Origin of the sequence: Arthrobacter sp. NPDC093128 (assembly GCF_040683875.1) — a bacterium.
Taxonomy (GTDB): Bacteria; Actinomycetota; Actinomycetes; order Actinomycetales; family Micrococcaceae; genus Arthrobacter.
The window spans coordinates 1-56,599 of sequence record NZ_JBFBEY010000023.1; the positions used below are offsets into that span (position 1 = coordinate 1).

A 56,599-nucleotide genomic window follows, 5' to 3' on the forward strand; every position below is an offset into this window, starting at 1 on the left:
AACGGCGTGCCGAGTTCCTTCAGGATCCGGGCCGCCTCGATGGTCTGTTCCGGAGTGTAGGAGGAGATACCCGCGTACAGCGCCTTGCCCGAACGCACGGCGTAGTCCAGCGCCCCCATGGTTTCCTCCATGGGCGTCTCGGGGTCCGGCCGGTGGCTGTAGAAGATGTCCACGTAATCCAGGCCCATGCGCTGCAGGGACTGGTCCAGGCTGGAGATCAGGGATTTGCGGGAGCCCCATTCGCCGTACGGGCCGGGCCACATGTAGTAGCCGGCTTTCGTGGAGATGACGAGTTCATCCCGGTAGGGGGCGAAGTCGTCCTGCAGGTGGCGGCCGAAGTTGGTTTCGGCCGAGCCGTCCGGCGGGCCGTAGTTGTTGGCCAGGTCGAAGTGGGTGATGCCCAGGTCGAAGGCTCGGCGGAGGATGGCGCGCTGCTCATCAAACCGCTTGTCGTCGCCGAAGTTATGCCACAGGCCAAGGGAGATGGCGGGAAGTTTCATGCCGCTGCGTCCGACGCGGCGGTAGGGCATGGATTCATAGCGGGTGTTCGCAGCCGAATAGGTCATTGGTGCCTTTCTGCCTGCCGCTGGGAGAAGCGGGCCGGCGCACGGGTGAGGGAAGTTTGAAGGCAGGAATGAACCGGCCGGAAAGGGTCAACCCAGGAGGTCAGCATGTACGTGAGGGCCGCAACAAAGCCAGGGCGCACTGACTCCTTGGTGCAGGCGGCGCTCAGATGCTTCGAGCGAAGCCCAAGCTGCTGTGTTTCGCGGCGGGTGTGCAGCCTCCCGCCATCCGACGCTGCACACCCCCGCTTTTTTTCCGTACGCTATTTAGACTCGACGGTTAGCGTGGCCCGGTAGGCTGCCCAGTGCTGCGCTGTGGCGTGCAGGGACGAGGGCGGGATGGGTTGTTCGCTGGGGTCGGGTACATCGAGGCGGTCGGTGTAGTAGAGGCTGGGAACCCCGAGACCGGCTTGTGCCGAGGTCCAGCTCTGGTAGGCGGCTTGGCTGGGCAGGGCCCACCCGTCGGTATCGATCAGCAGTTCCGGGCATGCAGATGTGGCGACCCGGGCGCGGTGGGTCATGGTGTCGACAACGCCGGTGCCGGGGGTGGTGTTGGGTGGTTCGGTGTGGCCGCCTGGCTGGTCGAGCATGAGTACGTCGTTGAGGCGGAGCATGTCTGTCACGTCGCGGAAGCCGGGGTCTGGTGTGTGGGTGACCACGAGGGCGTCGGGGTTGATTTCCTTGATGGCCTGGTACAGGACTGCGAGCAGTTCGTGGAGCAGGTCGATTCCCCATGACGGCCCGGCATGGGTGAGGGCTGAGCCTGCGGGGGTGGAGGCGGTGAAGTCTATTTTGATCCCGTCGGCACCGAGCTCGCCGATCATGGACCGTGCTGCTTGCCGGATCAGTTTGCGCCCGGCCGGTGATTCGGGGTCGAGGGCGACCGGCTGACCGGTGTGGTCACGGACGCAGGCTTCCGGTGGTGCGCCCTCGGTGTCCCAGGCCTTGTACCAGAGCAGGACCCGCTGGCCGGCGTCATGCCGTTCCCGGATCCACCCGGCCATGTCCGGCCATTTTTCGGTGTCGGGCCGGCAGGTGGCATAGTCCTGCTGCCATTTGTCGTCGATGACGATGGTTCCGGGCACGATTCCGTGCGTGGTGAGCGTGTTGAGATAGCCGTCGTAGTCTGCCTGTCGTGCCCGGTCGACTGCTGGGCGCTGACCGCCGATGGAGGCCAGTGCGTCGGCGTTTTGGGCGCCCCAGCCGCAGAACATCGGTTCGAGCCACGCTGGTGAGGGCGGGGCCTGGGTGCGGGCGGGCAGCAGACCTCGTGCGTCGAGCAGCTCGCGGTAGCGTTTGAGCCCGTCGTAGGGGTTATCGGCGAGGAACAGCAGGAGTGTGGGTGTGCTGAAGTGGCCCTCGACTGAAGTGTGTCCGTCGTAGTCGTAACGGAGGGAAAAGCCCGGGGTGAGGGCGTCGTACGTGAACTGGGTGAAGGGGCGCCGCTTGGCTGCGACACCGATCATCAGGCAGGGCCCGCCAGACGCCGGCGAGGCGTCGGGGTCGTTGGGGGAGAGGGCCAGGCACAGTGGGGGTGGGGTGAAGAGCCATCTTCCGACGCCGGGCTGACCACCGTCTCCCACTACGCCCAGGGCTGCGGATTCCCCCGCCGGGCGGAGGACCTGCCATGGCCGGTCCGGGTTGGGGGAGAAAACGGTACTGTGCAGCAGGTCACTGGGAAGCAGGCCGGAGCCGGCCACGTGGGCGCCGAGCTGGCGGATGGATGTGATGCGGCCTGTGCCCTGGACGGTGGTGGTCAGTTCGAGGGCGTCGACGCCGGCGCGCAGCTGGGTGTGGTGGTGCTGCCACAGTGAGCTCATCGCGGTGATTCCGATCTGGGTGAGGTTCCCGTCGGGGGCGTTGACGTTGACGTCTGTGACACGGATTTCGTCAGTGCCGGCGGTCGTGTTGATGCTGGCAAGCAGGCGAAGGCGCGCCAGGGATGCGCCGTCGGGGGTGGCCAGGGTGAGGACCTGACGCGCAGGGTCGATCGAGATCTCCATCCCGGCGGCCAGGAAGGGACGTGTGCTGTTCGCATGCAGGTCCAGGGTCAAGGGGTTCTCCGTGGGTTGAGTTGGGGTTTCCGGCGGCGTTTCATCCCGTGGGATGGGTGATTTCTGGTCATGGTTTCCAGGAGGGGCTGTTCCCGTTGCGGGTTACCAGTCCTGCCTTTCCTGGATGGTTCCGTACGGGATATCGGGGTGGAGCTGGACGGTGAAGTCCCGGGCGGAGTGCCGGGCAACGAGGATCCCTTTGCAGCCGCAGTGCTGGGCCCGTCCGGCGAGGATGTTCACTGCTTTGTCCAGTTGGTCCTCTAATTGGCGGCGGTCCTTGACGCGAACGTGGAGGAGGTCTTCATGTGATGCATTTGTGTACATGGTGGTCCTGTAGGGGTGGATCGTTGTCGCGCGGGTGGAAGGGGCGGAACCGAAAAGGTCCGCCCCTCCCACCGGCGTCGGATGGTTACTTGAAGAGGGCGTTGACCTTTTCGTTGATCTCGGTCAGGCTGCTGGCGTCCTTCTTGCCCGACAGCACAGCGTCCATTGCCGGCGCCATGAGGCCATCGACCTTTGTCGCGTTTTCGGTGATGGTGAAGAGGAAGGTCGTGCCGTCCTTGACGTGGGTGGTGAAGGCGTTGACGTTGACGCCCTTGGCTTCGAAGGCCGCGGCGGCCTTTTCGGAGGAGCTCTTGATGGCGGGGAAAACTACGCCCTTGGAGGCTACGACGTCCTGGCAGTCGGAGGAGGCGAGGTATTCGACCCACTTGACGGAAGCAGCCGGGTTCTTGGTGCCGGCCCAGATCGAGTCGGCCAGGCCGTTGAACATGGACGCGCGCTTGCCGTTGGGTCCCTTGGGTGTCGGGGCAATGCCGGCTTTGATGCCCTTGTAGCTGGTGTACTGGCCGATCATCCAGGAGCCGTTGACGTTGATGGCTGCCTTCCCGGCCCCGAAGACGTCTGACATGCTGGCGCCGACGGTGGTTTCAAGCTTGGGCATGTAGCCCTTGTCGACCAGGCCGGCCCACCAGGCGATGGTTTCCTGGAACTTGGGGTCGTCGTAGTTGAACTTGGTACCCCAGGGGTTTTTGTCGGTGTGGGTCCAGCCGGTGGTGCCGGTGAGGTAGCTCCATTCGGCCTGGCCCTGGCCGGAGCCCGCGCCGGCGAGGCCCATGCCGTAGACGGCGACATTGTTCTTATCGAAGCCGGCTTCGTCGCCGCGTTTGCCGTTCTTGTCCACGGTGAGGTGGGCGATGGCCTTTTCGTAGCTGCCGCCGTCTTTCGGGTTCCAGTCCAGGTTGGCCATCTGCTCGGCGGTGAGCCCGGCGGCGTCGGTCATGGCCGTGTTGTAGAACAGGCCTACGGTGTCCCAGTCCTTGGGCAGGCCGTAGCGCTTGCCGTCCTGGCCTAGCCAAAGGTCGGCGAGGCCCTCGTTGTAGATGTCCACGTCGATCTTGTCGTTCTTGACGGCGTCGTCGAGGGCGAGCAGCTGCTTCTGCGCAGCGATTTCGGGGTACTTGGTGAGGTGGTTCGTGAAGACGTCCGGGGCGTTTCCGGCGACGAATCCGTTGGTCAGGGTGGTCCAGTAGTCGCCATAGCCGCGCTGGGTGATCTTGACTTTGATGTCGGGGTTGGCTTTGTGGAAGTCTTCCGCGCACTGTTTGTACGCGGGGAGCTGGTTGGCGTCCCAGAGCCAGTAGTTGATTTCGCCCTTGGCCTCACTGGCGGTGGATCCGCCGCTGCAGGCGGAGAGGGAAATGGCGATGGCCGCGGCGGCAGCAACGGCGCCTAGGGTTTTCTTCATGATTGACCTTTCGAGGAGGGCTGAGCTTGCCCGGGTGAGGTGTGTGAGGGGAGAAGCGGTTGAGTCTGCGGCTTATTTGATGCCGGAGAAGCCGATGGAGTTGACCACCTTCTTGCCGAAGGCGATGAACAGGATGAGGACCGGCAGTGCGGCAACGATGGTGGCTGCCATCAGGCCGGACCAGTCCGGGGCGCCCTGGGGGGACTGTGATTTGAAGACACCCAGGCCCACGGTGAGGACCCGGGAGTTCTCATCATTGGCGACCAGCAGTGGCCAGAAGTACTCGTTCCATTGCCCCACGAACGTCAGCAGCGTGAGGGTGGCCAGCGGGGCGGCTGCATTCGGAAGCACGATCTGGAAGAAGATGCGCCAGTGCTTGGCGCCGTCGAGCATTGCTGCTTCCTCCACTTCGCGGGACATGCTGAGGAAGAACTGGCGCAGGAAGAAGATGGCGAAAATGGACATGAACAGGAACGGCAGCGTTAGGCCGGCGAACGTGTTCAGCAGGCCCAAATTCTTGATGAGGAGGAAGTTGGGCAGAGCGGTGAAGATACCCGGAATCATCATGGTGGCCAGGAACAGGGCGAAGACTTTGTCCCGTCCTGGCCAGCGGAGCCGGGCGAAGGCGTAGGCGGCCAGGGCACTGAAGAAGACCTGGGACGCTGTTGTTACGGTGGAAAAGAGGATCGAGTTGCGCAGGTACACCCAGAAGTCGATGGCTGCGCCGGAACCGCCTTCGGCGAGGGCTTCCTCGGTGGACTGCATTCCAAAGACACGCTTGAACGCGCCCCAGGAGAAGTCTGCCGGCAGGAGGTTCGTGGAGTTGGAGGCCAGCGATCCATTGGTGGAGAACGCAGTACGAATCATCCAGAGGAACGGGAGGATGGTGGCGATGAGTGCAAGGACGACTAGCGCCCAGGCACCGATACGGCGCCAGTTGGTTGGTTTGCGGGTAAGGGTTTGGGTAGTCATGGCTGGGATTCCTTAGTCCAGATCCGATTCATTGCCCTTGAGGAACTTCATCTGGATGAAGGCCACCAGGGCGAGGATCACGAAGAGAACGACGGACAGGGCCGAGGCGTAGCCGAAGTCCGATTCGGCGAAGGCCTTTTGGTAGATGTACATCTGGATGACGCGGGTGGCGTTGACCGGGCCACCCTGGGTGGTGATCGCGACGGTATCGAAGACCTGGAAGGAGCCGATGACGCTGACTACCAGGACCAGTGCCAGGACCGGGCGCAGCAGCGGCAGGGTGATGCTCCAGAACGTCCTCGTTGGCGACGCGCCGTCCAGGGAAGCCACTTCGTAGACATGGTGGGGGATGGCCTGGAGGCCGGCGAAGATCAGCAGGGCTGTGTAGCCCATGTGCTTCCAGACGTTGACGAAGGCGATAGTTGGGATTGCCCACTGTTCGCTGCCGAAGAAGGCGACGCGGGGAAGCCCCATCCAGCTGATGACCTCGTTGACGATGCCCAGCTGGTAGTCCAGCATCCAGAACCAGAGCAGGGCCACGACCACATTCGCGACAAAGAACGGCAGCAGCAGCGCGCCGCGGACAAAGGTTGATTTCGCCACACCGTGCATCAACAGCGCCAGGCCCAAGGCGATGGCGAACTGCAGGACCATGTTGAGACCCACGTACTGGAGGGTCACGGCCATCCCGTTCCAGAAGAGCTCATCCTTGAAGATCGCCGTGTAGTTGTCGACGCCGATCCATTCGGGCTCGCCGAGGATGCTGTACTCGGTGAAGCTCAGGTAGACGCCGCGGACGGTAGGGACCAAGCAAAAGGCCACGAGCCCGATCAATGCCGGGAGGATGAACAGCAGCGCGACTTTCAGGTCGCCAAGGCGGCGGACCAGGCTCTGCTTGGGAGCTTTACCGGCCATGGGCCGCGGGGCCGGAACGGCTTTGCCCCGATGTTTGGTAATGGTGGTCATCTTTGATCCCTCTCCTGTGAGGTAGGTAACAACTGATCAGTACTCTACGCGCGTTGCAGGAACTAATGCAATCAATTTCCCCTAAATCAAAGGTTTATCGGGTCAACTTGAAGAAGTGTTGACGCGCGTAGATTTTTGCGGCATGCTTTTTCCATGACTTCTTCAATTGGAATCGTTGGTGCCGGACAGTTCGCAGGCGTATTCGCCAAACTCTTCGCCGCCCACCCCGGAATCTCAGACATCTACTTCACCGACCTCATCACTGAGCGTGCAGAGGAACAAAGCGGCATCCTCGGCGCGACAGGGACCTTCGACAGCTTTGAGGCAATGCTTGAAAGCGACGTCGACGCCGTAGCAATCTTCACCCAGCGCTGGACCCACGGACCCCTGGTGGTGCAGGCGCTGCGCGCCGGCAAACACGTCTACTCCGCCGTCCCCATGGCGATCTCCGAAGCGGAGATCGCAGCAATCATCGAAGCGGTCCGGGAGACCGGCCTGACGTACATGATGGGTGAGACAAGCTACTACAACCCGGCAACCGTGTTTGCCCGCAAGAAGAATGCCGAGGGCGCCTTCGGCCGGATCTTCTACGCCGAGGGCGACTACGTCCACGACATGGACCTCGGCTTCTACGACGCCTACCAGTACAGCGGCGGAGAAAACTGGAAGCGCACCGCCAGCTACCCGCCCATGCTCTACCCCACCCATTCCGTGGGCGGTGTCCTCGGAGCGACCGGCTCCCACGCCGTGAGCGTGAGCTGCGTCGGCGTTAAGGATCAGCGTCAGGACGGCGTCTTCGACAAGGACGTCAGCATGTTCGAAAACGACTTCTCCAACGCCACCGCACTCTTCGAAATGAACGACGGCGGCGCCATGCGGATCAACGAGATGCGCCGCGTCGGCTACCCGTCCCACATCCGCGAATCCCGGTTCCGCTACTTCGGCACCGAGGCAAGCATGGAGCAGCTGGCCCTTGTCAGCGTCTGGCAGGACAAGCACACTGTGACAGACATAAGTGGTGACCTTGAGACTCAGGCCACCATGGACATGGATGACCCCATGCTGGCCAATGTCGCTCCTGCCTTGCGTGATGCCTTTGTTTCCGGCATGGCGTCAGTGCACGACACCGGTCGCCTGCCGGCGGAGTTCCTCGGACTGCCCAACGGGCACGAGGGCAGCCACCACTTCCTCGTGGACGACTTCGTTACCGCCATCAACACCGGCACCCTGCCTCCGGTCAACGCCTGGGAAGCGGCCCGCTACACGCTTCCCGGCATCGTTGCCCACCAGTCCGCCCTGCGCGGGGGCGAACGCCTGCCAGTGCCCGACTTCGGCGACGCCCCCGCAGAGCTGCCCCGCCCGGCACTCCGCGAGGCCGTCAAGTAAAACGCCGCTAGCATGGTTGCCATGCCGCACCCAACCTCACAAGCCAAGCCAACCACCCGCGACGACGTCGCCCGGCTGGCAGGGGTCAGCCCCGCCGTCGTTAGCTACGTGGTCAACGGCGGGCCCAGGGCCGTTTCCCCGGCGAACGAGGCCAAGGTGCGGCAGGCAATCAGGGCGCTGGGCTACCGGCCCAACGCGGCAGCCCGGGCACTTGCCCTGGGCTCCAGCGAGATGCTCGCCATGATCGTCTCCGATGCCATGAACCCGTTCTTCGCCTTGCTCGCCCGCGCCGTCGAAAACGCCGCGGCCGAGCGGGGCTACACCCTCCTGCTGGCGGACTCCCAGGCCTCGCTCCGCACCGAGCGCCGCCTCATCAAGAACTTCGCCGCCCGGAGGGTGGACGGGCTGTTCCTCTGCAGCATGCTGTTCGAGCCGGATCTGATGGACCTTGAACAGGCAGACATCCCCGCCGTGCTCCTGAACCACAGCACCGACCTCGCTACCGCAGGCAGTCCCGCCGTCATGAAACACGGCGCGGGAGGCCACGGTTCCAACTCCGTTGGAGTGGCCTTCCAGGACGGGGCACGCATGGCGGTCGAGCACCTCATTAGCCACGGCCACGAACGCATCGGGCTGGTCATGGGCGGCAATGCCGGCGGTGACCTTGACGCACGCGAGGTCGGATGGCATCAGGGGATCCACGATGCCGGCCTCACGGCGGGTCCCATCGTCAGGACACCGTTCACCCGCGAGGGCGGGTACCGTGCCGGACAGGAGCTGCTGGCCCGCAGCGAACGGCCCACCGCCGTCTTCGTCAGCTCCGACCAGCAGGCTGTGGGTCTGCTCTGCGCCTTCCACGAGGGCGGCCTGCGGGTGCCGGAGGACCTCGCGGTGTTCGCCTTCGACGGCTCACCCGAATCCGAATACACCTGGCCCCGGCTCAGCACAGTCGCCCAACCCGTTAAAGACTTGGCACAGACCGCCTTGGAGGCCCTCCTGGCCCCCAGGCCCGGAGGGGAAACGCAGACGAAAATCTTCCCCACCGAGCTGGTACTGCGCGCTTCCTGCGGCTGCCACTGACACGAACACAGCCTCTCCGGCTGCGCTATGGCGATCATCTGCCGGTGCAGGGCCGGCATCCCCTAAGGCTGGGAGAACCCGCTCTTCGGGCCCGACGTTTGTCCTCAACCGGCGATCGCGTTTCCTTGCTGCCCGGAAGTCACTCCGGCAACCGCCGCAGCTGCCACCTACCCCGGCGACCCACCGACTACCCCTAAGGCACCCAACGTCATGACTGCCATTCCCGTCCCAGAGGATGACATCTTCAGGCCCGCCATCCATTACACGGCCCAAAACACCTGGCTGAACGACCCGAACGGACTCGTCTACCACGAGGGCATCTACCACCTCTATTACCAGAACAACCCCTTCGGGAACGTCTGGGGCAACATGTCCTGGGGCCACGCTACCTCGGCGGACCTGATCAGCTGGGACGAGCAGCCCGTGGCCATCCTCTGCGACGCCGAAGAGGACATCTACTCGGGCAGCATCGTCATTGACCAGTACAACACCAGCGGCCTCGGCAACGGGGACACCGCCCCGCTGGTGGCAATTTACACGAGCGCCTACAAGGACAGCTCAGCCCGCCGGGGCACACAGGCCCAGTCCCTGGCCTGGAGCTCCGACGGCGGCTACACCTGGACGAAGTACCAGGGCAACCCCGTTCTTGACAGGAACTCCGCAGACTTCCGCGATCCGAAGGTGTTCCGCTACAACGGCCCCTCGGGCAGCTGTTGGGTCATGGTGGCTGTCGAAGCCGAGGAACACAAAGTGGTCATCTATAGCTCCTATAACCTTCGGGACTGGCACTACCTCAGCAGCTTCGGACCCGCCAACGCCACCGGCGGCGTCTGGGAATGCCCTGACCTTTTCCCCTTGCCACTGGACGGCGACGAAGAGCAGACCAAGTGGATTCTCACCGTGAATCTCAACCCCGGAGGGCCCAATAGCGGGTCAGGCGGCCAATACTTTGTCGGCCACTTCGACGGCGTGACCTTCACCTCCGAAACAACCGTCACCGACGGCAGCAGCCAAACGGCCGAGCTCGACGCCTACCACTGGCTCGATTGGGGACGTGACTACTACGCGGCTGTGTCTTTCAACAACGCACCCGACGGGCGCCGTCTCATGGTCGGTTGGATGAACAACTGGCAATACGGCGCCGCCATCCCGACCTGGCCATGGCGCAGTTCCATGTCACTCGTACGCGAAATCTCCCTTGTCACACACCAGGGCCAGCCCCGCCTGTCCCAACGGGTCGCCGACGAATATCGAACCGGCAACTCACTGTCTGTGAACAGCTGGGCAGATCTTGCTATAGATGAAGAAATACGCCACCTGGACGCGGGAGCACCGGTAGAGATAATCGAGGTAACCTTCATCCCGGAATCCGCAGAGGAATTCGGACTCATCATTCGAGGCAAGGGCACCGACGGCACACGCATCGGCATCCGCCCCTCCGAGAATCGGCTCATCATGGACCGGACCCGCTCCGGCAATACGGAATTCCATGACGCCTTTGCATCCACTGATACGGCCCCACTAAAACCGGCCTCCGACGGGTCATACACCCTCACCCTCTTCATCGACCACTGCTCAGTGGAAGTTTTCGCCCAAGACGGCCAGGTCACCATGACAGGCCTTATATTTCCGGGGCCGGACAGCACCCGTCTGTCGCTTTATGCCGAAGGGGGAACCGCCACCGCCCCCAGCCTGAAAGTGACGCGACTCGCGGAGCCACCAATGCGAATCGAAGAGTCATTGGTCCTGAGTCGGTAGCGATTGATCGGACATGGCGGGATGGAATGCCGAAACAGCGGCGGGGCCGCTGGGGACCGGGGTGGTCGCGTTAGTGGAGGGGCCATCCTTATGTATCTCCTCGCCGAACGGAGACATCCAGCCAAGCCACCCTCATGGGGTCTTTGTTCAGGACCGAGATCCTGTCCAGCTGGGGCCTGACTATCAACGGCGAATCCCTGGAGCCACTGGCAGCAGAGGCGAAGGAGCCCTACCGGGCGCTTTTTGTCGGCCGCGTTCCCCGCTCGGACGGCTAAGCAGACAGCCCACTAATCGTTGAGCGCCTGCGGGAACCGCGACCATGTCATTGCGGCTCACTTCTGGCCAGGGCTTTTGCCTGGCTGGCAGCAGGTCAGTGTCATCCATAGTTTCCTTTCGAACACAGTTTCTTCGTTACGGACGACTACTGTCGCCGGCGCGGTTCTTGGGGCTTCGGCCCTAGCCTCAAAGTGACGAGCAGCAATGCCACGGAGCCCACCGCTGCAGTGAACCACGTGAGCCCGTGCGGGGCAGACGCGAGTTCAAGGCCTAACAGGCTGGCTGCCGTCAGTCCTCCAAGAAGTGCTCCGGTGACGCAAGTACTAATCGCTTCCGGCACGGTGGTGAGGCGACGCAGGCTGGGGACGCTCAACAGCGTCACAGAAACGGCGACTCCGACCGCTGTAAAATTCAGGACTGCGTTCATTTGTCTCACCGTTCTTGTGGTCTGTTGGGGGCCGATTTCCTCGGCCCCCAACGGCGTTTAGGTGTTTACAGCATGATGTTCCTCGCATTGGAAGGTCCAGATGCAAGGCCCGCTATCGAGTCCCGGGAAAATGGCACCCTGGGGTATGAGCCGGACGTCGCCGCGGGAATCCTTCCAGAGCCCGGTAGCAGGGCAATGCGACCCTGTCCGATGCGTCATGACTGACCCGGGCGAGGGACTCACTATTTTCTTTCTTGTTATTTGGCTGATTCTCTCCATGATGTGTGTTCAGAGGCGCGCGACGGGCTTGTTGTCGAGCACCATCATGTGTCCTGGGTAGTGGGTGATGAGAGTGTGCATTCTAAGATCCGGCAGGACGAGCTGGGGTGTCACTCCGCAGGCCCAGAACATGGGGACCTCTCCTTCCAGGACGTTGGGCTTCGGACCGAAGTCCGGCGAGCGGAGATCGCGGATGCCTAGCCCTCCGGGATCGCCGATATGAACCGGCGCCCCATGTCCGGTGGGGTAACGGGACGTCACCTGAACGACACCCGCGACTTCGCCTGCCGGGAAGGAACGCATGCTGACCGCGAGTCGGCCAGCGATCTTGCCGGCCGGCACGACATTCCTGTTGGTGATGTAGACGGGCGGGGCCGGAGAACCAGGGTTCTCATGCATCGTGAATCCTGCTTCCGCCACAGGTCCTTCGAACGTATGTGAGCAACCCAAGAGGAATCCGACAAGGTCATCCGTCCAATAAGCGTTGACATCAAGCGGCTCGGCAACCAACTCCCCGTCTTGCCAAACCCGATAGCGCGGGATGTCTGTCCGTACATCGGCGGCTCCTGAATCAAGCTGCACCAGGGGAACGCCTGGTTCAGAGACGTCGATTACCGGACAGACCTGGGGGTTGCGGATGCAGAAGAGGAGGAAGTCGAAGGCGTTCTCCTGCGGCAGTGCCACGAAATTGGCTTGCTGGTAGCCGCCAAGCACACCGGCAGTAGGTGATGTCCAGTTCCCGGTGCGAATTTCGGCTCGAAGCTGTGCCGGTGTGCTGATCACTGCTCGAGTTCTTCCTTGGAGGTTTCGCGCATCCGCAGAAGGGTGACAAGGGCGACGAGGCAGGCACCGATGAGGATAAACCCGGGAGCGAGCAGGTTGCCTGTTGAAGCGATGAGCGACGTCGCCAGGAGCGGTGTCAGGCCTCCGCCGAGGATGGTGCCGATATTGAAGCTGAGCGAGATTCCGGTGTAGCGGACGTGCGTGGGGAATTGTTCAGTGTATGTCGGGTACCCCACCGACTGGACGATGGGCATGGGAAGGGCCAGTACGACCATCGCGGCGATAGCCAGCGGGATGTTCCCGAGACCCATGAGGAGCATCATGGGGACAACCAGCACCAAGTAGCCGACGAATCCGATTGTCAAAACTTTGCGGCGGCCGATCCTGTCGGAGAGCCCGCCCCACAGGGGCATCATGACTGCCACTGCAATCCCGATGGCGGCCATGGTCCAGTAAACGGTCGTGCGGTCCATTTTCAGGTATTGGGTCATGTAGATGTTCATGAAGATGAACCCGACCCAGTAGCCCACGTTCTGGCCGAAGGAGATGAAGATGACCCGAAGAACGTTTCTCCAGTATTTGGTGACGACGGTCTTCAGCGGTGCCTTCGGGAGTTCGTTCTTTTCCTGAAGCTCTTCAAAAGCGTGCGCCTCGGAGATTTTCCGACGGATAAGGATTGAGAGGATAACCAGCGGAATGGACATCAGGAAGGGGATGCGCCAGCCGAACTCGCTCATTTGCGCACCGGTCAGAGTGCCGGAGCAGACACCGGCAACGGTGGCAGCTGCTGCCCCGCCGATCGCGACGCCCATGGGGGTGAATCCACCCCAAAATCCCCGGCGCCCGTTGGGCGCTGATTCCGCGACGTAGGTGGCGGCCCCCGTAACTTCGCCGCCGGCGAAGAATCCTTGGAAAAGCCGGACCACAAGAAGCAGGACGGGTGACCATAGGCCGACGGTCTCATGTGTGGGCAGCAGCCCGGTCGAGGCCGTCGCCGTGCCCATGCCGATGACAGTGACTAGCAGAACGATACGGCGACCGAACAGGTCACCCAGACGTCCTAGGATGATTCCGCCCAGGGGGCGGATGAGGAAGGCGCTGCCAAAGACGGCTAGGGTGGACAGCAGCGCTGTTGCCGGTTCGGCGCTGGGGAAGAACAACGGGCTGATCACGACGGCAAGGTAGCCGTAGACGCCGAATTCGTAGTATTCGATGGCGGTGCCCACCATCGCGGCGATGGCGGCTCGTCTGGGGGTGTTTTTCACCCTGTGAGCTGATTTGCTGGTAATGGTACTCATGGAAACCTCGGTAGGTTGGCGCAGCATAGCTGCGGGAAATGAGTGCAGAAAAGGATGCCACCGTCGTTCAGGTGCGTTTCAGGGGTGAAGGGTCCCTGGCGACGGTGGCGTTCTATGAAGGAGTGCCGGTATTCGATGGTTCAGTTGATGGCTGTGAATCTAATCTTGCTGCCCGGTCTTGCCTGGGCTAGATACCCGATGTCGGGTTCGGTAAGGACACCGATAACCGGGTAACCTCCTGTCACTGGCCTGTCGGCCAGGAAAACGATGGGTTCCCCTGAAGGGGGAATCTGGATGGAACCGAGAGCTGTTCCTTCGCTGGGGAGCGACCCGAACTGGCAGTCGAGCCGGTGGCCCGTAAGCCTGGCCCCGACTCGGTTTGTCTCCGTTGATACCGTCCAGCTGGACGAAGTGAGGATTTCTTTGTCTGCGGGGGAGAACAGTCCGTCGCGTGGCCCCCACCGGAACCGGACCTCCGCTATTCCGACCGGGATGCGGCAGAAGACGGAGTCCGTATCCCAAACGGGCGTTTGGGGAGGGCCGACTGTTAGTGTTGCGCCCTTCTTGATTGGGGCCGGACCGATACCTGACAGGGTGTCCGTAGAGAGGGACCCAAGCACAGGTGTGCCTTGGAATCCTCCGCTGATCGCCAGGTAGCTGCGCAGCCCGATCTTCGGCACGGCTACCTCAAGGGTGGACCGCGCCGGCACCCAAAAGAGGTACGGGTCGGGGACCGGTGCCGAATCGACAGTGACTCGTGCCGGGGCGCCCGTCAGGGATGCCCACCTCCCTGCGTCCAAAACGCAGGAGAAGCCGCCCAGCGTCAGCTCAAGTGCTGCCTCACCGTCCTGGTTGCCGACCAGACGATTGGCCATGGCGAAGCTTTCCCGGTCCAGAGGGCCTGATGTGGTTACTCCGTAATGGGAATAGCCGTACCGTCCGCCGTCTTGCAAGGTGGTCATAGGGCCTGATGCCAGGACGCTCAGGCCCGCTGTCTGAACATGTGCCTGAAGGGAGCCGGCGATCATGGTCATCGTTCTCCTCCCGCAGCCTCGAAGATGATCTTGTCGCCTACGTTGAACTTGGCCGGAGGCGTCTCCTCCAGATTCCACAGTTGAGTGGTTGTTCGACCGATCAGGTGCCATCCCCCGGGGGTGTCCCCGGGGTAGACGACGCTTTGGTTGGCGGCGATCGCGACGGATCCGGCGGGGATGCTCGTGCGCGGCGTGTCCCGCCGTGGCAGGTTCAGTTTCGGGGAGAGACCGTCGATGTAGGCAAATCCTGGCGCGAAGCCGAAGAAAGCCACGGAGTGTTCAGTTCTGGTGTGTTCGTCGATGACTTCTGAGGGCGCCAGTCCGCATTGCTCGGCTACAAACTCCAGGTCCGGTCCGTCGTAGACCACCGGAATTGTGATGGTCCGCCGTTGGGGAAGAGTTGCGGTGACCTCGGAAGGGTCTCTGGCGAACTCGCCAAGGTAGGTCTGCAGCTCGGGCAGGTCTGCTTGCCGATGCAGCGTGAGCAGAACTGTCGCTGATGTGGGGACGACTGATTCGAGGCGTGCGGCCCAGGGCCCCGTCATGAGGTTTGCCGTCAGCGCGGCGACGGCGTGGGTCGGCAGGTCAATGAGAAGGCTCCGGTCGCCAGCCCGATGCATTGTGATGCTTTTTGTCACGTTCCTGCTCCGATTCCAACGAGCTGCACGCCGGCTTGCCGAAGGGTGGCGGCGAGTCTGGCGGCTATGTTGGCGGCGCCCGGGGTGTCACTGTGAAGACAGATTGCTGCGGGCGTTTGCGTGAAGTGCACTGTTTCTCCGGTTATTGCTTTCACGGTGTTCTCGGTGGCCATCTGCAAACAGCGGTCGGCCACTTCCTGCGGGTCGGTAATGAGGGCACCGGGCTGTGTCCGGTCGACAAGGAGCCCTTCGGCCGTATAGGCACGGTCTGCGAAGACTTCTGCGAGGGGCACGACGCCGGCATTCAGGGCTACGGTCCACGTTTCCGTGTCGGGTTGGCAAAGGAGCGGCAGTCCGCGCCCGGCAGTGGCCACGGCCTCGGCGATGGCTTTGGCGTGCTCGTGGTGTCTGGCCGCCGCGTTGTACAGGGCACCGTGGGCCTTGACGTAGTTCAATCGGCTTCCGGCTGTTTCGGCGAAGATGCGAAGCGCGCCGATCTGATACAGCAGATCGTTGACCAAATCGGTGCGCTTGATGTCCATGAATCGCCGGCCAAAGCCGGCCAGATCGCGGTAGGAGACCTGGGCACCAATCGACACCCCTGTTGCTGCGGCGGTGGTGCAGACCTCACGGATGATGCTCGGATCGCCGGCGTGGAATCCGCAGGCGACATTGGCTGCCGTGACGTGTTCTAGTATGCCGGCATCATCGCCGAAGCTCCACGCACCGAATCCTTCGGCGACATCGCTGTTGATCGCGATCTGAACCATGGGCTTAGACCAGCCGGGAGGTGAGCCAGCGGCGGAAGCGGTCGCCGTGGACGACGGGGTCGATGAGGAGGAGTTTGGTGCCTGGTTCATTGCCGGGTTCTGTGCGGGTGTGGATGAACCATGGGCCCGGCTGGTCCAGGGAGGTTTGGAGGGCTTCCTTGAGTTCTGTGGTGTTGCTGGCCCGGAGGACTTTGAGGTCCACGGATTCTGCGATGCGGCCGAGGTCGAGCTTTTCGGCGTGGGTGGGGATGCTGGCGGTGGAGGCGTAGACGCCGTTGTCCAGGAGGACGATGACGAGGTTCTCGGGTTCGAGGTAGCCGGCCGTGAGTGCCGCGCCGGGGTTCATGAGCAGTGAGCCGTCGCCTTCGATCACGACGGTGCGGGGAACGGATGTTCCGGCGGTTGCCTGTGCGATGCCGGTGCCGACTGAGATGGCCAGGCCCATGGCGTCGAGGAGGTAGAGGTTGTTGTCGCGGTCCTCCACGGAGGCCAGTTCGCGGCTGGTGGCGGCGCAGGTTGCCACGACCGGAAGGTCCGGGGTCGCGTCGACGATGGTCCGCAGGGCTTCGATGCGTTTCATGCTTTTGCTTTCTTGTCGTTGTGGTCGAAGAATTCCATGAGCACGACGACGGGGCGGAAGGTCATGCGTGCGTGGTTGCCGGCTTCGGCGACGGTGGCTCCCCAGTCTGTTGCCGGGTTACGGCGGTCCACCCGGAAGACCGGGATGTTGGTGGAGCGGAGCAGTTCCGGGACGGGTTCGGAGATGCTGTGGATCATGGAGTTGTATTCACCGAGGCCGCCGCGGGTGTTGGCCACGATGAGCATGGGCAGGTGATAGGAGACCGCCATGGTGGTCAGGGCCGTCAGGGCGTTGCCGAAGCCGTTGTCCTGCATGACGATGACACCGAATTTGTCCGCGAAGGGGTAGCCGCCGACGATGCCGACGGCTTCCTCCTCCCGGGAGACCGGGAAGACGTTCGGACCGCCTTCCTTGCCGGCGGCGTCGAGCAGGCCGTTGATGATCGGGGCAATGCTCGCGCTGGGGACGTAGGCGATGCCGTCAGGGGCGAGTGCGATAAGCGCGTCAACCACTTCCCGGTGGCGGTCCTGAGTGATAGTGGTCATGAACTGGCTCCTTTGGTGGTCGTTACTGCAAATGCCCGGGCTATCCGGGTCAGGCCTTCGATGAGATCGTCGATGTGGCAGGCATAGGAAATTCTTATGGCGTGGGTTCCCCCCTCCGGGTCGAAAGCAGTGCCGGGGACAACGGCAACACGCTGTTCATCGAGCAGGCGCAGAGCCAGCTGCTCTGCAGGTTCTGCCACGTCGGGGGAGTAGGTGAGGTAGAAATAGAACGCACCGTCCGGCTGGCTGACGGAGATCCCTGGCACCTTTGCCAACAGGACAAGGCCGGCTCTGCGCCGCTCCTCAAATTCCCGACGCATGGCTTCTGCTTCGCGGCCGGCCTCCCGCAGGGCTGCGGCCGCACCGGGCTGCAGGAACGTCGGAGGGCAGACAGTTGTGTACTGGCGCACGCGCAGGGCCGGGGTGATAAGTTCCCTGGGGCCAGCCAGCCAGCCCAGCCGCCATCCGTCCATGGCAAAGGCCTTGGCAAAGCCACCGATGACCAAGGTCCGATCGCGAAGTGATGACAGGGCGGCCGGTGATTCGTGGCTGACGCCTTCATAGACGAGATCTGCGTAGATCTCGTCCGACATGAGCAGGGCATCAGTCGGCTCGAGCACGGCGGCCAGCCGTTCGATTTCCTGGGCCGTAGCCACTCCGCCGGTGGGATTGTTGGGTGTGCAGATGATGACCATGCGGGTCCGCGGCGTGATCGCTGCCTCGATGGCATCGACGTCCAATCGGAAATCGTTGGCGGCGTCCAGACCTACGGGAACAGGGGTTGCTCCGGCAAGCCTGATACACGACTGGTAGTGCGCCCAGGCCGGAACGGGGACAATCACTTCGTCTCCGGGCCCGCAGAAAGCCATCAGCGCCAGGAAGACGGCCTCGTTCGCGCCGATCGTGACGATGACTTCCGAGGTCGGATCGTACGTCGTCCCCCGCCGGTCCTGAAGGTAATCGCTGATGGCGCGGCGGAGATCAAGGGTCCCGGCGTTCGGACCGTAGTGAACCTCTCCACGCGACAGGGAAGCAACCGCGGCGTCCTTCGCGACCTGTGGGGTGTCGAAGTCCGGCCTGCCGATTTCGAAGTGGTAGATCTTCTCGCCGGCTGCCTCAAGGGCTGCGGCCTTGTCAAAGATCGCACGGATCGGGGAGGGCTTGATGTGTTCGAGTCGATCGGCCATCCGGCTGAGGCGGCTGGCGGCAGTGGTCGTCATGACTTGTACTCCGTGGGTTGGGGGCTTTTGTACATGGATGGCATGTTGGCCCAGGCACTGCGCAGCCCTTCTTGGCCGCCGTTAATGTGAGCGATGATCTGGCGGGCCAGCTTGTCAGCATCGCCCTCGCGTAAGGCATCGACCATCTCGTGGTGTTCGCACTGAACCCGGTCCAGCGCCGGAGTGGAGTGCACGTAGTAGCGGGAATAGGGTTCGAGCTGGTGATAGAGCCGGGAAATCACCTCATATCGGATTGGCAGATTGGCCAACCGGTACGTGTCCAGGTGAAACGCAAAGTTGATCCGGGACCAGGCATCGCTCCCGATCGCTTTGATGTCATCCATGCCCTCCACCATCTCCGTCAACCGGGCAATGTCAGCGCGCGAGCAGTTGTCCACCACATAGGGGGCGAAGCTGGGCTCGACAAGCCGGCGAAGGTCATAGATTTCATCGACACGTGCCAGGTCAAGGGCAGCGACAAATGTGCCACTACCTGCATCGCTGGTCAGCAAGCCCTCTGCTATCAGGGTCCGCACCGCTTCCCGCAACGGAATGCGGCTGACACCAAACCGGTCCGCCAATTCGTCTTGCAGAAGTCTCTGGCCGGGCCGGTATACGCCCCCTGCCACGGCGGTACGGATGGCATCCGCGATGCCGTCGGGAGTCGGTCGGAAAGGTTTCGGAGGCCTCATCGAGTTCTTCATATATAACGTATACACTGCATAAGCGGCGTGTGGCAAGCATCACAGGAATCGAAACGTTTCCAGAAACATCCCTTCAGAATCGACGACCTGCAATTCGACGTCTTCGTCCTTGCAGGAGGTGGATACTGGTCCACCGGACGCCCCGGCTGCGGTCGTGCGGACGGCTAGCAGAAGCGTCACTAGCCGGTTCAGCTGCCCCGTTGAACTCTCCATATTCAACGTATACACTGCATAAACAAGGTGTGGCAGACATCACAAGTTGAGAACCATATCCGGCACATTCCCGTATTCATCCGGCAACCGTCTCGCACAAGGAGCATCTATGACCGCCGTTGACCTCTCACAGTTACCCGAAAACCGGCTGTTTATCGGCGGTGAATGGGTCCCGTCCGAAACAGGCAAGTCGATCGCGGTCACAAACCCCGCCACGGAAAAACCCCTAGCAGAGGTCGCGGATGCGGGCATCGCTGACGGGTTACGCGCTTTGGACGCGGCTCATGCGGCCCAGACGGCCTGGGCGGCTACTGCTCCGATGCGCCGGGCGGACATCCTATATTCCGTTAACCGGACCCTGATGGATCGGAGGGACGAATTCGCGGCCCTGATCGTCGCGGAAATGGGCAAGCCTTGGGCCGAGGCTCAGGGGGAAGTCGACTACGGTGCCGGGTTCTTCCGCTGGTTCGCCGAGTCCGCGGGACGCCTGCACCTGGAAGGTCAGTTCGGTGTTGAGCCGAACGGGCAGTACCGGATCGCCGTTTCGAAACGACCTGTCGGTCCTTGCCTGCTCATCACTCCCTGGAATTTCCCATTGGCAATGGGGGCCCGAAAGATTGCCCCGGCTCTTGCTGCCGGGTGCACTGTCGTGTTGAAGCCAGCCGAACAGACACCCCTGACCAGTCTCCTGCTGGCGCGCGTGTTGGAGGATTCCGGGGTCCCCGCGGGAGTTGTCAATGTGATCACAACCAGCAATTCCCCTGACGTTATTGCGGAGATGATGCATGATCCCAGGGCGCGGAAGATTTCCTTTACCGGGTCCACCGAGGTCGGCAAGGCGCTCCTCCGCCAGGCGGCCGAAAACGTGATGAACACTTCCATGGAGCTGGGTGGTAACGCCCCGGTGATTATTTTTGAGGACGCAGATCTCGACGAGGCAGTCGCGGGCGCCATGGTAGCCAAACTCCGAAACGGGGGCGAATCCTGCATCGCGGCCAATCGGATCTATGTTCAGCGTTCTGTTGCCGCGGACTTTGTTCGGCGTTTCAGCGACAAGATGGAGGCGACGCGCAGCGGGGATGGAACTGATCCCGCCTCGGAACTTGGCCCGTTGATCGATGGCCGGCAACTGGCGAAAGTCGCTTCACTGGTTTCCGATGCTGTCCACAAGGGAGCCGTCTGCGCTGTCGGAGGGGCCCCAGTAGACGGGCCCGGCTATTTCTATCAGCCGACCGTCCTGCTCAACGTGCCGGAGAACGCCCAGATCCGAACCGAAGAGATTTTCGGGCCGGTCGCCGCGATCTACGAATTCGATTCCGAAGAAGAAGTCATCAGGGAAGCGAACAACACGCCCTACGGCCTGGCTTCATACGTTTTCACCCGTGACCTGAGGCGCGCCCTGCGTGTTGCGGACGCACTGGACGCCGGCATGACCGGCATCAACCGGGGTGTCGTCAGCAACCCGTCCGCGCCGTTTGGCGGCACCAAAGCATCCGGTTCCGGACGCGAAGGCGGAACTGAAGGCCTCGAAGCCTACCTCGAAACCAAATACACCGGCATCCAGATCTGAACAGGACACAACAGATGACCTCCCTGACTTCAGCGTCACGAAGTTGAAGCCAAGCTCAAAGAACGGATGATGGCCGCGTACCAAGAAGTCAGCGCCTTCGCCCAACAAAATGACCTCGGGCTCCGGTCAGCGGCGATCGCCATGGCCGTGCAGCGCGTCTCCGAGGACCACCGCCTGCGCGGACTCTACCCCTAATGCCGCACAAAATCGAAAGCAGTAAAACCATGACTACACACCGTGCAACGGAGGAATCCGCCTCGTGGCCGGATTCTGCGATCCGATGGATCGAGACATTCTTCGATGACGAGTCGTACCTGCCAATAGGGGCCCGCGGGCTTGGCTTCGGGTCGGGCGAGAACCCGCGCGTTCTAGCCGGCGTAGGCACCGTAGACGGCAGGTACGTAACACTCATTGCGGAACCGGCACGCCCGACTGGAATGGGCGGACCGGGAGATGCCGCTGCAGACAATGCGATTGGCCATGCCATGGAAACGGGATGCCCTCTCCTATTCCTGACCGTGGGCGGTCCGTCCAGCGACACGTCGCTGATCCGCGCACCCCGGTACCGAACCAAGCGTCTCGTGCATCTGTCCGGCGTCGTCCCGCTCATCAATATCGAGATTGGAATGATCCAGCCCGCCGGAAGCTTCCTGGACGCTCTGAGCGATTTCACTGTCATCGTCGGCACAGCCAGCGAACGGGAATCGGCATATGCGGCGCCGACGCTGGACGATGCTTGCACCTGGGTGAAGGACCTCCTGGAGTACCTGCCCCAGAACAACTGCGAGTTCGTTGCCGTGCATGACCTGGACGAACCGGGCCCGGCACCGGCGCTGGGTACTCACGTCCCGGATCTATGCAGCGAACCATATGATCTAGAACCCGTACTCGATGCCCTTTGTGAAGGCGCTGAGACAGTACACATCGGGCGTGGTCGGGCCGATGCGTTGACGACCGCCTTTGCCCGCATCGGAGGACGATCGGTCGGTGTTCTCGCCAATCAAACGGCCCACGCCGGAGGGCTGGTCGGCCCGCCAGAGGCCAAGAAGGCAGCGCGCTTTGTCCAGTTCTGTGATGCCTTCAATCTTCCCCTGCTGTTTCTGGTCGATACGGCTGGGCCTGCCGCTGACAGCTCACCGGCGGACCCGTCCTACGCCCAACTGGCCTACGCCACTGCCGCGGCCACCGTTCCCAGCATCACAGTCATCCTGCGGCGGGCCCTCGGCTTCGCTGGTGAAGTCTTCGGTTCGAAGCACCTGGGTATAGACGCCGTCTTGGCGTGGCCATCGGCGAGTGTGGCCCCTGCCGGGTTTCACCGTGAAGTAGAAGCCGAAGCCGGGGGCGTGCTCACCGATTCACAACGCGCGGAGGCCCTACAGCGACGCCGGAGTACCGCTCACGATCTGAACCGAGCCATGGACCAGGGATACATCGATCAAGTCGTCGAGCCATCCGAGACCGTCCAGGTAATCGCCCGTTGGTACGCAGCCCTGGACAATAAACGCCGTCATACGCCCGCCAAGAAGCACGGGAACCCGCCGCTGTGAGGGCACCGACAGCCAATCCGTGCGCGCTTCAAATTACAGGCAACCCAAATGAAAATGAGCTGGCGGCCGTCATGGCCCTGCTCGCGCACCTGCTGACTCCGACAAAAGCTCAGACAGTGAGCAACCAGCCGCACCGCCGCAGCCAGTGGTCCGGATCAGCATGGTTCGGTCGTGGCCCCGCGCCCGGATCTGCAGGTTGGAAAGCCGCTGTCCTGCCCGTGAACCAAACCAAGAGGATTTAGTGAAGTGATGAACACCGTAGAGCACGGCGCTGCCCTGCCAGCGAAAGTATTGATTGCCAACCGCGGCGAGATAGCGGTCCGTATAGCCAGAACCTGCAGGGACGTTGGCGTCAAAAGCGTCGGGATCTATTCCGCTGAAGACCGCGATGCCCTGCATGTCCGTACCGTGGACGAAGCCTTTGCCCTTGAAGGATCCACTCCGGCACAGACCTACCTGGACATCGACCAAATTATCCGGCTGGCGCTCCGATGCGGCGCAGACAGCGTGCACCCCGGATACGGATTTCTGGCCGAGTCCGCCGAGCTGGCAGAAGCCGTGATCGCAAATGGTCTGCTCTGGATCGGGCCGCCGCCGCAGGCCATCCGGTTGCTGGGCGACAAAGTCCAGGCACGCCACATCGCCCTGAAGGTCGGGGCGCCCCTCGCGCCTGGAAGCCCCGACCCCGTTGAAAATGCCGCCGAAGTGGAAAAGTTCGCAAACGAATACGGCCTGCCCATAGCGATCAAAGCTGCATTCGGAGGTGGCGGCCGCGGGTTGAAGGTCGTAAGGGACGCTGGAGAAATTCAAGCAAGTTTCGAGTCCGCAGTTCGAGAAGCGACCGTCGCGTTCGGACGCGGGGAGTGTTTCGTGGAGAAGTTCCTCGACAAACCGCGCCATGTGGAAACCCAGTGCCTCGCGGACACCCATGGGAACGTCGTCGTCGTTTCAACACGGGACTGCAGCATGCAGCGCCGACACCAAAAACTCGTCGAAGAAGCGCCGGCACCCGACCTCACCCCACAACAACTCGACCAAATCACCACAGCCAGTACCGCGATACTCAAGGAAGCCGGATACGTCGGAGCCGGAACTTGTGAGTTTCTCATCGCAGACGACATCGTCTCGTTCCTGGAGGTCAACACCCGGATCCAGGTCGAACATCCAGTCACCGAAGAAATCACTGGAGTGGATCTCATCCATCAAATGCTACTCATCGCCAAAGGTGCGCGCATCTCAGAAATCGCTCCCGAGGCCCGTGGCTGCTCCATGGAATTCAGGATCAATGCGGAGAACGTCGGAGCTGGGTTTATTCCGTCCCCTGGCACAATTACACGTCTCGTGTGGCCTGACGGTCCTGGAATCCGCGTTGATTCAGGCTTTGAGGGCGGAAACACCATCCCCCGCATCTATGATTCCCTCCTCGCCAAGCTAATCATCACCGCACCCAACAGGGAGATGGCCCTCCGACGCGCGCGCCGCGCCCTGGCAGGCACAGTCATCGAGGGCGTTCCCACGACCATCGACTTTCACAAACAGATCGTTGAAGAACAGATCTTTACCTCGTCAGCGCCATATCTGGCTTACACAGGATGGATAGACGACGAGTTTCGCTACCGTGGACAGGAGCATGGGATCGCAGGCCGGTCACTCGCTGCCGATCAGGAGCTGGAAATCCTCACGGTCGAGGTTGACGGCCGCCGGCTAACCGTCAGAATGCCAAAATCGGCTCAGCCCGACCTTGCCGCCCCTCGCACCAGGAATCGTCGGCCCTCAAAAGAGAAGGCAGCAGCCGCAATTCCCGGCGGGATCACGGTCCCCATGACAGGCACCGTAGTCAAGGTCCTCGCTGAGGAAGGACGGCGCGTTAAAAAGGGCGAAACTGTCCTTGTTGTCGAGGCAATGAAGATGGAGCAGGCGCTAGACGCTCCGTTTACCGGAACCGTGGAGCGGATGTCCGTTCGCGCGGGAGAGAAAGTCAACAGCGGTGACGTCGCCTATGTCCTCAGGGCAGAGCAGGACTGACTCACCACTGACGATTGCAAGGCAACGCAAAAGCTTTCCGAATTGACGGACGTAGGCCCTGCCGAGCCCAGGCGGACGTACAGCGAGGTTACTGTTGCAGCCGTCACCCGGCGACGCCGCGCCGAGCATCGCCTCCGAGTCCACCGCGGTCAGCGAACACTGCACGGCGATGCCTACCCCGCCAAGCATCTACTCCATGTCAGGCCACAAAGCGCTGCTATTTCTCGTACCTTGACCGCTACGAGCGCAGCTATGGGGCCTGGTGTGGGCCAGTCTCCAGGCGGAGCCGATGTGCACCGTGCGTTCGGTGCGCTCTTTGACGAGACCGCGCACGATGTCGATACCCGCGGGAGCTCGGCGAGAGCGTTGGCCTGTTCGAGATCCAGCCAGGTCACCTCCGTGACCTGGCTGGTCGCCTTCGCCGCCCGCCGCGCGGCTCTCGTCAGAACAACGTCCGATCATTCCTGATTTTCCGGAGGTTGCGAAGAGTTGGGGTGGCCAGCGGACTTTGCCAGCTGGGCTACTGCCTGGGCTGCTGCGGTTACGCCGTCGGTCAGTTCGACAATGACGCGGGAAAAATTCGGATTGTGAAGTGCGGCGTGGATGAAGGCAGCCACGTTATCACGGCGCACGTCGCCGTAGTCGATAGCCAGTCCCGCAGTCACCCTGCCGTCGCCGGGCTCGTCCCTCAGCAGGCCCGGCGCACAATCAACCAGTCCAGGTCAGTTTGAGCCAAGTATATGTCTGCGGTCTTCTTGACACGCATATAGTGCTCGAATCCCTCGCCGAGGCCTTTTCCGCGCTCGGACTCGGGGAATGCCGAAACCAGTACGAAGCTTGATACACCTGCCTTGGATGCGGCGTCAGCCGCTTTCTCCAGCCCCTTGCCATCGATCAGTGTGGTCTTCTCCATTCCGGTGCCGTGGGCACCCGCGGAGAAGACCACGGCGTCGTGGCCGGTCATTTTTCCGGCCAGGTCTTCGACTGTGTCCTGGATGAGGTCACCCGTAACCGGAATTGCACCCCACTGTGCGATCTTCTCGGCTTGCTCGGGCGCTCGGTGCATGCCGGTCACTTCGTCGCCGCTCTCCGTAAGCAGCCGGCTAAGCCGGCTTCCCACTCCTCCGGCTGCGCCTATCTGGAATACCTTCATCTTGATTTCCCTTCCGCTAAATATGCGCTCAGAGCGCATAAACGTGCTGTTCGTTGTAGTACGACAATAGTCGTAGTACGCTGAATGTCATATTAGCAAGAGCGGCGGGCGGCCTGGTTCGTGACGGGAGCCGGGGGACGTTCTTGAGACGTTCAGTTCGGCGTGCGGCTGGATATTCAAGTTCGAACCGCCCTGTTCTTCATTTTCGTCGGCTTCTCTGCACCCTTCCGCCTTAGGAGCGACCACGCGGAGTCTTGCCCCGCGGGGTCGACAGCCCTTGTAATTACTGGGTGCGGTCCGCTGTCAGATGATCTGCGCCCAGCAGGGGACCTCGTGGCTCCCTTGCCCTGGCGAGGTGCGCTACGGCTTGGCCAATCGGAGTGGCCCCGGCGGTCAGTTCGATGATCAGGCGGCTCATCCCAGATTCGTGCAAGGTGGCTGCGATGAAGGCCGCCACGTCTTCCCGCGGAACGGGCCCGAATTCGAGTGCGGGGCCCGCAGAAACGCAGCCAGATCCGGGCTGGTCAAGGAGCGGGCCTGGCCGCAGAATGATCCAGTCCAGCCGACGTCGTGCCAGATAGGCGTCCGCTGCTTTCTTGACTCGCTTGAAGTGTTCGAAGCTTTCGTTGACATCGTTCTGCCGCCCCGCTTCGGGAAAGCCCGATACGAGAAGGAATCTCGGAACGCCGGCTTCTTCGGCGGCCGTCGCGGCTTTTTCCAATCCCTTACCGTCGATGAGGGTGGTTTGATCTATTCCTGTGCCGTGTGCCCCGGCGGAGAAAACCACGGCGTCGTGCCCACGCATGTTGCGGGCCAGGCCTTCGACAGAGTCGGATATCAGGTCACCGGCAAGGGGAGCGGCACCTGCGCGCTGGATAGTGTCGGCCTGGGCCTCCGCCCGGTGCATTCCGGTCACGTCGTCCCCTTTGGCCACAAGTAGCGGAATGAGTCGACGTCCCACGCCGCCGGCTGCACCAATCAGGAAAATATTCATGCTGCCCCGTCCGTTTTTGACTATCAATCTGAATAGTACGGCGTAAATCGTAGTATGATGGTTGGCCTACAACAAAGCTTGCGACCCGCTGGAGTGTATATGCGTATCTTGGACCATCCGAACCTGGACGAGATCAAGCTCGACACTGTCTTGGCTGCTTTGGCCGATCCCATCCGCCTGCGTATCGTTAGCCAGCTTGCGGACGGCCATGACGATCAGGCATGTATCGCGTTCGAGCTGCCGGTGAGTAAGTCAACTTCGACGCATCACTTCCGAGTTCTACGGGAGGCCGGGATCATAGAACAGCATTACCAAGGGACGTCGATCCTGAACACGCTGCGGATCGGCGACTTGAACCGACGATTCCCGGGTCTTGTTGGTGCAGTCATCGCGGCCCAGGGAAGCGAATCCTCTAGTCTCGGGCCAGGGGCCGTCACCGAGTAAATGCGGTGACGGCCCCGACTGGCTCCCGGCGGCGCTAGGCCACAGGCCTTGAGGCGTTTGCCCGAAGCCACTTCACGATTTCTGTGTGATCGGCGTCCGCCGGTAGTGCCTTCTGGGCCTCCTGCCAGAGTTCCGTTGCGCAGTGGCTGAGACGGCTGGAAACTCCAAGGGAGTCCGCCAAAGAGACGGCAATACCCATGTCTTTGACCATTAGAGACAGGTTGAACCCTGAGTTATAGGTCCCGGGAAGAATAAAGTTAGGCCACTTGTTGTCAGTTGACCCACTTCGCCCGCTCGAGCCGTTGACCGCTTCCAGCATGACTGCGGGGTCTATCCCGAACTTTTCACCTGCGAGAACGGCTTCGCTCGTTATGAGCAAATGGGTTGCCGACATGAGGTTGTTGAGGGCCTTGAGGGCATGACCTGCTCCGACGGGCCCGATGTGTGTCGTGTGTCCGAGAACTTCGAGCACCGGCAGTATCCGCTCAATGTCCTCGCGATCGCCTCCGGCCATTATGGTAAGCGTGCCGTTTTGGGCACCCCTTACGCCTCCTGAAACCGGCGCGTCGATGAGCGGGAAGCCGGACGCCCGCAGTTTGGAGGCTAGCTCCACAGTCCGCTCCGGGGCCGAAGAACTCATGTCGATAACCACTGTTCCGGGCCTCAAGGCGGCCAGGACGTCGTCGTCCAGGATAACCCGTTCCACGATGTCAGAGGAGGGAAGCATCAGGATCACCGCGTCGGCGGAGGCCACAGCGGCCGCAGGGCTACCGTAGGCCTTACCGCCCGCGGCTTCGAGGTGCAGTCGCGCCTCGGCGGAAAGGTCGAACCCATGGACCACGAAGCCTCTGGCAGGGAGACGGGCCGACATGGGCGCCCCCATGTTTCCGAGCCCGATAAATGCGATGTCGAGTGGCGTTCCGTTTTCAGACATGGGCACGGGTCTCCTTAAGAGTCTTTTCCGCGATGCGGAATGATTCGAGAGCTGCCGGGACGCCGGCGTAGATCGCCGCCTGCATGAGGACTTCCTGGATTTCCTCGTCGGTGCAACCATTGTTTGCGGCGCCGCGGACATGCACTGCCAGCTCATGCGAGCGATTGAGGGCTGTGAGCATGGCCAGATTGACCAGACTCCTTGTCTTTCGCTCAAGCCCGGGGCGGCTCCAGATGGCTCCCCAGCAGTATTCCGTGACCAGTTCCTGGATGGGCCGAGTGAATTCTGTCGCCGAACTCAGTGAGCGCTCCACGTGAGCATCGCCCAACACCTCCCTGCGGATTTTCTCGCCTTGCTCGTAAGTGTCGTTGTTCATGATGTCCTCTAATCGGTTCAATTGTTGGATGGGAAGGCGGCCTGGCCAGTCCTTAATATTCACTGAGTGTGGCTGGCCGGTCAGACGGGGGCTTCGACCTTTTGTAGTGACTCGTTCATGGTCGACCGGAAAGTCTCACGCGTAGTGAGCAGCGATACGACGGTGATCACAGCCATGCCTACTAGGTACCAGGCGACGGCGGTCCAACCAAAGGCTGCCAGAAGTGCAGTGGCAATCAGGGGGGAGAGGCCCCCGGCCAGCACCGAAGACAGCTGGGTCCCAAGGGATGCGCCGGTGTAGCGCACTTCTGTACCGAACAATTCGGCGAAGTAGGCAGCTTGGGGCCCGTACATGGCACTGTGCCCCAGCACCATGGCGAGGACTACCGCAAGACCGACCAGGATCGGCGATGCCGTGTTAAGCAGGAGGAAGAACGGGAAGGCGAAGATCAGAATGAAGATTGCTCCGAACATGTACACCTTCTTCCGGCCGATGCGATCGGAGAGAGCCGCCCAGACCAACAGGGCTGGGATCGACAGGGCCGAGCCGATAAGGACGCCGATCTGGGCGTCGGAGCTGGGCATCTTCAACTGTGAGGCAACGTACGTCAGGACGAAGGTACTGATGATGTAAAAGGCGCCGTTCTCGGCCATGCGCATGCCAATGGCCTGGAAGATTTCCTTCGGGTACTGGCGGAACACCTGGACGATGGGAAGCTTCGCCTCCGCGCCGGCCTTTTTCATCTCAACGAATTTCGGTGACTCGTGGATTTTCAGGCGGATCCAGAGGCCGAGGAAGACCAGAACAATGCTGAAGAGGAACGGCAGGCGCCACCCCCAAGCCAGGAGGTCTTCAGTAGACATGTTCAGGCTTACCGCGAGGAAAACGCCGTTAGCGATCAGCGTGCCCGCCGGGACACCGACCTGGGCCCAGCTGCCGTAAAAGCCACGCTTGTCCTCCGGAGCGTTCTCGGTGGCCATGAGAACGGCACCACCCCATTCGCCGCCGTTCGAGAAGCCCTGAATCAGGCGCATCGCGAGCAGGAGGAGTGGGGCGGCCGCGCCCAGCTGTTCATAAGTGGGCAGTAGGCCGACGGAGAAGGTGGATGCCCCCATGAGGAGCAGCGTCAGTACCAGCATTCGCTTTCGGCCGACTTTGTCGCCGAAATGCCCGGCGACGATGCCGCCCAGTGGCCGTGCAATGAAGCCTACGGCGTAGGTGCCGAAGGCGAGCAGGGTTCCGGTCAGCGGATCGGCATGTGGGAAAAACAGCTTACCGAAAACTAGGGCTGCGGCCGTCCCATAGATGAAGAAGTCGTAAAGCTCGATGGTATTGCCGATGAGGCTGGCAAAAGCTACCTTCTGGCTGTAGCGCCGCGCCTCCCGTGAACTGGTGTCCCTCAGAGTCATCATTGTCTCCTGAATAGATGAGCGTGACATCGCCCATGATCGTCGTACAATCGTACGGTCATTGAGTCAATGAGACCACAATTGTTAGAGAAGCGGCAAGTGCTCGGAATTTCCAGCCCCGCGGCTCGCAGCTTCGACCTGAATCGTCACCAGGACCTATAGAGCGTGGTCTGTCCGGGTCTTGCCCGGGCTGAGGCGCTTGCAATGGCAGAAGCTACATCGTCGCCAGCGCGGAGGGGGTGCTTGCCGAATAGTCCTTCGTGGGCCAGTACTGGCCGGCTGTCTCCCGCCAACTCGGGGTACTTGTCTTCTAGCCGTTCCCTCTTTTCGATGGCTCTCTGCCAGGCGCGGATAGTTGATGGATTGCCGCCATCTACTTGGCGCCAACTGCGCGGGCGCTCTTCGCGCGATGGTCCAGGGTCGGCCCGACCGCTCAGACCGACCGGGGCGGGCCTTCGGTTGGTTTTGGAGCCGCAGCTTTGGCAGTCAGGGTTTTCGGCGAACATTGATGGGAGGGCAGCTTCGAAGATGTGACCTTGAGTGCAACGGAAATCGTAGAAAATCACTGGTAGTGACCTGCCGGTGCCCAGCGGATTTGATCTACTTGAGCGGTTTCGTGTCCGAATATGATCTCGGCATCTGTCCGCTCGGCGATCTTTCGCAGCTTCTCGACGGATTCCAGCCACAGAAGGTTATTCCACACGATCGCGGCGCCAACGGCAGGGGGTCCAAAGGAGTCCTCCAGGTAGACGGCATCCGAGGTGAAGATTTTCGTGCCGTCATCTGGGAGGTCGACCTGAAGGGACATGGTTCCCCACGTATGGCCTGGGGTGTCGATGACGGAAACACCAGGAACGATTTCCGTGTCTCCCTCGATGCCTTCAATCGGCAGCCCTTCGAAATCCGCCTTAAGGTGGCCTCCCGAGGAGTCGCCCATGATTCCGCGCACGCCCTCAAGTTCCTTGCGGTTCGCGACGATCCTCGTCTTGCCGTTGTCGAACAATCGAGCATTGCCTGCATGGTCGAGATGAAGATGGGAAAGGATTAAGAGATCTATGTCCGTAGGCGCAAGGCCCAGCTGCGCCAATGACGAGTCGAGGAATCCGGATTCTCCCTGCGTATCAGTGGTGACGGGAAAGTACTCATGCATGCCGCTGCTCGCCCAGCGGGAAGCCCAGTCCCGCGGAACTCCCGTGTCCCATAGGATCAGGCCCTCCGGATGCTCAATGAGAACGGCGTGCGTCGGAACCTCACCCCATTCGCGCTTCCGCTCCTTGTTGTGGCGATCTGCAATGATCCGCCCGGGTTTCAGTAAGAGCCACGCCATGTCCGCTTCCATGACGCCGGTCTCGAGAACGTGGACCTTCAATTGATTCGCTGCCATGCTGCCTTCCCATCATCCTTGATGCCCGCAGCCACCGTCCGTGACATTCGCCATACTGTCAGACGATATGCACATCTTCAAGGTGATCCACCATGCGTTATTGCAGTCTGGCAGCGAGCGATTCAGCCTATTGCGCGTGATGCCGGTCACCCCTATACTCATGGAACAGCCCGTTATGATTGTCTGACATTCTTTCTTCATACAATGAGCTGGAGCGTATAGTCGCCGGCCGACGAACCTGGTTCTGGGTCTGCCAACTTATAAGGAGTTCAGAATGGTCAAAGAAGACCACGATAATGTCTCGCCTCACAATCAATCCGGGGCCAAACTGACCGTGCGCGCCCGGTGGGCACTCGCCCTGTCTGCGGTCCTGGCCCTCACGGCCTGTGGCGGGGGCAGCGACTTTGGCCCAGCTGCCGGGTCTGGAGCGTCAACCTCTTCTGAATCTGCGTTGTCCTCTCTTCCGGCCGACGCCCAGAAGGCTTATCAGAATGCCGATGCTCTGATTGGAAAGACGCCCTACGCGGAGGGATGGAAGCCCAAGGGGCCGCCTCCGTGGACCATCGGTTACGCCAGTCCGTACGCAGGCAATTCCTGGCAGACAACGGCCATGGATCACCTCATGAACGACATCGTTCCCCGCTACCAAAAGGCCGGGCTCATCAAGGAGGTCATCGTGGCGCAGTCCGGCGGTGACGACACCGTTCAGAACCAACAAATACGGCAGCTCGTTGATCAGGGCGTCGATATTCTCATCGCCTGCTGCTCCGCCAAGACCGCACTGAACCAGTCCATCGAATACGCCCACGAAAAGGGTGTTCCATTCGTGGCCTGGAGCGGTCATGTGGATTCGCCATATGCCGTCAGTGCAGTGACTAACTATCGGCAGGCGGGAAGCGTGTTCGCAAAGTCGGTCTTCGACAAGATCGGCGGGAAGGGGAACGTCCTCGATGTTCAGGGCGTGCCCGGGGCGACCAACGCAATTGACTTCGAGGCCGGCGTCCAGGATGCGTTGAAAGAGTATCCTGACATCAAGCTCGTGGGTTCGGTTAACGGCATGTGGTCCGCCCCCGTGACCAAGACGGAGGTGCAGAAATTCCTCGCAACTCATCCGGGGCAGCTTGACGGCATCGTCGCTCAGCCCGCATCCGCGACAGGGGCTTTGCAGGCCCTGCAGCAGTCTGGCCGCCCGGTTGTCCCGATCAACATTGGCGGCGAGACGGGGGCCGCGTGCTACTGGGTGAATCATCCCGAGTTTGCGGATACTGGCTACAACATCTGGCCGCCCAAGGGTGAAATGGAACTTGGAATCGAGACGGCTGTTCGGATCCTTCAGCAGCAGGGACCGAAAATACAGTCCATCGTCCTGACTGTCTCTCCGATCAGCTACGACGAGGCCAAGGAGGCTTTGGGAACGAAATGTGACCCCAATGCCGACGGCTGGCTGGAGCCCAAGGGCGGATGGCTTACCGGGACAAAGCTCGATGCCTTCTTTGAAAACCCGAGCGACCCCTTCGCCTGGAAAAAGCCCTAACGAAGACATCGCGATGCCGTAGCCGAAGCTGCGGACTCGCGCGGGCGGGGAGCCCGCGGACTCCCCGCCCACCCACAGGCTCTGTGCGCTGGCCGATTCTGAAGCATATGGGGCAAGGGAGGCGGTGGGCATGTGCCCGGTTTTTACACTGGCGCTGGCGCCGTACTCGCTCGCCGAAAGCAGCACCGGTCTCGCAAGAGCGTGAGCATTGACACAGAAAAAGCTGAGTCATATTATTGTACATCTGTCGGATTGTCTGACAGACATCAAAGATGATGGAACGGAGAACACGAAAATGTCTGAATACGATCTGGTCGTGATTGGCAGCGGATTCGCTGGCGCCTCGGCGGCGTTGAGCTACTGCGAGAAGGCTGCCGAGGAAGGCCGATCAGGCCGCGTTGCCGTTGTGGAGGTCGGCGCAGAGGATGAGCGCTCCGGAGGCTCACGCTGGACCATGGCCTGGTTGCGCGTCTACGAGGACGGTCGACTCGATGAGTCGTGGAAGGACCGGGTCCAGGAGACATCCAAGGGCTTGGCCGACCTGGAGTACTGCCTGGCGCTTGAGCGCGAAGTCCCGGGCACCATCAAATACCTGGAGGCTCATGGCGTCGAGCTGTATCAGCACTGGGAAAACGACGTAGCCCTCGAATACGAAACGGACAAGAGCATCAAGTGGCCAGTCGGCGGCGGGCTTCAGATTGTGAACAACCTCCTTACTCATTTCCAGAAGTTCGACGGCGCCGAGGTCCTTTGGGAAACCGAGGCAGTCAAGCTCAGCATCTCCGATGAAGGCCGCGTAAACGGTGTCGTCGTGCGCGGCAAGGATGGCCTGCTGAAGACGCTCAGCTCCAAGGCCGTCGTCATAGCTTCGGGCGGTTTTGAAGGTAACCCCGAGATGCTCACTCAGTACCTGGGGAACAACGCGGTCGACATCAAGCCGATTGTTCCGGGCCTGCACCGCAACAAGGGCGCCGGCATCCGGATGGCCATGGACATCGGAGCCGACACGGCAGGACAGTTCGACATGTTCCACTCCGAGGTCGTCGACTCGCGCACCAGCCGACCGGACGCAGTGATCTGGGGCCACAATTACGGGATTTGCGTCAACCAGGAGGGAAAGCGCTTCTTTGACGAGGGCGAGGACTACCTCTTCGCACACTTCGAACTGCTGGCCTATGAAGTCTGGAAGAACCAGAACCAGAAGGCCTACTTCATCACCGACAAGCCCGTCATGGAGCGGATGCGCCCGGGCTGGGTTTACGAGACCACCGATCTGGAACCCGAGGAAGGCGCAACACTCGCCGAACTCGCCACGAAGCTGGGCCTGGATCCGGAGGCTGTTGAAGCAACGGTTCGGGAGTTCAACTACTCAACCCCGGGCGGCCCCTTCCAGCCTGAGATTCTCGACGGGCTGAGCACCAGCGGCATCACACCGCCGAAGTCCAACTGGGCGAACAAGATCGAGTCCGGTCCGTTTTACGGCTACCCGCTCGAGGCCCGAATCACGTTCACCTACGGCGGACTCAAGGTTGACACCGACGCCCGCGTGATCTCCGGTGGCGGCGCCGTGATTCCTGGCCTCTATGCGGCCGGCGAAATCACGGGCCTCTTCTACCACGAGTACCCGCCGGCAACGTCGTCAATCCGGTCCATGACCTTCGGTCGGGTGGCCGGCGCCAATGCCGTGGCGTACCTGAACGAAGCAGAATCCACCGCAACAGCCGCCACAGCCCCGACGGCACCCCCTGCGACCCGGGCTGCCGAGTCAGCCGACAAGGCGGAATCTGGTATTCCCTCCGTGCCGCCGTCCGAGGCTGCATCCAAGGCTGCCGAGGCCGCGGGCAGCCGGCGGTGATCAGCCGGTGGGGCCTGAGCCCCATCCCGGCACCCGGGTCCTCAGCAGGACACGAAAACTAGATAACAGGAGTAGGCACGCCTCGAAGACGGGGCGTGCCCTTCCCTATTGGAGGTATACATGAGTCAGCCACGAGTTTTCGAAATGCCCCGCATCGAACGAGTCATCGAGGGCAAAGGTTCGTTGCAACAGATTCCTGCCGAACTTAAGCGGCGCGGCCTGGAACGCGCGCTTCTGCTGACCGGCAGGACCTTAGGCGCCAGCCCGGAATTTGGCGAGCTCGTCAGTTCTCTGGGAGAAAAGGCGGCGGGCGTTTACACCAGGGTCGAGGCCCATAACCCGGTGAAGCGGCTGGCGGAGCTCGTGGACATCGCCCAGAACGTGAACGCGGATGTGGTCATTGGAATAGGCGGAGGCTCGGCTATTGACGCAGCCAAGCTCACCGCGCTGGGGGTAGGGGAGGGAATCCATGAAGCTCACGATTTCCTTCACTACAGCATCTCCCACGGTCTTCCGGAGCTGAAGGGAGTCCCACTTCCCGTTATCGCTGTCCCTACAACCCTCTCGGCGGCAGAGTGGAATGGTGTGGCCGCTTTCGTCGATGACAGCACTGACACCAAAGAGCTCACGAGGTATCTGGCGCTGACACCGAATACCGTCGTGCTGGACCCGGAGTTGTGTGCTTTGACGCCACGGAACCTTTGGACCACCACCGGGGTGAGAGCAATCGATCATGCGGTCGAAATTGCCTACGCGACCAACTCCCACCCGTTCACTACCGCCCTCTGCACCTCAGCACTCCGCATGCTGGCAGAAGATCTACCCCGAACCGCAGCGGACGCCACCAACCACGAGGCAGCCCTTCGGTGCCAGCAGGCAGCCTGGATGTCGCTGGTCGGAGTGCACAACGTGCCGGTGGGACTTTCCCACGCCATCGGACACCAGTTGGGAGCAGCGGGAGTTCCGCATGGTGTTACGTCCTGCATCACTTTGCCGCACGTCATGCGGTTCTACGCCGACGCAACCGGGCCCCAGCAAAGTGTCATGGCCAAAGTCCTCGCCGAGGCCCGGGGTGCCTCGGTTCCGCTCTCCGCTCCCGAGGAAATGGAACGCCTGTTCGACAAACTGGGGGTCCCGCGTCAGATAGGGGAGTTTGGATTATCACCGGAAGCCCTCGAGAACGTTGTCCGGGCAACAATGGGAGAGGCTGAGGCGGTCATTCGCCAGGCTCCCCGGACTGTGACCGCTGAAGACGTCCGAAAGTTGCTTCAGACAGCCTACTGACGTCCCGGGTTTTGCCACTGCGGCTTGTATGCCCGTCGACGCGAAGCTCTTGGGAGCAAGAAGAGGTCCTTACGACCATATGTCGTAAGGACCTCTTCCTCGCGTTGACTGGGCAGGTGCGTCAAAACGGACCGCGCCGCTATCTTCGTATACCTGCGTCAAGGCATCGGCTGCTCGAGCCCCGGAACTGTCCCCGTCGGCGCAAACTCCCATCCGAAGAACAAGGACCCCCTGGCCTATTGCAGACCCCGTTCGTTGGATCCCAAGGCGGGCAAGACCGGCGTCTGCCAAAGGCGTGACCGTGTCCAGAATCGGCCCACGACCATCGGTCCTGTTCTCCAGAACCATTCCTCGGCCTGGTCAAAGTCCCAGGGACTGAGAAGGCCTTCGTTCAAATACTCCTGAACGAAGGCCTTCTAATGTCAGCGTTAGTCTTAGGGACTATCTGCGAGGTTTCGGAACCACTGCTGGAACTCAGCTTCGCAACGGGCTCAGCTCAATAGGCCACGACCACACATTTGAGGTGGCTGTAGTGGTTGAGGGCCTCGATGCCCTTTTCCCGCCCGTAGCCACTGTACTTGTGGCCGCCGAAGGGCGTCTGGACGGCTCCGGTCGACCACGTGTTGATGAAGACCTGCCCCGCTTCGATTTCCTCTGAAACCCGGAATGCCCTCGAGATATCCTTGGTCCACACCGCTGAGATCAGCCCGAAGTCGGAGTTGTTGGCGATGCGGATAGCGTCCTCTTCGGTGTCGAAGGGGATCGCAACGAGCACCGGGCCGAAGATCTCCTCCTGGGCGAGGGTGGCGGAATTATCCACGTTCGAGTAGACCGTGGGGTTTACGTAGAAGCCGCCACGCAGTGCCTCGTCGTCGGGAAGGTTCCCGCCGACTTCCGCCTGCATCCCTTCTTGGTTGGCCACGTCGAAGTACTTTTGGACCTGCTGGTACTGGTCGCGGGTGATCATCGGACCCACTTCTTTCCCCGGGCGCAGTTCCCGCACAATGTCTGCCACCGCTGTGACGAATTCGTCGTGAATTGACCGCTGGACAAGGAGTCTCGTGCCGGCTGAACATATCTGGCCGGCGTTGGTGGTGAAGGCGCGGACTGCTTCGGAGGCGGCAAACTTGAGATCGGCATCTTCAAAGACGATGTTGGCGGACTTGCCGCCGAGCTCCAATGTCAAAGGGATCACACGGTCGGCGGCGATGTGTCCGATGGTCTGGCCGACGGCAACCGATCCGGTAAACGCGACTTTGCGGACGGAGGGATGACGAACAAGTTCGGTACCGACCTCGGATCCCTTGCCTAGTACCACGTTGAAAGTGCCATCTGGAAAGCCCACCTGGCTGGCGAGCTGGGCTAGGGCGATCGTCGTCTGCGATGATGCTTCGGCAGGCTTCACGACTACGACATTTCCGGCAGCCAAGGCGGGAGCGCATGCTCGCGCCGCCTGGTTCATCGGGACGTTCCAGGGCGTGATGATGCCGATGACGCCAAACGGTTCCCTGCGGGTGTAGATGTGCTGGTCCGGGTCAACGTCCAGGACATCGCCCACCGGCAGGTTTACCAGGCCGGCATAGAACTCGAAATAAGCTGCGGAGTTTTCCACCTCGCTCAGGGCGACAGCCAATGGCTTTCCGGTATCTTCAATCTCAAGTTCTGCGAGCTCCTGGTTCTTCTCCCGCATGAGGCGCGCAAGGTCTCCGAGAAGTCTTCCACGCTTGGCTGAGGGAAACCTGCGCCAGGCGCGAGCCGCGTTTTCCGCGGACGCTACGGCGGCTTTGACGTCATCGATGTTGCCCAGCGCCACCTCGGCGCCGGCGCCGCCGGTGGCCGGGTTGTCGCCGACGCGGTATTCGTTGCTTGCGGGCACTACCGACCGACCGTCGATCCAGTGATTGAGTTTGCTTGTCATTGTGTTCCTTTGTGCATGATCGGTGATGAGAATGGGTGACATCCGGCAGCCGGATACCCGCCCACAGGTCTGTGCCCAGGACGGGTATCTAGCGGCAGGAAAGCTTCCTAAGCCGGTGCGGCCTCGGCCCCGCCGGCTGCCAGAGTCTCGGCGTCGAGTGTTTTCTGGACGACGCGCATGGCTGCGAGTCCCGCTGGCGCCCCGCAGTACGCTGTCGCATGGACGATGGATTCCACTATTTCGTCCCTGGTTAGTCCGTTGCGTAGGGCGCCGCGGATGTGTACGGCCAGCTCGTGGTGCTGGTTGAGGGCAACCAGCATTCCGATGTTCAGCAGGCTGCGGCTGCGTCTGTCCAGCCCAGGCCGCGTCCATACCGCCCCCCAGACTGTTTCTGTGATGTGTGATTGGAGGGCTTCGCTTTCGGTCCCTGCTGTGCGTTGGAGAGACTCCGAGACATAGGAGTCTCCAAGCACCTCTCTGCGCACAGTGATCCCTGCGTGCCACTGCTCATTGTGTGTTTCGGTTTTGACTGGGGTCTCGTGATTGGTAGTCAACATCGGTCCTTTGTGGTCTTGGCGGGCTCTACTGCGAATCCGCCGCCTGAATTTCTGCGTTGGGCTTCTCTTCATCTATTTGAGGGATGCTAAATCTGCTGTCTGATGTGCGGATTGCGGGCATAGAAGCCGACCAGCGGCACGATAAGCAGGCCAAGGACAAATTGCTGGGCGTTGTTGTTCAGCCCGTAGCCCACCAGCAGGGAGGTCAGCGCCATCAGCACAAGCACACCTACGAGGGTGCTGCCGTATCCACCCCGGCCGCCGAGAAGAGAGGTGCCGCCCACTGCGACAGCTGCCACTGTGAGGAAGAGATACGGATCGCCGACCCGTACGAAGGCTCCGCCGGTAAAGCCCAGCAACAGAATTCCCGTCGCCGCCGAGAACAGACCGCTCAGGGCATAGACGGTAATCCAGCGACGGGACTCTGAGATCAGCATCAGTCGCGCTGCTGAACGGTTTCCGCCCAAGGCGTACGTGCTGCGTCCGAACCAGGTGGATCGCATGATGAGCACCAGCCCGACGGCGAGAACGAGCCAGATAAGGATTACCGGGGGGACGGGCAGGCCCAATGTTTCGCCACTTAGCGAGGAGATGTTTGCCAGCCACTCAGGCACGACGCCGCTGGTGCCACCGGCGTTTGAAGCACCCGCGCTGGTCAGAACCTGCGTTGCGCCCACCGTTGCGAATCCGACGCCCAGGGTAACGATGAGAGCCTGGTTCTGGAGGTGGAGACTGATCAACCCGTTGAGAATTCCCACAAGGAGGCCGAGAACGAGGGTAATGATGATGGCAAGCCCGGCCGGCACGCCGGAACTGATCATGTAGAGGGCTCCGATGTTGGCGGACCCGATGAGATACGGAATGGACAGGTCCAGCCCGCCGAGAAGGGCGCAGAGGGTTTGGCCCACCGAGGCAAGGCCGAGGAAGGCCCCCAAGAGGAGCATCGAGCGGAGGTTCGAGCCGGACAGGAATCCCTGGACGGTCGCGGCGCCGACAGCCAGGAGCGCTGCCAGCATGATGAGGCCCAGGATGATGTTCTTCTGGCCCGAGGCTTTGGACAGCAACGGAACCCGGGCTGCCAGTGGCTGGGATTTGATGGTTGTCATGCTGCTTTTACCTCCTGGCGCTTGCGCCACAGTGCCGGGATGATCACGCTGACCAGGAGGGCCAGCACCAAAATCAGACCGTAGGACAGCTGCACTACGAATGAAGCTAGTGATCCTAGTGAGAAAGTTGTCAGTGTGAAGGAGATCAGCGTGACGGCGATGGCACCAGGGATTGAGCCAAGTACTCCGCCGCGTCCGCCGGCGAGACTGATTCCCCCCAGAACGAGGGCCGTGATGGCGGCCAGCGTGTAGGTTCCGCCTTGGGTCGGGTTGCCCGACGCTATCTGTCCTGTATAGGCAAGGCCGCCGGCACCAATAAGTAGTCCGGAAATTCCGTGTGCCACAACCCTGACCATGGTCACCGGAACTCCGCTGACGAACGCGGTCCGCTGATTCGAGCCGACAAGCCGCAGGTTGGTGAACAGCTGGGTCCTCGTGAAAGCCCACCAGCCGAGGATGGCAATGATCAGTACGACAGTCATTGGGGCTAGTATGGATCGCCCCGAGCCCCATTCGGCGAGCCACCGGGGAGCCTGGCCACCGGGTTGCGTGAGGATGACGAGATTGATGCCGGACAGTGCCAGAAACGCACTCAGAGTCACGATCACAGGTTCAATCCTGGCGACAGTGATGACAATTGCCTGAACTACCTGGATGACGACGCCAATGCCAAGTGCCCACGCGATGACCACCGCCTGCGAACCGATCTGGTGATCGAAGAGGACACGGACGAGGGTGACGTTAACGAAGATCATCAAGGGACCCGCAGAAAGGTCGACTCCGCTGCCCACCAGCGCCGTTACTGTGAGTCCCATGACGACCAGAATGAGAGGCACCGCAGAGACCAGCAATCCGCCGATCCCGCTGGCCGTAAAGAGGTAGGGGGCCCGGACCGCGCACACGATCAGCAGCACGGCCAGCAAGCCCCACGCGGCGAACGAATACGACGAGCGGCCTGTCAGCCGGCCAAATTTGCTTTGTGGTTTCATGCCTGTTCCACCAGTGCTTTCTCGACGTCGAAGTCGGATTCAAGGTGACCGAACATCCCCGCGAGAATCCGGTCGGAAGTGATGCTTCTGCCGGTCACCCAGCCGAGGAGGGCACCGTCGCGGAAGACAGCCACGCGGTCACAGAGGCCAATGAGCTCGTCGATTTCGGTCGAGAGGTAGATGATCCCGGCTCCGTTCTGGGCCAGGCGGTCGAGCTGGGCGTAGAGTTCACGCTTGGTGCTTATGTCAACTCCCCGGGCGGGATCGTTGAGGGCTACCACTCGCGGATCCTGGGCCAGCTCTCGGCCAATGAGCACCTTCTGCTGGTTGCCGCCGCTGAGCGACGTGATGGGATCCGAAGGTGCACCGGCCCGCAGCTTCAACGTGCCGGCCATCTCCTTGAAGCATGCGGTGATGGCGTTTCGGTCGATGATCCCGAGCCTTCGGTTGTGCCGGTACAAGGGCATCCCAAAGTTCTCGGCAATGCTCAGGTTCGGGAAGATTCCTTCCTTGCGCCGGTCGCCTGAAATGTATGAGACTTTTGCCGCAATGGCCTCGGCCAACGAGCCAATGCCGCGTTGGCGGCCGTCCTTGCCGACAGCGGAGACCTCGCCGGCCACCGCTGTTCGAACACCGGTCAGGGCTTGAAGGAACTCAGCCTGGCCCTGACCGTCGAGGCCGGCAAAGCCCACGATTTCACCGCCGCGAAGGGCGAAATCCGATGGCCGGGCTCCAGCTGTCGCCACGAGGCCGGCTGCCTGAAGAACTACTTCGCTGCTGTCCCCGCCTGATGTATGTTGACGATGGTTTTCGGCAGCCAGACCGTCCTTGGCCTTCACGCCGGTCATCAATTCGATCAGGCGGGTCTCTGTGATCTCATCGCCCCTGAGTATTCCGACGTCGACGCCGTCCCGGAGTACGGTGGCGCTGTCTGCGAAGGTGGTGAGCTCCGCAATGCGGTGGGTGACGATGACAACGCAGACTCCTTCCGAACGGAGCCGTTCCATTTCTCCGTACAGCCTGGCCGCACCCGAAAGGTCGAGCGCGGCCGTGGACTCATCAAATATCACTACCTTGGGGGAGCGCACGAGCGCACGGGCTATAGTTACCCACTGCCGGTCTGCCAGGCTGAGTGTCTCCACGAGCGCCGACGCATCGACGGGGTGCCCCATAAGAGACTCCAGCAGGTCTGCGGCACGCCGAACCTGTTCCTTCCTCGGGGTTCCGGAACGCCATACGCCCTGTGAGCCAATGAACACATTGTCGGCAATGCTTGCACCTTCGGCCACCAGTACTTCCTGGAAGACCGTGGCGACGCCTGTCTTGAGGGCCTCGGCAGGGCTCGTCACATGGCGGCCGTTGACGTTCACTGTTCCGTCATCGGGTAGGACAATGCCGGACATAATCTTCGCCAGCGTGCTCTTGCCGCTGCCGTTTTCCCCCACGATGGCGTGGATCTCGCCGGCGGCCGCGGAGAACGTCGCACCTCGCAAGGCCCGTGTTTCACCAAAGGCCTTCGTGACCTGATGGATTTTGATAGTTGGTTCGTGATTCCCAGCCGTAGTCTGCTTCGACTCAAACGGGGAGCTCAGTGCCGAATCGGCCATTATGATTCTCCTACTGCTTGGAAGTGCGGGAGGCTGTGAACAGTTCTTCGCTGGGTGACGCCGATGCGGGCGCCAGCAGAAGGAGCCGCCAGCTTGATGAGTGCGGGGCCTGAAGTCGCAGCCCCTCCCTGTCTCCGCGGTGATCCGTGCACCCGCGAAGGTACCGGGTGCCGACAGCGGCCGTCCCAGGGGTTCCAGGAGTTGAGCAGACGCTCAGGTCGTCTTTGACCATTACATTTTCCTTTGGGCCGATCTCCGCTCCAGTGTCTGTCTTCCGACTAGCCGAAGGAGGACCTGGAGATGATCAAGAATTACTAACGCTGATTGTCTCAATGCACTTTTGTCAGACAATAGTTATCTTTTGACGAGTATAGGAGGGCCGGCGTCCGGATGCAATAGCCTCTTTCGGTTGCAAGGGCAAGGGAGAGAGGCTGCGTTCTGCCGCGAGTCACCCCACGTGGCCACATTTATCGTCTTACAATCATATCGCCAGTCATTATGGCGCATAGGAGGGGATGCGTAGTACATTGGTCTGAACGATTATTTGACCTGGGAGGGTGCTATGGAGTCGCCAATTGGACTTCGACTGCAACGGGAAGACATGTCTTTGCGGAAGAGGGCTGAAACAGCGCTGCGGGATGCCATCCTCTACGGTGCGTTCCAGCCCGGGCAAAAGCTGATAGAGCGGGACCTATGTGACAAGCTCGGCGTAAGTCGGACGCTTCTGAGAGAGGCGCTGCAGCAGCTTCAGGCCGAAGGCCTGATTACCAATGTGATTCACAAGGGTCCTTCGGTGGCAGTCATCACTGAAGAGGACGCTCGAGAGATATACGAGGCGCGGCAACTCATCGAGGGTCACCTCGCTTACAGCTTTACTATAAGGGCATCCGAGGACGAGATCGAAAACTTGGCTGCCTCTGTTCGCGCTCTTCACGAACCTGGCATCGAGGCCAGCCAGCAGAATGTTCTGCAGGCAAAGAACGGCTTTTATGATGTGCTTTTTGCAGGGTCCGGAAACCATGTACTCGCCCAAATGCTCCATCAGCTCAACAACCGTGTGACCATGCTGCGGAGGATGACATTGTCGTCGCCCGGGCGGTTTAAGCAGACCGTCGCTGAGCTGGACGAAATCGTCGAGGCGGTCAGGCGGCGCGACGCCGACGAAGCGAGCCGGCTCTGCCGTGCGCACGTTCAGCGCGCAGGAGAAATCGCCTTGGCCAGCTTTAGCGCCGCAGAGGGTCCCGCTAAATCGGCAAAGGCGCTGGCTGGCCAGCCAGCCTGAGTTTCCATTCCGATCCTCCAGCTCACGTGCTCTTCCCAAAGGGAGCAAGTCCTGGCTGGCTTCTAAACCGGGAGGCAGGCACCCGGCCGGTATCCCCGGCCGGGTGCCTGCCTGTTTTCGGTTGCTGGCCGCAGAGTGCCTTTGCTCTGCGACATGTGTCGGTCAGTTGGATACCGGGGCCTCCCGGTTTCGAGCACGGGAGGCCCCGGCGGTTTAGGATGCCGCGGTTGCTAGACGGCGTAGGGGTCGGCGATGCCGATGTACTGGGTGTAGAGGTATTCCTCGATGCCTTCGAGGCCGCCTTCGCGTCCCAGGCCGGACTGCTTGACGCCGCCGAAGGGTGCGGCGGCGTTGGACACGACGCCGGCGTTCAGGCCGAGCATGCCGGTCTCGAGGCGTTCGCCCATCCGGATGCCGCGGTTCAGGTCCTTGGTGAAGACGTAGGCGACCAGGCCGTATTCGGTGTTGTTCGCCAGCCGGATCGCGTCGTCCTCGGTGGTGAAGGTGATGATCGGGGCGACGGGTCCGAAGATTTCCTCGGACAGGATCCGGGTGCCCTCGGTGACGCCGGTGAGGATGGTGGGCTGGTAGAAGTAGCCCGGCCCGTCCACCGGTCCGCCGCCGGCCACGGCCACGGCCCCGGAGGCCACGGCGTCGGTGACGAGTTCGTGGACCTTGTCCCGGCTCTTCGCGTCGATGAGCGGACCGACCTTGGAGTGCGCTTCGGTGCCGCGGCCGGTGGTCATGTCCGCCATCTTGGCGGCGAACTTCTCCGCGAACTCGGCCGCGACGGACTCGTGCACAAGGAACCGGTTCGCCGCGGTGCAGGCCTCGCCCATGTTCCGCAGCTTGGCCAGCATCGCCCCGGCGACGGCGGCGTCAATGTCGGCGTCCTCGAAGACCACGAACGGGGCGTTCCCGCCGAGCTCCATCGAGGTCCGCAGCACCGTCTCGGAGGCGTCCGAGAGCAGCCGGCGGCCCACCTCGGTGGAGCCGGTGAAGGAAAGCTTCCGCAGCCGGGAGTCCTTGATCAAAGGCCCGGTGGTGGCACCGGCCGTCGAGGTCGGGATGACGTTCAGCACGCCGGCGGGCAGGCCGGCCTCCTGCATCACGGCGGCGAACAGCTGCGAGGTCAAGGGTGTGAGTTTTGCCGGCTTGAGCACGCTTGTGCAGCCGGCTGCGACGGCCGGGGCGATCTTCCGGGTGGCCATGGCCAGCGGGAAGTTCCACGGGGTGATCAGCAGGCAGGGGCCCACGGGCTTCTTGGTGACCAAGAGCCGGGATTTGCCGTCCGGGGAGACCGAGTAGCGGCCGAACGCGCGGACGGCTTCCTCGGAGAACCAGCGCAGGAACTCGGCACCGTAGGTGACCTCGCCCCGGGCCTCGGCCAAAGGCTTGCCCATCTCCATGGTCATCAGCAGCGCGAAGTCCTCGGCACGCGCCGTGACCATTTCGAAGGCACGGCGCAGGATTTCCCCGCGCGCACGGGCCGGGACCTGTGCCCAGGAGTCCTGCGCGGCAGCGGCCGCGTCCAGGGCGGCCTTGCCGTCCTCGGGTCCTGCGTCAGCGATGCTCAGCAGGACCTTCCCGGTGGCGGGGTCCTCGACGTCGAACGTCTTCCCGGACGCCGCCGGGCGCCATTCGCCGTTGATCAGCAGTCCGGTGGGAACAGAAGCCAGCAGCTGATTTTCCGGTCCGGAGCCGGACGATGCGGCTGGCTGGCGCAAGGAAGTGGTGGGCGACGACATTGAAGTCTCCATCTGTTGTTTAGTGGCCTAAGAAAAGGGCTCGTACCCCGGTGAATCCGTCCGAATGAACCAGTCAGTCATCTATGGACTCGTACGTGGACACAGCCCGGTTTTCCAGAAGAGGGATGATCGTTCCGACGCCGATGCGTTGGAAGTGTTCTGAATCCCGATGGGCCTGGAAATCTTCGGCTGTGCGGTAAGACTCCAGAATGATGATTCTTAAGGGGTCCTCGACTCCTTGGAAGTACTCGTAACTGAGGTTGCCCTCTTCCAAGCGGCTTGCCTGGGCAAGGTCTTGCAGGCCGGCGAGGACTTCCTGTTCGCGGCCTTGGATGGCGGTATATGTTGCAACGACTTCAAAGGTGCTGGTTGCCATGGCTATTTCTCCTTAGGCGGGCATTTGGTGCTGTCCGATGGTGATGGCGTTGCCGTGTAGGCCAGCTGCGAAAGGCTCAAAGCGGTGCAGGACCTCAGGGTCGTGGCCCGGGACAATGATGATCTTCCGGGTTCTGGATTCTTCCCGGATGTGCTGGAACGCGCCATACATCGCTGGGAGGTCGCTGACAGCGATGAAAGGCATATCTCTTTCGAGTTCCTCGTAGAAGTGAACGGCGTCTGAGGCGAGCAGGACCAGCCCCTCACTGGTGGGCGCGTAGACCACGGACTGGCCAGGGGTGTGACCGCCCACTTCCACGACTTCCACTCCGGGGACCGGTTCGGTGCGGCCGGAGAACAGACGCAACCGTCCGGATTCGTGGCTGATGCGCAGATGGTCCAGCTCCTCGGGTTCCGAGAAGTAGGAAAACTGGGTGTGGGCTGCGGTGGGCGAGGTCCAGAACCGGTATTCGCTTTCGGCCATGTGCAGGGTGGCGCCCGTGAAGATATTGGCGTTGCCTATGTGGTCGTAGTGGCCGTGAGTGAGGACCACGTGCTGTACTGCGGCCGGGTCGATACCCAGCTCTTCCAGCGCGGCGCGGGGGTGAATGAGCAGATCCCGGTTGCGTTTCCAGCCGGCTGCTGCGCTGAATCCGGTGTCGACGATGACGGTGTGGCGGTTGTTGCGGATGACCCAGAAGTAGTAGTCCACGACTGCCGGACCGTCGCGTTCGCCGTAGAGATGATAGTTCAGGTACACATCGCTGCGAAGGGTCGTTCTGGTTCCCATTCTGACTGCGATGACCTGATAGGTGTCTGCGGTCGGGTCCTTCGGGCGTATCGCTTTGTCGTTCTCTGTGTTCACGACGCACCCTCGGCTAACGTCGTCACCACGATGACGTCCCGCCGTCCACGGTGAGGACGGATCCGGTCGCGAAGCTGGACTCTTTGGACGCGAGCCAGACTATGGCGGCGGCGATTTCTTCCGGCTCCCCCATGCGGTGCATGGGGGAGCGGCCGTTCAGTTCTTCCAGAACAGCCTGGGGATCGGCTGATTCGCCGACAATCTTATTGAAGTAGGGGGAGTTGACGGTACCAGGGGCCACGGCATTCACGCGGATCCCTTGGCCGACGTGGTCAAGGGCCATTGCCCGGGTAAGCGCGGACACGGCGCCCTTCGAAGCGACGTATGCCGCGCGGTTCGGGATCCCGACGGCAGCGGTGTATGACGACGTATTGACTATCCGTCCCTCTCCCGACCTCGCCAGCGCCGGAAGCGAGTATTTGGAGCAGAGGTAAACTCCCTTGACGTTCACGGCCATCAGACGGTCCCAGTCAGCCTCGCCGATGTCGGCGACGGTCCCGAGAAATCCGAAGCCGGCATTGTTGCAAAGCACGTCGATACCACCGAAGGCGGCGACGGTCTCATCAACCATCGCTCGTACCTGGGCTGCGTCGCTTACATCGACCTGGAGGGGAATACTGCCCCCGCCAGCCAGGGAGGAGACCTCCCTGGCTGCGTCTAGACTGACATCGGCCACGGCTACCCGGCCGCCAAGTTCAGCGAACTTCAGCACCGTCGCGCGTCCGATTCCGCTTCCGCCGCCGGTCACGATGATGCTTTGTCCGTCAAAGTTCATCAGTCGTTGCTCCCGAAAGTCACGATCTGACGGATTACGGAGGCCGCGTTGAGCTCATCCATCGCAAAATTTATATCTTCGAGTGCGATGGTTCCTGAGATCAGCTTCTCAACGGGCAACCGGCCCTCCAGGTACATTTGGGCGTAGCGCCTGATGTCATCCGCGGGGATCCCTGAACCCATGTAGGATCCGATAATCTGCCTTGCCTCGACAACGAGGCTGAGCGGGCTGATTTCCAGCCTGGCGGCGGGATTGGGCAAGCCTACTGTAACGGTCCGACCGCCAGGCTTGGTCAGGGCGATCGCCGATTCCAAGGCGCGGGGGTTTCCGACGCACTCAATGACTACATCGAATTTCGCGCCGGCCTTCGCTGCCTGCTCTGGAGTCATCGCCTCCGTCACTCCGATTTCGAGAGACTTTTCCAGTTTTGAGGGCACCATGTCGATGGCCACGATCGTGGACGCCCCGACACCGCGGGCGACAAGTGCAGCTGCAAGGCCCACACCACCCATCCCGACGATGGCAACAGACTCACCATCACGGACTTTGGCTGCGTTCAGTACGGCGCCACCGCCAGTCAGGATCGCGCAGCCGAGTAGGGCGGCGACGTCGGAAGGTACTGCATCAGGTATTGCTACCAGTGAGTGTTTGTCTACGACGGCGTACTCGGCGAACGCTGACACCCCGCCATGGTGATCGATCAGCTTGCCGTCCATCCGGATCCGTCGCTCGCCCTGCAAGAGAGTGCCGGCGGCATTTGCAGCTGTCCCTTCGAGGCAGAGTGCCCAGCCTGTCCCGGTGCAGGCGCTGCAGCGACCGCAGCGGGGCATGAACGTCATCGTGACCTTCTGCCCTGGCTCAAACTCGTCGCAGTCAGGTCCCAGCTGCTCGATGATTCCAGCGCCTTCATGTCCAAGGAGCATTGGGACCGTGCACTCCCGGACCCCGGTGACGCGCGAAAGGTCGGAATGGCATACGCCCGCAGCCTCCATCCGGACAAGAACTTCGCCGGGGCCAGGGGGGTCCAGTTCAAGCTCCCGCGCGGTGATCGGCTTGCTTTCCTGCCAAGGCGTGGATGCACCTACAGTCTCCAGAACAGCACCCATGAACTTCATCGTTCGTCTCCAGTCTTCTGCGGTCTATTTGGGGGACATAGATCTCGACCGATACCCCTTCATACAGTAATACAATACTACGATCACCCTGTCCAGTGCCTAAAGGTGTTCTCCGACTGCCCCTCTCGCTGCTGACCCCGAACGCGACGCAAAAGGTGGAAGGTCGCCCCTCGCGTGATCGAGAGGGGCGACCTTTGTCCGGTAAGGATGTCGAGCGTTGCTTATCAGGCGTCTTCGGCGGTGGTTGAGAGTACTCGGCCCAGGCTCTCGTAGGCATGTGGGCGGTTTGACCGCAGCCAGAAGGCGACAAGAAGGCTTAATGCGAACCAACCTATGCAGAACCACGGGATGAGACTTACCCAAATGATGTCGCCGCCAAGGGTGCTGAGATTCGACCACAGCAGGTAGAGTGCGCCGGCTAATCCGATCGCGCCAACACCCGGGGCGACCAACGTGCGCCACCAGTGAAAATGCTCGCGGTGGGCGGGAAGGCGGTGATAGCGGATGGTGGCGATGGAGCAGAGAATCTGGTTGACCATGACCCAGAATGTGCAGGCTATGGCGAACCAGCCGAACACTTCTGAATATGCGGCAGTGTTGAAGTTGTTTCCGGCGAATTCCTGGGCGGAGGGGGCAGCGAAGTAAAAGGCAGTGAAGAGTCCCAGGATCAAGGCTGCGCCGAAGAAGGTGGCAACTGCCGCGTGATGAGGGCTTCCGTACCGGGAATGGGTGTGGCCTAGCTTGCTGGGAAAGAGAACCCCTTCACGGGCGATGGCGTAGATGTAACGCGAGACGGTCTGGTGGAAGGCAAGGACCGAAGCAAAGCACCCCGTAATGACAAGCACGTTGATGCAGTCCGCGGCCCAGGCCCCTACATAGGTGTGGGCGAGGGAGATGTAGGACTGGCCCAATTGTCCTGTGGTTTCCTCGACCACACTGCCCGTACCGAAGCCGGTTATTGTGGCCCATGCCGTGATGAAGAGAATCAAGCCGATGCCGATTACCGCAAGATAGGTTGCCAATGGAACGAGCTTCTTGGGGTTCCTGGACTCCTCTGCGTAGTTGGGGACCACTTCGAATCCGAGCCAAGACCAGAATGCGAAGAAGATGCCGATGCCCGGTGCGATCCCGCCGAAGGCGTTCAGTGGATTGATGGGCTCCAAGCTGACTCCCTCCGGCCCGCCACTGATGAAAATTGCCCCATTGACGATCGCGAGGATGGCGATTTCGAAAACAAAGAGAACCCCCAGCACTTTGGCGGAGAGTTCTACGCCGAAGTACGAGGCGACCGCGGCCAGGACGAGGGCAATCCCGGCGATAACCAGCCACGGCACTTTGATTCCCAGGGACTGCTCGAGTGCGGCGGCCCCGAAGTATCCGATCGCCCCGAGAACGGCCACCTGAACGCACAGGTAGCCGAGCATCAGCGAAAGTCCCGAGGCGAGACCAAGGGGCTTGTTAAGGCCGTTGCTGATGAAACTGTAGAAGCCCCCCGTGGCGCTTAGCCGCCTGGTCATCGCCACGTAACCAACGGCGAAGCACAGGAGAACGATCATTGCCACGATGAACCCGGCAGGAGCACCGACTCCGTTCCCGAATGCTACGGCGAGGGGGATGTTCCCCAGGCATCCCACGAGTGGCGCAGCACTGGAAAAGGCCAGCAGGAGGATTCCGACGAGTCCGAGGGAACCAGGTTTGAGGCGGTGCACCTCTTCGCGTTCGGGGGCGACGGGTAAAATACTGGACGTTTCCATTGGGGGTCCTTCTGTGGGGATTCCGGTTAGCAGTGGGGGAGCAACCGAAGGTCATTGGGGGATGGTGCGGTCCAGTCTTTGGCCTGGTTGGGTCGATGGGCCTTGAGCTGTGCCGGGAGTTTCCCGCATCCTCCTCGTCTGTGCCTCCGCGCCAGGGTGCTGTAGCGATGGCTGGGGCAGCAGGGGAGTGTCTGCGGCACCGCTACAAAGTGGTAGCGGTCATAGAGAAAGTGAAACACGTTCGGGTTTCGTATTTGTGAGTATGGGGTATCAACTATGTTTCGGCAATAGATGGCGCCATCGAGCTTCGGGCGTCGCGGCTTTCTCGGTGGTCCGGGGCGCCGGCTGAGGGCGCAGCGAGTGTGGCGTAACACACAGTTATTAATCCGAAAGCTGAATTTGTTTCATATTTTTGAGTTAGCATGATGCTGACGCTCAGCGTGAGGTTCTCCGGACTGCTTTGCGCGTCACAAACCCTGACAGAAGCGGAAGGTGGGAGATGGTCAACCTGGAAACGAGGAAGCTTGGGAAATCGCCAGTGGAGGTGACGACCCTTGGTCTAGGCACTGTGCCGTTGGCAGGATTCAGAACCACGGCAAGCTATAGGGATTTTGAAGACGTTGTAGATGCGTCCTTTAAGGGCGGCATCCGCCACTTTGATTGCGCCCCGATGTACGGCTTTGGTAAGGCGGAGTACTACTTGGGGCACGCATTGCGTGAACTCGGCATCCGCAAGGACGTGGTCGTAAGTACCAAGGTGGGGCGGGTTCTCAAACCCGCCGGCCGCGTCAAGCAGCAGGAAACTGTCTACGGCATTGACTGGGTGGATCCGCTGCCGTTTCTGGACACTTACGACTATACGTACGACGGAATAATGCGGTCCTTTGAAGACAGCCAACAGCGGCTTGCCCTCGACTACATCGATGTACTTCTTGTGCATGACCTGGGCAAGGCTTGGCACGGCGACGCTGCGGGCATCTACTGGGGTCAGCTGCGCGCTAGCGGCTATAAGGCCTTGGATGAACTGCGCAGGACCGGGGCCGTTTCCGCCATCGGACTAGGTGTCAACGAGACTGAGTCGGTCCTTGAGGTGGCCCGCGAATTCGACATTGACTGCTCGCTGATTGCCGGCAGGTACACGCTGCTGAATCACGAACCGCTGGAGGCGGCTTTTGCCGAACTCCAGGAGCGGAATGTTTCTGTAATTGCCGGAGGTGTGTTCAACTCGGGCATCCTCGCTTCCGGAACAAAGGGGCGGGACCTCACCTATGATTACCAGGCGGTCCCCGAGGGTGTCATCAAGCGGGTATTGGCCATCGAAGAAGTTGGCGAACGTTATGGCGTTGACCTCACCTCTGCCGCCATTGAATTTGTCGGTATGCATCCCGCAGTGGCCTCTGTAGTTTTGGGAGCCCAAACCGTGGGCCAGATCCAAAGCAACCTTGCGGCCGCCTCCAGGACGGCCCCAAAAGCGTTCTGGGATGAGCTCAAGCACATGAAGTTGTTGCCGGAGAGCGCCCCTACCGGTGCCTGAGCCGAGCCCTTCCAGTATCCATTACCAAAAAAGGAGCCAAACTATGCCGGTGTATGCGGTGTTCACACATGAAGAAACCCATGACCCCGAAGAAATGGCGGCGTACAGTGCAGCCGTAGGAAAGACATTCGACCCCTACCCGGCGAAGGTCATTGCCGCCTACGGAACCCAGGATGTACTTGAGGGCCCGGCTCCGGAGGGCGTTGCGATTGTGGAGTTCCCAACGATGGAAGATGCTCGTGCGTGGTACGACAGCCCGGAATATCAAGGTATCGTCCAGCACCGGTGGCGTGGTTCGACTTACCGTGCCGTCATTGTCCAGGGCCAGTGACCGCGGCCTGTTGGCGCTGGCAACACTTTAAGCACCAATAGGTGGCGGCCATCGAGTGGCGAGTCTCCGAGCGGCCGTTGCCACCCCCTTGTTTTTGGGAGTGGCAACGGCCGCTTTCGCTTACCTGGTTGCTGTAGGGCCCGCGTCGAGGATCGATAGTGGCAGCCGCCCAGGCGCTGCGCCAGTACATCTCGAATTCACGGATCTGTCCGTTTATATTCCTGTTGACGACCTCGACACCTCCGCCCACGCAAAACGCTCGGCTGGGAAACCCCGGCCGAGCGTTTTGCGTCATTTACCGATAGCCACCTAGTCGGTCGTGACCGAGGGGCGAACTCAGTCTTCGTACTGGTGGTAAACCTTGGCGATGATCGTCCATCTGCCGTCCTGTTTCAGCAGAGTGTGAAAGTCCGTGTAGTCGGCGCCGATTGCATCGTTCTCCATGTCGACGCGAACTACCGCAGTGGTGGGCGTGATGGCGAGGATGTCGAGCCGGGTCTTGATGTCCGGGGCGCTGCCGTTTTGGTCCACAAAGTCAAAGAGATTGCGGATCGTGCCACCCAGCAGCTTGCCGTTGGTGAAGCCGTACATTACTGCGTCGGGGTTGAATGCCTGGGCCACGCCTTTCGAACTTCCAACGCGGAGGCCCTCGACGTACTCGGAGACGGCAGAGATGACGTCGTCATAGTCTTGGGTGGGTACAACCTTGATATTTTTCGCCATGTAATTTCCTTCGGTTTCGCACTGAAAGTGGGATGGTGGCTTCGCCACTAATATGAATAATATTCAGGTTTCAGGTTTAAGTCCATGACAAGAGGGAATTACGTCATCTGCTGGGGCGATGCTGCGACGGGCCGGAGTCTTCCACGCGACTTGTCGCTTACTGGCCTACACCGTGAACGACCCAGCCGTCCGTTTCGGGATAGCAGTCCCGCCTCCGGCCTCCACCGCGCCAGAGCCAAGCACCGATCCGTCCTCAGTGACGGTGTCGACAACTCCTCCATGGCCGGCTAGATCTCCGCAAGCGATTTCCACCTTTGCGCCCGTTTCCAGCGATGAACAAGCGGCGCCGGGGGACGCCAACAGTACCGACCCTGTGCCCGCAGAAACGCCGCCGCTTCCTTTGCCGACTGCCTCGCTGCTGCGTCGTTTCATTCGTCCTCCTCAGTGATGCGTTCGATTCTCACGTGCGCAAGTAGGAGGCGCCGTTGAGATCAAGGATTGCCCCCGTTGCCCACATGGCCTCGGGAGATGCAAGGAAACTTACGGCTGCAGCTATCTCGTCTGCGCAGGCCACGCGGCCCGTGGGACTCTGTGCCGCTATCGCGACGCCTTCGGGCCCATTGAGCCGGCCTTCATTGCGTTCGGTGGACACGAATCCCGGCGCCACGGAGGTGACAGCGATATTGTGCGGGGCCAGCGAGACTGCCAACGACTGGCCGAGAGAGTGGAGGGCAGCCTTGCTGGCGCCGTAGGCAGGGTGCTCCGGTTCACCGCGAAACGCCCCGCGGGAGCCGATGTTGATGATCCGGCCGCCGTCGCCCTGTTTGATCATCTGCTGTGCAGCGCAGAACGTGATGTTCGCGGTTCCAACCAGATTTACGTCCAAGGCCGCTTGCCATGCCTCCTGCCAGGCTCCGTAAATGACGGTGTCGACAGGATGGGCAACCATTGGGGCCGCCGCGCAGTTGACGAGGATATCCACCCTGCCAAGACGTTCAACGGTTGAAGCCACGATGTTCTCCGCGTCCTGCGGGACGCGGAGGTCTCCGCGGATGATGTGGTGGCCCGTTCCGGATAATGCAGCGAGTGTTTCTTCCGCAGCAGCACGGCTGTTCGCAAAGTGGAGCATCACAACGTCTCCCGAGGCTGCGAACCTTTCCGCGACCGCCCGGCCTATGCCGCGTGCGGCTCCCGTGACCAGCACAGTGCGTTTCATGTCTTGTGTCCTTCCTGCTTTGTCGTCCGTGTTGTCGCTTCTGATCAGGCGTTGTTTGTTTTCACGATCAAGACGTCGCATTGTGCTCCGTGGGCGACGCTGTTCGCCACGCTTCCCAGGACGCGTCCGAGTCCCTGCATGTGCTTGTTGCCGACCACAATCGTGTGCGCTTCGTACATTTCCGCGTGCCGTATCAGAGCCTGGGCCGGTGTCCCGCGCACTGCGAACGGCACTGCATCAACTCCGGCGGTGCCCAGGCTCCCGACCACGGATTTGGCCACTTGCTCGGCTTCATCTGCGTCGGAGACCATCAACCGGTCGCTGCCTGAACCGAATTCCGTGATTCGGTCGTTGTCGAAGGCCGTCACGACGTTCAGAGTGCTATCGAGGGCGGCGGCTATACGGCTGGCGGACTGTGCTGTCCTCAATGCGCTGGGGCTGTGGTCTACGCCGACCACAATTACTTCGGCCATGGGTTCCTTCTGTTCGTTGGCTACTAGGCTGCTGTGGTTAGCACTTCGGCGGAAGCAGGTTTTTTGCTCGTTTTCCGCCCTTTGCGGAGCCGGTTTTCCACGCTGGTGGCCAGTTGTGAGAGGGCGAGGTTGATGGCGATCATCACGGCGGCGATGACGAGCAGTGCCGGGATGTAGTTTGCGTAGGCCGACCCGGCCTGGATGCCCTGGCGGACGGCCTCGACGTAGGTGATCTGGTATCCCAGTGCAGTGTCTTTCAGCGCCACGACAAGCTGGGCAACGATCGGGGGAAGCATGGCCGTGATGGCCTGGGGGAGGAGGACGATGCGCATTGTCTGGCCGCCGCTTAGCCCTAGGGCCACGGATGCTTCTTCTTGGCCCCGCGGCAGGGAACGGATTCCGGCTCGAACGATTTCCGCTATGACAGCACCGTTGCTGAGTGTCAGGCCAGTCACGACGGCGGCAATTGCGAGTTCTGTGGACGGGAACAGCGAGTAGTTCGCGAAGAGCTGGAAGCAAAAGATCATCAGGATCAGCAGCGGGATGGCCCGGAAGAACTCCACGACTGCTCCACATCCGAAGCGGACGGTACGGATTGTGGACAGGCGACCGATGCCCAGCAGGATCCCGAGAATAATGGCCAGGACCACAGCCATGGCCGCGGCTTGGACGGTGCCCATGATGCCGGGCAGCAGGTACGTGCCCCACATGTCTGCCGTCAGGAAGGGTTGCCACTTCTCAGCCGCCAGCTGGCCCTTCTCATTGAGGGTCGAGACGATCCAGAACAGGCCCGTCACGATTCCCAACAGGCACAGAGCGCTGACGAGCAGGTTCAAAGCCCTGCCACGGGGTCCCGGGACGTCGTAGAGAGTCTTCATAGAGGGAGCGGCGCTCATCGTTTTATCTCCAGTTTCTTGCTCAGGAACCCAAAGAGCGCCCCGGTAGGAAGGGTCAGGACCATGAACCCGAGGGCGAAAATGAGCCCCACCACGATCAAGGCTGACGTGTTCTCGATGACTTCCTTCATCAGCAGGGAGGCTTCCGCGACGCCGATCACTGAAGCCACGGTGGTGTTCTTGGTCAGGGCGATCAGGATGCTCCCCAGGGGTCCAACAACTGACCGGAAGGCTTGCGGAAGGATGATGAAGGTCAGTCCTTGGGTGAAACTCAGTCCGAGGGAACGGCCGGCCTCCGATTGACCGGCGGGGATGGTGTTCACGCCGGCCCGCAAAGCCTCACAGACGAAGGTGGCTGTGTATAGGGTGAAGGAAAGGACCGCGAGCCTGAATGAACTGTCCGTGATTGATGTGGGCGAGTGGGGGTCCGCCAGCGTGATGCCGAGCTGCTGTGCGAGACCGAATGAGGCAAACAGGACTACCAGCGTGAGCGGCGTGTTCCTGATGATGTTGACGTACCCCGTTGCGAGCGTCCGCAGTGCCCACACCGGTGAGGCACGCATAGCGGCGAGCACCGTACCCAGCAGTAGGGAGCCGACGCCGGACAGTACGGTGAGTTGGATCGTGCTGATGAAAGCCTGGATCAGTTGGGGGCCGTACTCGGTAAGAATTTCCACGTGGTGTCCGATTCTTCTTGTGCAGCCGGCTGCTCAGTACCTGTCAACGACAGGAGCCGCAGGCAGCGGGTAGCCTGAGGGGCCGAGGTTGGTTTCAAAGGCCTTGGCCCAGGAACCGTCCTTGATCATTGCCTCGATGGCGCCGTTGATTTTGGCGCGGCCGGAGCTATCGTCTTTCTTCAGCCCAATGCCATAGTTTTCTTTGCTGAATGTCCTGCCAACAAGCTTCAGCTTGCCCTGGTTCACTGAGGCGTAGCCGGCGAGCTGGCTGTCGTCGGTGGTCATGGCATCCACTGCGCCGCTTTTCAGTGCCTCGACGCATGCTGAGGGCGAATCGTATTCCTGCAGCTGGGCGTCCTTGCTGTAGTTCTTCTTGATGTTCTGGGCAGGCGTGGATCCTGTGACGGAGCACAGCTTCTTTCCGCCGTTTAGTGATTCCGGGCCGGTGATGTCGGTGTTGTCAGCCCTTACCAGCAGTGACTGTCCGGCCAGGAAGTATGGCCCGGCGAACGCCACGCGCTCTTTGCGGGCGTCGTTGATGCTGTACGTATTAACGATGTAGTCAACCTGTCCGTTTTGGATCAGGTTTTCGCGCTGTGCCGGAGGTGCTTCCTTCCAGGTGATGCCCGATTCCTTAACCCCCAATTTGGCTGCGACGTACTTGGCGACGTCGACGTCGAACCCTTTGAAGCTGCCGTCCGGGTTCTTGATGCCAAGACCTGGTCGGTCGTAGGAGATCCCGATCGTCAGGGTTCCTGCCTCTGCGTTCTCCTCCAGCCCCTTGCCGCTGGAACTGGCTGCGCTGGAACATCCCGTGGCAGTTCCGGCCAGGAGGAGAGCAATGGTCGAAAGGGTG

The 56,599-nt window shown here is 61.4% G+C and carries 53 protein-coding genes and 2 pseudogenes (1 of these 55 cut by a window edge); 16 read left to right on the forward strand and 39 right to left on the reverse strand.

Annotated features, from left to right (window positions below; all coding sequences use genetic code 11):
- The 6 genes from AB0N24_RS22095 to AB0N24_RS22120 form a co-directional block, all read right to left on the reverse strand.
- The coding region (locus AB0N24_RS22095; protein WP_364129093.1) for an aldo/keto reductase at positions 1-566 on the reverse strand (566 nt) is incomplete at its 3' end.
- A gap of 260 nt (positions 567-826) precedes the next feature.
- The gene (locus AB0N24_RS22100) at positions 827-2,617 is read right to left on the reverse strand and encodes a hypothetical protein (RefSeq protein ID WP_364129096.1); all 1,791 of its coding nucleotides are present in this window, start codon (positions 2,615-2,617) and stop codon (positions 827-829) included.
- A gap of 102 nt (positions 2,618-2,719) precedes the next feature.
- The gene (locus AB0N24_RS22105; RefSeq protein ID WP_364129099.1) at positions 2,720-2,941 is read right to left on the reverse strand and encodes a hypothetical protein; all 222 of its coding nucleotides are present in this window, start codon (positions 2,939-2,941) and stop codon (positions 2,720-2,722) included.
- 85 nt (positions 2,942-3,026) lie between these two features.
- Positions 3,027-4,364: a sugar ABC transporter substrate-binding protein gene (locus AB0N24_RS22110; protein WP_364129102.1), complete on the reverse strand. Its 1,338-nt coding sequence runs from the start codon at positions 4,362-4,364 to the stop codon at positions 3,027-3,029.
- A gap of 72 nt (positions 4,365-4,436) precedes the next feature.
- A complete protein-coding gene (locus tag AB0N24_RS22115) occupies positions 4,437-5,336 on the reverse strand; it encodes a carbohydrate ABC transporter permease (protein ID WP_364129106.1) in 900 nt (299 codons plus the stop codon).
- Positions 5,337-5,348: 12 nt separating this feature from the next.
- Complete coding sequence (locus AB0N24_RS22120; protein WP_364129277.1) at positions 5,349-6,251, reverse strand: sugar ABC transporter permease; 903 nt, start codon at positions 6,249-6,251, stop codon at positions 5,349-5,351.
- Positions 6,252-6,455: 204 nt separating this feature from the next.
- On the opposite strand from AB0N24_RS22120, the gene AB0N24_RS22125 reads away from it, so the two are divergent.
- The 4 genes and pseudogenes from AB0N24_RS22125 to AB0N24_RS22140 form a co-directional block, all read left to right on the forward strand.
- The gene (locus AB0N24_RS22125) at positions 6,456-7,688 is read left to right on the forward strand and encodes a Gfo/Idh/MocA family oxidoreductase (protein ID WP_364129109.1); all 1,233 of its coding nucleotides are present in this window, start codon (positions 6,456-6,458) and stop codon (positions 7,686-7,688) included.
- Positions 7,689-7,709: 21 nt separating this feature from the next.
- Complete coding sequence (locus AB0N24_RS22130; protein ID WP_364129112.1) at positions 7,710-8,768, forward strand: LacI family DNA-binding transcriptional regulator; 1,059 nt, start codon at positions 7,710-7,712, stop codon at positions 8,766-8,768.
- Between the two features lie 210 nt (positions 8,769-8,978).
- Positions 8,979-10,526 (forward strand): glycoside hydrolase family 32 protein, encoded by a 1,548-nt coding sequence (locus AB0N24_RS22135; protein ID WP_364129114.1) that lies wholly within the window; start codon positions 8,979-8,981, stop codon positions 10,524-10,526.
- 13 nt (positions 10,527-10,539) lie between these two features.
- Positions 10,540-10,798, forward strand: a pseudogene (locus tag AB0N24_RS22140) (glycogen debranching N-terminal domain-containing protein); the annotation flags it as partial.
- A 719-nt stretch (positions 10,799-11,517) separates the two neighbouring features.
- Here AB0N24_RS22140 and AB0N24_RS22145 read toward each other — a convergent pair.
- From AB0N24_RS22145 to AB0N24_RS22185, 9 genes are all read right to left on the reverse strand, one after another.
- A complete protein-coding gene (locus tag AB0N24_RS22145) occupies positions 11,518-12,291 on the reverse strand; it encodes a DUF1445 domain-containing protein (protein WP_364129117.1) in 774 nt (257 codons plus the stop codon).
- Positions 12,288-13,589, reverse strand: a complete 1,302-nt coding sequence (locus AB0N24_RS22150; RefSeq protein WP_364129120.1) for an MFS transporter — start codon at positions 13,587-13,589, stop codon at positions 12,288-12,290. The genes AB0N24_RS22145 and AB0N24_RS22150 overlap by 4 nt, the downstream gene beginning before the upstream one ends.
- Before the next feature lie 140 nt (positions 13,590-13,729).
- Positions 13,730-14,734: a biotin-dependent carboxyltransferase family protein gene (locus tag AB0N24_RS22155; RefSeq protein WP_364129122.1), complete on the reverse strand. Its 1,005-nt coding sequence runs from the start codon at positions 14,732-14,734 to the stop codon at positions 13,730-13,732.
- The gene (locus tag AB0N24_RS22160; RefSeq protein ID WP_364129125.1) at positions 14,620-15,261 is read right to left on the reverse strand and encodes an allophanate hydrolase subunit 1; all 642 of its coding nucleotides are present in this window, start codon (positions 15,259-15,261) and stop codon (positions 14,620-14,622) included. The genes AB0N24_RS22155 and AB0N24_RS22160 overlap by 115 nt, the downstream gene beginning before the upstream one ends.
- A complete protein-coding gene (locus AB0N24_RS22165) occupies positions 15,258-16,031 on the reverse strand; it encodes a 5-oxoprolinase subunit PxpA (RefSeq protein WP_364129128.1) in 774 nt (257 codons plus the stop codon). Before AB0N24_RS22165 ends, AB0N24_RS22160 begins: the two co-directional genes overlap by 4 nt.
- A 4-nt stretch (positions 16,032-16,035) precedes the next feature.
- Positions 16,036-16,611, reverse strand: a complete 576-nt coding sequence (locus AB0N24_RS22170) for a thiamine pyrophosphate-dependent enzyme (RefSeq protein ID WP_364129130.1) — start codon at positions 16,609-16,611, stop codon at positions 16,036-16,038.
- Positions 16,608-17,156: a thiamine pyrophosphate-binding protein gene (locus AB0N24_RS22175; protein ID WP_364129133.1), complete on the reverse strand. Its 549-nt coding sequence runs from the start codon at positions 17,154-17,156 to the stop codon at positions 16,608-16,610. The genes AB0N24_RS22170 and AB0N24_RS22175 overlap by 4 nt, the downstream gene beginning before the upstream one ends.
- Entirely contained in the window at positions 17,153-18,376 is a 1,224-nt protein-coding gene (locus AB0N24_RS22180) for a pyridoxal phosphate-dependent aminotransferase (RefSeq protein WP_364129135.1), read from the reverse strand. Before AB0N24_RS22180 ends, AB0N24_RS22175 begins: the two co-directional genes overlap by 4 nt.
- A complete protein-coding gene (locus AB0N24_RS22185; protein ID WP_364129137.1) occupies positions 18,373-19,080 on the reverse strand; it encodes a GntR family transcriptional regulator in 708 nt (235 codons plus the stop codon). The genes AB0N24_RS22180 and AB0N24_RS22185 overlap by 4 nt, the downstream gene beginning before the upstream one ends.
- Positions 19,081-19,402: 322 nt before the next feature.
- On the opposite strand from AB0N24_RS22185, the gene AB0N24_RS22190 reads away from it, so the two are divergent.
- The 5 genes and pseudogenes from AB0N24_RS22190 to AB0N24_RS22210 all read left to right on the forward strand — a co-directional run bounded on the left by AB0N24_RS22190 (position 19,403) and on the right by AB0N24_RS22210 (position 24,435).
- Complete coding sequence (locus tag AB0N24_RS22190) at positions 19,403-20,863, forward strand: NAD-dependent succinate-semialdehyde dehydrogenase (protein ID WP_364129140.1); 1,461 nt, start codon at positions 19,403-19,405, stop codon at positions 20,861-20,863.
- A gap of 42 nt (positions 20,864-20,905) precedes the next feature.
- A pseudogene (locus AB0N24_RS22195) lies at positions 20,906-21,058 on the forward strand (glutamate dehydrogenase); the annotation flags it as partial.
- A 29-nt stretch (positions 21,059-21,087) separates the two neighbouring features.
- Positions 21,088-22,410 (forward strand): carboxyl transferase domain-containing protein, encoded by a 1,323-nt coding sequence (locus AB0N24_RS22200; RefSeq protein WP_364129142.1) that lies wholly within the window; start codon positions 21,088-21,090, stop codon positions 22,408-22,410.
- Positions 22,407-22,652: an acyl-CoA carboxylase epsilon subunit gene (locus AB0N24_RS22205; RefSeq protein ID WP_364129145.1), complete on the forward strand. Its 246-nt coding sequence runs from the start codon at positions 22,407-22,409 to the stop codon at positions 22,650-22,652. The genes AB0N24_RS22200 and AB0N24_RS22205 overlap by 4 nt, the downstream gene beginning before the upstream one ends.
- A gap of 7 nt (positions 22,653-22,659) precedes the next feature.
- Positions 22,660-24,435, forward strand: coding sequence for a biotin carboxylase N-terminal domain-containing protein (locus tag AB0N24_RS22210; RefSeq protein WP_364129147.1), 1,776 nt, complete (start codon positions 22,660-22,662; stop codon positions 24,433-24,435).
- Between the two features lie 458 nt (positions 24,436-24,893).
- Here the strand turns inward: AB0N24_RS22210 and AB0N24_RS22215 are convergent, their stop codons facing one another.
- The 3 genes from AB0N24_RS22215 to AB0N24_RS22225 form a co-directional block, all read right to left on the reverse strand.
- Positions 24,894-25,100, reverse strand: a complete 207-nt coding sequence (locus AB0N24_RS22215) for a hypothetical protein (RefSeq protein ID WP_364129150.1) — start codon at positions 25,098-25,100, stop codon at positions 24,894-24,896.
- Positions 25,101-25,123: 23 nt separating this feature from the next.
- On the reverse strand, positions 25,124-25,588 hold the full coding sequence (locus AB0N24_RS22220; RefSeq protein ID WP_364129153.1) for an NAD(P)H-binding protein: 465 nt from the start codon (positions 25,586-25,588) through the stop codon (positions 25,124-25,126).
- A gap of 283 nt (positions 25,589-25,871) precedes the next feature.
- Entirely contained in the window at positions 25,872-26,582 is a 711-nt protein-coding gene (locus AB0N24_RS22225; RefSeq protein ID WP_364129155.1) for an NAD(P)-binding oxidoreductase, read from the reverse strand.
- A gap of 99 nt (positions 26,583-26,681) precedes the next feature.
- On the opposite strand from AB0N24_RS22225, the gene AB0N24_RS22230 reads away from it, so the two are divergent.
- Positions 26,682-27,026 carry a helix-turn-helix transcriptional regulator gene (locus AB0N24_RS22230; RefSeq protein ID WP_364129158.1) on the forward strand — a complete coding sequence of 115 codons (345 nt, stop codon included), beginning with the start codon at positions 26,682-26,684 and terminating at the stop codon, positions 27,024-27,026.
- A 34-nt stretch (positions 27,027-27,060) separates the two neighbouring features.
- Here AB0N24_RS22230 and AB0N24_RS22235 read toward each other — a convergent pair whose 3' ends face one another.
- From AB0N24_RS22235 to AB0N24_RS22250, 4 genes are all read right to left on the reverse strand, one after another.
- Positions 27,061-27,960 carry an NAD(P)-dependent oxidoreductase gene (locus tag AB0N24_RS22235; RefSeq protein WP_364129161.1) on the reverse strand — a complete coding sequence of 300 codons (900 nt, stop codon included), beginning with the start codon at positions 27,958-27,960 and terminating at the stop codon, positions 27,061-27,063.
- Positions 27,953-28,336 carry a 4-carboxymuconolactone decarboxylase gene (pcaC, locus tag AB0N24_RS22240; protein WP_364129164.1) on the reverse strand — a complete coding sequence of 128 codons (384 nt, stop codon included), beginning with the start codon at positions 28,334-28,336 and terminating at the stop codon, positions 27,953-27,955. Before pcaC ends, AB0N24_RS22235 begins: the two co-directional genes overlap by 8 nt.
- Before the next feature lie 80 nt (positions 28,337-28,416).
- Positions 28,417-29,748 carry an MFS transporter gene (locus AB0N24_RS22245; protein WP_364129166.1) on the reverse strand — a complete coding sequence of 444 codons (1,332 nt, stop codon included), beginning with the start codon at positions 29,746-29,748 and terminating at the stop codon, positions 28,417-28,419.
- A gap of 559 nt (positions 29,749-30,307) precedes the next feature.
- Positions 30,308-31,129, reverse strand: coding sequence for an N-acyl homoserine lactonase family protein (locus AB0N24_RS22250; protein ID WP_364129169.1), 822 nt, complete (start codon positions 31,127-31,129; stop codon positions 30,308-30,310).
- Between the two features lie 274 nt (positions 31,130-31,403).
- Between AB0N24_RS22250 and AB0N24_RS22255 the strand changes: the two genes are divergently transcribed.
- The 3 genes from AB0N24_RS22255 to AB0N24_RS22265 all read left to right on the forward strand — a co-directional run bounded on the left by AB0N24_RS22255 (position 31,404) and on the right by AB0N24_RS22265 (position 35,802).
- Positions 31,404-32,663, forward strand: coding sequence for an ABC transporter substrate-binding protein (locus AB0N24_RS22255; protein ID WP_364129171.1), 1,260 nt, complete (start codon positions 31,404-31,406; stop codon positions 32,661-32,663).
- 295 nt (positions 32,664-32,958) lie between these two features.
- Entirely contained in the window at positions 32,959-34,518 is a 1,560-nt protein-coding gene (locus tag AB0N24_RS22260) for an FAD-binding protein (protein ID WP_364129173.1), read from the forward strand.
- 120 nt (positions 34,519-34,638) lie between these two features.
- Complete coding sequence (locus AB0N24_RS22265) at positions 34,639-35,802, forward strand: iron-containing alcohol dehydrogenase (protein WP_364129175.1); 1,164 nt, start codon at positions 34,639-34,641, stop codon at positions 35,800-35,802.
- A 496-nt stretch (positions 35,803-36,298) separates the two neighbouring features.
- Here AB0N24_RS22265 and AB0N24_RS22270 read toward each other — a convergent pair whose 3' ends face one another.
- The 5 genes from AB0N24_RS22270 to AB0N24_RS22290 all read right to left on the reverse strand — a co-directional run bounded on the left by AB0N24_RS22270 (position 36,299) and on the right by AB0N24_RS22290 (position 41,865).
- Positions 36,299-37,720 (reverse strand): aldehyde dehydrogenase family protein, encoded by a 1,422-nt coding sequence (locus AB0N24_RS22270; protein ID WP_364129178.1) that lies wholly within the window; start codon positions 37,718-37,720, stop codon positions 36,299-36,301.
- A gap of 107 nt (positions 37,721-37,827) precedes the next feature.
- A complete protein-coding gene (locus AB0N24_RS22275) occupies positions 37,828-38,349 on the reverse strand; it encodes a carboxymuconolactone decarboxylase family protein (RefSeq protein ID WP_364129181.1) in 522 nt (173 codons plus the stop codon).
- 14 nt (positions 38,350-38,363) lie between these two features.
- Positions 38,364-39,383, reverse strand: a complete 1,020-nt coding sequence (locus AB0N24_RS22280; RefSeq protein ID WP_364129184.1) for an ABC transporter permease — start codon at positions 39,381-39,383, stop codon at positions 38,364-38,366.
- Positions 39,380-40,372 (reverse strand): ABC transporter permease, encoded by a 993-nt coding sequence (locus AB0N24_RS22285; protein WP_364129186.1) that lies wholly within the window; start codon positions 40,370-40,372, stop codon positions 39,380-39,382. The genes AB0N24_RS22280 and AB0N24_RS22285 overlap by 4 nt, the downstream gene beginning before the upstream one ends.
- Positions 40,369-41,865 (reverse strand): sugar ABC transporter ATP-binding protein, encoded by a 1,497-nt coding sequence (locus AB0N24_RS22290; RefSeq protein ID WP_364129188.1) that lies wholly within the window; start codon positions 41,863-41,865, stop codon positions 40,369-40,371. The genes AB0N24_RS22285 and AB0N24_RS22290 overlap by 4 nt, the downstream gene beginning before the upstream one ends.
- Before the next feature lie 676 nt (positions 41,866-42,541).
- On the opposite strand from AB0N24_RS22290, the gene AB0N24_RS22295 reads away from it, so the two are divergent.
- Complete coding sequence (locus tag AB0N24_RS22295; protein WP_364129191.1) at positions 42,542-43,261, forward strand: GntR family transcriptional regulator; 720 nt, start codon at positions 42,542-42,544, stop codon at positions 43,259-43,261.
- Positions 43,262-43,491: 230 nt separating this feature from the next.
- Here AB0N24_RS22295 and AB0N24_RS22300 read toward each other — a convergent pair whose 3' ends face one another.
- The 6 genes from AB0N24_RS22300 to AB0N24_RS22325 form a co-directional block, all read right to left on the reverse strand.
- Positions 43,492-45,009: an NAD-dependent succinate-semialdehyde dehydrogenase gene (locus tag AB0N24_RS22300; protein ID WP_364129194.1), complete on the reverse strand. Its 1,518-nt coding sequence runs from the start codon at positions 45,007-45,009 to the stop codon at positions 43,492-43,494.
- A 73-nt stretch (positions 45,010-45,082) separates the two neighbouring features.
- A complete protein-coding gene (locus AB0N24_RS22305; RefSeq protein WP_364129196.1) occupies positions 45,083-45,385 on the reverse strand; it encodes a putative quinol monooxygenase in 303 nt (100 codons plus the stop codon).
- Between the two features lie 12 nt (positions 45,386-45,397).
- On the reverse strand, positions 45,398-46,174 hold the full coding sequence (locus AB0N24_RS22310; RefSeq protein ID WP_364129198.1) for an N-acyl homoserine lactonase family protein: 777 nt from the start codon (positions 46,172-46,174) through the stop codon (positions 45,398-45,400).
- 97 nt (positions 46,175-46,271) lie between these two features.
- Positions 46,272-47,024, reverse strand: a complete 753-nt coding sequence (locus AB0N24_RS22315; RefSeq protein WP_364129201.1) for an SDR family oxidoreductase — start codon at positions 47,022-47,024, stop codon at positions 46,272-46,274.
- Entirely contained in the window at positions 47,024-48,139 is a 1,116-nt protein-coding gene (locus AB0N24_RS22320; protein WP_364129204.1) for a zinc-binding dehydrogenase, read from the reverse strand. Before AB0N24_RS22320 ends, AB0N24_RS22315 begins: the two co-directional genes overlap by 1 nt.
- A 224-nt stretch (positions 48,140-48,363) precedes the next feature.
- Positions 48,364-49,893 carry an APC family permease gene (locus tag AB0N24_RS22325; protein WP_364129207.1) on the reverse strand — a complete coding sequence of 510 codons (1,530 nt, stop codon included), beginning with the start codon at positions 49,891-49,893 and terminating at the stop codon, positions 48,364-48,366.
- Positions 49,894-50,392: 499 nt separating this feature from the next.
- On the opposite strand from AB0N24_RS22325, the gene AB0N24_RS22330 reads away from it, so the two are divergent.
- Together AB0N24_RS22330 and AB0N24_RS22335 are read left to right on the forward strand one after the other, a co-directional pair.
- A complete protein-coding gene (locus AB0N24_RS22330; RefSeq protein ID WP_364129210.1) occupies positions 50,393-51,427 on the forward strand; it encodes an aldo/keto reductase in 1,035 nt (344 codons plus the stop codon).
- A gap of 43 nt (positions 51,428-51,470) precedes the next feature.
- On the forward strand, positions 51,471-51,758 hold the full coding sequence (locus AB0N24_RS22335; protein ID WP_364129213.1) for a DUF1330 domain-containing protein: 288 nt from the start codon (positions 51,471-51,473) through the stop codon (positions 51,756-51,758).
- Between the two features lie 336 nt (positions 51,759-52,094).
- On the opposite strand, the gene AB0N24_RS22340 is transcribed toward AB0N24_RS22335, so the two are convergent.
- The 6 genes from AB0N24_RS22340 to AB0N24_RS22365 all read right to left on the reverse strand — a co-directional run.
- Complete coding sequence (locus tag AB0N24_RS22340; RefSeq protein WP_364129216.1) at positions 52,095-52,481, reverse strand: nuclear transport factor 2 family protein; 387 nt, start codon at positions 52,479-52,481, stop codon at positions 52,095-52,097.
- Positions 52,482-52,941: 460 nt separating this feature from the next.
- Entirely contained in the window at positions 52,942-53,697 is a 756-nt protein-coding gene (locus tag AB0N24_RS22345; protein ID WP_364129218.1) for an SDR family oxidoreductase, read from the reverse strand.
- Between the two features lie 44 nt (positions 53,698-53,741).
- A complete protein-coding gene (locus tag AB0N24_RS22350; RefSeq protein ID WP_364129221.1) occupies positions 53,742-54,170 on the reverse strand; it encodes a universal stress protein in 429 nt (142 codons plus the stop codon).
- A gap of 23 nt (positions 54,171-54,193) precedes the next feature.
- Positions 54,194-55,048 carry an amino acid ABC transporter permease gene (locus AB0N24_RS22355; RefSeq protein ID WP_364129224.1) on the reverse strand — a complete coding sequence of 285 codons (855 nt, stop codon included), beginning with the start codon at positions 55,046-55,048 and terminating at the stop codon, positions 54,194-54,196.
- 14 nt (positions 55,049-55,062) lie between these two features.
- Positions 55,063-55,743, reverse strand: a complete 681-nt coding sequence (locus tag AB0N24_RS22360) for an amino acid ABC transporter permease (protein ID WP_364129226.1) — start codon at positions 55,741-55,743, stop codon at positions 55,063-55,065.
- Between the two features lie 33 nt (positions 55,744-55,776).
- Positions 55,777-56,599, reverse strand: partial view of a glutamate ABC transporter substrate-binding protein gene (locus tag AB0N24_RS22365; RefSeq protein WP_364129229.1) — the 3' portion only. It continues 20 nt past the right edge of the window; only the last 823 of its 843 coding nucleotides appear in the window; the start codon falls outside the window, past its right edge; the stop codon is at positions 55,777-55,779.

Bases quoted from the DNA above. Each gene is read 5' to 3' on its own strand.
- AB0N24_RS22325 (WP_364129207.1), bottom strand. From the start codon at position 49,893: ATGGAAACGTCCAGTATTTTACCCGTCGCCCCCGAACGCGAAGAGGTG.
- AB0N24_RS22185 (WP_364129137.1), bottom strand. From the start codon at position 19,080: ATGAAGAACTCGATGAGGCCTCCGAAACCTTTCCGACCGACTCCCGAC.
- pcaC (WP_364129164.1), bottom strand. From the start codon at position 28,336: ATGAACAACGACACTTACGAGCAAGGCGAGAAAATCCGCAGGGAGGTG.
- AB0N24_RS22135 (WP_364129114.1), top strand. From the start codon at position 8,979: ATGACTGCCATTCCCGTCCCAGAGGATGACATCTTCAGGCCCGCCATC.
- AB0N24_RS22200 (WP_364129142.1), top strand. From the start codon at position 21,088: ATGACTACACACCGTGCAACGGAGGAATCCGCCTCGTGGCCGGATTCT.
- AB0N24_RS22280 (WP_364129184.1), bottom strand. From the start codon at position 39,383: ATGACAACCATCAAATCCCAGCCACTGGCAGCCCGGGTTCCGTTGCTG.
- AB0N24_RS22340 (WP_364129216.1), bottom strand. From the start codon at position 52,481: ATGGCGAAAAATATCAAGGTTGTACCCACCCAAGACTATGACGACGTC.
- AB0N24_RS22170 (WP_364129130.1), bottom strand. From the start codon at position 16,611: ATGAAACGCATCGAAGCCCTGCGGACCATCGTCGACGCGACCCCGGAC.
- AB0N24_RS22235 (WP_364129161.1), bottom strand. From the start codon at position 27,960: ATGTCTGAAAACGGAACGCCACTCGACATCGCATTTATCGGGCTCGGA.
- AB0N24_RS22210 (WP_364129147.1), top strand. From the start codon at position 22,660: ATGAACACCGTAGAGCACGGCGCTGCCCTGCCAGCGAAAGTATTGATT.
- AB0N24_RS22260 (WP_364129173.1), top strand. From the start codon at position 32,959: ATGTCTGAATACGATCTGGTCGTGATTGGCAGCGGATTCGCTGGCGCC.
- AB0N24_RS22125 (WP_364129109.1), top strand. From the start codon at position 6,456: ATGACTTCTTCAATTGGAATCGTTGGTGCCGGACAGTTCGCAGGCGTA.
- AB0N24_RS22345 (WP_364129218.1), bottom strand. From the start codon at position 53,697: ATGAAACGCACTGTGCTGGTCACGGGAGCCGCACGCGGCATAGGCCGG.
- AB0N24_RS22355 (WP_364129224.1), bottom strand. From the start codon at position 55,048: ATGAAGACTCTCTACGACGTCCCGGGACCCCGTGGCAGGGCTTTGAAC.
- AB0N24_RS22285 (WP_364129186.1), bottom strand. From the start codon at position 40,372: ATGAAACCACAAAGCAAATTTGGCCGGCTGACAGGCCGCTCGTCGTAT.
- AB0N24_RS22115 (WP_364129106.1), bottom strand. From the start codon at position 5,336: ATGACTACCCAAACCCTTACCCGCAAACCAACCAACTGGCGCCGTATC.
- AB0N24_RS22175 (WP_364129133.1), bottom strand. From the start codon at position 17,156: ATGACCACTATCACTCAGGACCGCCACCGGGAAGTGGTTGACGCGCTT.
- AB0N24_RS22300 (WP_364129194.1), bottom strand. From the start codon at position 45,009: ATGTCGTCGCCCACCACTTCCTTGCGCCAGCCAGCCGCATCGTCCGGC.
- AB0N24_RS22275 (WP_364129181.1), bottom strand. From the start codon at position 38,349: ATGAAGAGAAGCCCAACGCAGAAATTCAGGCGGCGGATTCGCAGTAGA.
- AB0N24_RS22255 (WP_364129171.1), top strand. From the start codon at position 31,404: ATGGTCAAAGAAGACCACGATAATGTCTCGCCTCACAATCAATCCGGG.
- AB0N24_RS22190 (WP_364129140.1), top strand. From the start codon at position 19,403: ATGACCGCCGTTGACCTCTCACAGTTACCCGAAAACCGGCTGTTTATC.
- AB0N24_RS22250 (WP_364129169.1), bottom strand. From the start codon at position 31,129: ATGGCAGCGAATCAATTGAAGGTCCACGTTCTCGAGACCGGCGTCATG.
- AB0N24_RS22310 (WP_364129198.1), bottom strand. From the start codon at position 46,174: ATGGGAACCAGAACGACCCTTCGCAGCGATGTGTACCTGAACTATCAT.
- AB0N24_RS22220 (WP_364129153.1), bottom strand. From the start codon at position 25,588: ATGAAGGTATTCCAGATAGGCGCAGCCGGAGGAGTGGGAAGCCGGCTT.
- AB0N24_RS22265 (WP_364129175.1), top strand. From the start codon at position 34,639: ATGAGTCAGCCACGAGTTTTCGAAATGCCCCGCATCGAACGAGTCATC.
- AB0N24_RS22225 (WP_364129155.1), bottom strand. From the start codon at position 26,582: ATGAATATTTTCCTGATTGGTGCAGCCGGCGGCGTGGGACGTCGACTC.
- AB0N24_RS22165 (WP_364129128.1), bottom strand. From the start codon at position 16,031: ATGGTTCAGATCGCGATCAACAGCGATGTCGCCGAAGGATTCGGTGCG.
- AB0N24_RS22350 (WP_364129221.1), bottom strand. From the start codon at position 54,170: ATGGCCGAAGTAATTGTGGTCGGCGTAGACCACAGCCCCAGCGCATTG.
- AB0N24_RS22270 (WP_364129178.1), bottom strand. From the start codon at position 37,720: ATGACAAGCAAACTCAATCACTGGATCGACGGTCGGTCGGTAGTGCCC.
- AB0N24_RS22110 (WP_364129102.1), bottom strand. From the start codon at position 4,364: ATGAAGAAAACCCTAGGCGCCGTTGCTGCCGCCGCGGCCATCGCCATT.
- AB0N24_RS22180 (WP_364129135.1), bottom strand. From the start codon at position 18,376: ATGACGACCACTGCCGCCAGCCGCCTCAGCCGGATGGCCGATCGACTC.
- AB0N24_RS22315 (WP_364129201.1), bottom strand. From the start codon at position 47,024: ATGAACTTTGACGGACAAAGCATCATCGTGACCGGCGGCGGAAGCGGA.
- AB0N24_RS22335 (WP_364129213.1), top strand. From the start codon at position 51,471: ATGCCGGTGTATGCGGTGTTCACACATGAAGAAACCCATGACCCCGAA.
- AB0N24_RS22295 (WP_364129191.1), top strand. From the start codon at position 42,542: ATGGAGTCGCCAATTGGACTTCGACTGCAACGGGAAGACATGTCTTTG.
- AB0N24_RS22155 (WP_364129122.1), bottom strand. From the start codon at position 14,734: ATGGCACCTGATCGGTCGAACAACCACTCAACTGTGGAATCTGGAGGA.
- AB0N24_RS22230 (WP_364129158.1), top strand. From the start codon at position 26,682: ATGCGTATCTTGGACCATCCGAACCTGGACGAGATCAAGCTCGACACT.
- AB0N24_RS22320 (WP_364129204.1), bottom strand. From the start codon at position 48,139: ATGAAGTTCATGGGTGCTGTTCTGGAGACTGTAGGTGCATCCACGCCT.
- AB0N24_RS22330 (WP_364129210.1), top strand. From the start codon at position 50,393: ATGGTCAACCTGGAAACGAGGAAGCTTGGGAAATCGCCAGTGGAGGTG.
- AB0N24_RS22150 (WP_364129120.1), bottom strand. From the start codon at position 13,589: ATGAGTACCATTACCAGCAAATCAGCTCACAGGGTGAAAAACACCCCC.
- AB0N24_RS22105 (WP_364129099.1), bottom strand. From the start codon at position 2,941: ATGTACACAAATGCATCACATGAAGACCTCCTCCACGTTCGCGTCAAG.
- AB0N24_RS22130 (WP_364129112.1), top strand. From the start codon at position 7,710: ATGCCGCACCCAACCTCACAAGCCAAGCCAACCACCCGCGACGACGTC.
- AB0N24_RS22120 (WP_364129277.1), bottom strand. From the start codon at position 6,251: ATGGCCGGTAAAGCTCCCAAGCAGAGCCTGGTCCGCCGCCTTGGCGAC.
- AB0N24_RS22305 (WP_364129196.1), bottom strand. From the start codon at position 45,385: ATGGCAACCAGCACCTTTGAAGTCGTTGCAACATATACCGCCATCCAA.
- AB0N24_RS22245 (WP_364129166.1), bottom strand. From the start codon at position 29,748: ATGATGACTCTGAGGGACACCAGTTCACGGGAGGCGCGGCGCTACAGC.